Genomic DNA, 57671 nt, shown 5'->3' with positions numbered 1-57671 from the left:
CAGCAAGTTCCGTGCGCGAGGCGGGAGATGCGCAGGCGTGGCGGGTGGTTCGTGGTTGGCTGCATTGCAGCTAGCCGTGAAAACGAGTGGGCGATTCAAGGGCTCGTAAAAATCACCCGTAAACGGAAAAAGGGGTTACACGCTTTTGGCATGTAACCCCTTGATTCCTTTGGTCGGAGCGATAGGATTCGAACCTACGACCCTCTGATCCCAAATCAGATGCGCTACCAGGCTGCGCTACGCTCCGACGAGCCAAAGATAATAACGTCGAATGGCCGATCCGGTCAATCACGATATGCGGGTAAATGTCGCGACCGCGAACCGCTCGCGATTGTCGCGACCGCGAACCGCCCGCGATTTGCGACAATTCCCATGATGATCGGCCGGCCCGAGCGCATGCGCGCGCGGCCGCTCGCCGAAGCAAGGAGAACATCATGATGAATCTGATCCTGTGGCGCCACGCCGAAGCCGAAGACTACGCGGCGAGCGATCTCGCGCGCCAGCTGACCGTGCGCGGCCGCAAGGACGCGCAGGCAATGGCCAAATGGCTGCGCGGCCGGCTGGAGACGAATACCGTGATCCTCGCGAGCCCGGCGGCGCGCACCGTGCAGACCGTCGAGGCGCTGACCGACCAGTACCGGACCGTCGACGCACTCGCGCCGGGCGGCAGCGTCGACGATGTGCTCGCGGCGGCCGGCTGGCCGGAAGGCATCGCGCCGACGGTCGTGATCGTCGGCCACCAGCCGACGCTCGGCAGCGTCGCCGCGCAATTGATCGTCGGCGGCGACGACAGCTGGAGCGTCAAGAAGGGCGGAATCGTGTGGCTCGCGAGCCGCACGCGCGACGGCAGCCGGCAGGCCGTGCTGCGCGCGGTGCTGACGCCCGAACTGGTGTGAAGCCCGCCTGAATGGGTTTGAAGGGATTGATCGTACGGTTTCGCAAGCTTTCTGCTAAAGTCAATTCGGCGACACGTCATTGAAAAGACACGGTCGTGCCACATAACGGTCACGGCCGGTTACTACATTGGCGGGCATGTCGTCCTATTCCTTACGATCAGGAAAGCCTAATGCGAGAACTGCCGACGCCTACGCTCCCTTTTGCCTCGCTGCCCCTCGACATGTCGCGGCGCCACCTGCCGCGCGCCAGTGAAACCGTCACATCGGAGTATCGCCTGCGCGCCGCATGGGCGCGTACGGAAGACGAATTGCGCGAAGCCCAGCGCCTGCGCTACAGCGTGTTCGCCGAAGAGATGGGCGCGCAGGTCAGCGGCCCGTCCGGTCTCGATGTCGATCCGTTCGACGCGTATTGCGACCACCTGCTGGTCCGCGATCTCGACACGCTGAAAGTCGTCGGCACGTACCGCGTGCTGCCGCCGCACCAGGCGGCACGTGTCGGCCGCCTCTACGCTGAAGGCGAATTCGACCTGTCGCGCCTCACGCATCTGCGCGGCAAGATGGTCGAGGTCGGCCGCTCGTGCGTGCACAGCGACTACCGCAGCGGCGCCGTCATCATGGCGCTGTGGGGCGGCCTGGGCGCGTACATGATGCAGAACGGCTACGAAACGATGCTGGGCTGCGCGAGCGTGTCGATGGCCGACGGCGGCCACTACGCGGCCAACCTGTACCAGTCGCTGTCGGCCGGCTCGCTGACGGCGCCCGAGTATCGCGCGTTCCCGCACACGGCCCTGCCGGTCGACGAACTGCAGACGGGCACCGTCGTCGCGCCGCCGCCGCTGATCAAGGGTTACCTGCGTCTCGGTGCGAAGATTTGCGGCGCACCGGCCTGGGATCCCGACTTCAACTGCGCGGATTTCCTGACGCTGTTCCGCCTGTCGGACATCAACGCGCGCTACGCACGCCACTTCCTGGGCTGAGCGGTCTGAACCGTATCGCGCCCCTGAGGCGCGGCGCACGCAAGCGAACGCCGTCGCGTGGCAAGTGCTGCGCGACGGCGTTCATGTATCTGGCGCATGTATATGTATCGGCCCTGATAATTTCAGCGACACGCGACGCTCATCGTGCCGCGGTGCGGCACGTTCGCGACGGCCCGGGGAGGGCCGAGCAGCAGCGACGCGCTCAGTGCTTGCGCCGCCAGTCGAGCAGATGGTGTTCCGCCATCCAGTGGTGGATCATCCCTTCGCCTTCGTGGCTGCGCTTGTATTCGCGCGACTCGAAGTACGACAGCGCGACGAGCACCATCAGACCGATGAACAGGCCGATCAGGCCCGCAATTTCTTCAGACGACATGGCAGCCTCCTTTCAACGGCACAGCGCCATGCGTACATAGTAGGACATGTGCGGCGCAACCCCGAAACCGGATTTCCGCTAGACTCGGCGCGGTCCCGGCGTGCGATGGGCGCGCCGTTTTCCGGAGCTCTACCTGATGACCCGTTTCATGCTGGCCGTGCTGGCCGCATCCCTCCTTGCCGCCTGCAGCAGCGATCCTCGCCAGGCGCGCCGCGGCCACCCACCGGAAGATCCTGCCGACTATCACGGCGTGCCGACCGACATGACGCCGCCGTCGATGCTCGACGCGCCGTCGCCGAAGCCGGTGCAGTAACGCTCGGCCGCGCTCGCCGTCACGCGCGGGTCGCGGACGCGGCCTGCGGGTCCGCACCAATGCGCCGCAACAGCGCCGGCAGGTAGCGCGCGAGCGTCGCGCCGCGCGCGGCCATGAACAGGAGCAGCGCAAACCAGAGGCCGTGATTGCCGAATGTGCCGACGGCGGCGAGCGTGGCCGCGATGAAGATCGACAACGACACGACCATCGCGCGCATCAGCGATTGCGTCTGCGTCGCGCCGATGAACACGCCGTCGAGCAGGAAACCCCAGACCGACACGATCGGCGAGATCGCGGCCCACGGCAGGTAGCGCAGCGCGACGGCGCGGATCTCGACCTGATCGGTCAGGCGCGCGACGATCCAGCCGCCCGCCGCCCAGTAAACGAGCGCGAACAGCAGCGCGCCAAGTGCCGACCAGAACAGCGTGACGCGCACGGCTTGCCGGAATGCGCGGCGATCGCGCGCGCCGGCCGCCGCGCCGACGAGCGCCTCGGCCGCATGCGCGAAGCCGTCGAGGCCGTACGCCATGAAGGTCTGGAAATTCAGCAGCAGTGCATTCGCTGCGAGCGTCGCGTCGCCCTGTTTCGCGCCGAGATGCGCGAACCAGCCGAACGCGCCGAGCAGGCACAGCGTGCGCAGGAAGATGTCGCGATTGAGCGCGATCAGCCGCTTGAGCGCGACGCGGTCGGCAAGCGCACGTGCCGCGAGCGGGGCCAAGCCGCGCGGCCGCAGCCGCCACAGCATCCACGCGCCGAGCGCGAAGCCGCATGCGTCCGCGGTGGCGGTCGCCGCGCCGATACCCGCGATGCCCCAGCCGAAGCCGTACACGTAGAGCAGCACGGCGGCGATGTTCACCGCGTTGATGAACACCTGCGCGACGAGCGCGAGCCGGACGCGCTGCTTGCCGAGCAGGTAGCCGAGCACCACGTAGTTCGCGAGCGCGAACGGTGCGCTCCAGATCCGTGCGTGGCTGTATGCGAGCGCCGTCGCGCGGACCGCATCGCTGCCGCCGAGCGCGGACAGCGCGAACGACAGCAGCGGCACCTGCAGCGCCAGCACCGCGGCGCCGAGCGCGAACGCGACGATCAGCGCGCGCAGCAGGTTCAGGCGGATCCCGGCGGCGTCGCCGGCGCCATGCGCCTGCGCGACGAGCCCGGTCGTCCCCATCCGCAGGAAGCCGAAGCCCCAGAACACGAAATTGAAGAACAGCCCGCCGAGCGCGACGCCGCCGAGATATTGCGCGCCGTCGAGGTGGCCGGCGACGGCCGTGTCGACGGCGCCGAGGATCGGTTGGGTCAGGTTCGCGACGACGATCGGAAACGCGAGCGCGAGGACGCGCCGATGCGTGACGGCGGCCGCGGCGCCGCCGTCCCCGTGCGGTAACGCGGAATCGGACATGGCGGACGCGTCAGGCGCGTTCCTGCACGCAGACCCACGGCGAGACGACGACCGCCCACAGCTCCGGATTGCGCGCCGCGTAGTCGGCGGCGGTCTCGGCCGGCATGCGCGCGACGAGGCCGGACGACAGCCAGCGCGTGACCTGTTCGGCGTCGTCGCTGGCGACGGCTTCCGCGACGCTGACGAGATCGAGGTCGCGTGCGATCGACAGCAGCTTGCCCTGCGCGAAGAAGCGCTCGAGATCGCACCAGTCGATCTTGGCGGTCTCGCCGAGGAGTTTGGCGTAGAGCGGGCTGTGCGACGCGCCCGCGGCGGCGTGTTGATCAGAGGACATCGGTTTCTTGGAAAGACTGCGTGGCGCCACTATAAACCATCCGGCCGGGCGGGCCGCTCACGCGTCGCGCAGCGCGCTCCCTGCCCAGTCGGCGGGCGTCGCGCGCGAAAGGTACCGATCCGGTCGCCGCGCCGCAGGCCGGCACGCGCAAAGCTGTTCGCGAGCCGGTTAGAGGCATTCCTCAGGTCGTCGAGCGTGACGCGGAAAACGCCGCCTTGCGTCGTTTCGTGGATCAGCGCGAGGCGCCCGCTGCCGTCTGCCCATTTGTCGCACACGTCCACGCCGATGTTGTAGCGCGCCGGAATGCCCCACTGGAAGCGGGAGAGGCGCGCGTCGTAGCAGTCGGCGGCGGGCAGCATCGGGCGGTCTCCTGGTGTCGAGCGTGGCGTCGGGTGAACGGCTTACATCAGGAATTCACGCAGACGAATCCACAATGGTGTTTCCTGATAGGGAATGTTCGGACTCGTCCAATAGGCGAGGCTCAGTGCACGATTCCACAATGACGCATAAGATCAAGACAAAACAGTGGTGTGACCATGGATTTGCTTCTGATAGCTGCGGGGTTCAGCCTGATTGGAATCGGGGTGCTGGTGGTGTTTGCTCGTCACGTCGATCCGTTGTCCGGCCGTTTCACCGGACGTCTGCGCAAGCGCTGACTCGATTTTTTCCGTTTTCGACGCGACGGCACGCGATGCGCGCCGGCGTCGCGTGTCGTCTGTCGTGCGCTCAGCGCGCCGGCAGGTAGCGTGACGGATCGATCGAGCGGCCGCCATAGCGCAGCTCGAAATGCAGCGCGACGCGATCGCTGTCGCTGTTGCCCATCTCCGCGATCGATTGCCCCTGCGTGACCGACTGGCCTTCCTTCACCAGCAGCGCGCGGTTGTGCGCATAGGCCGTCAGGTAATCGGCGTTGTGCTTCAAGATGATCAAGTTGCCGTAGCCGCGCAGCCCGTTACCGGCGTAGACCACGACGCCCGGCGCGGCCGCGACCACCGGCGTGCCCGGCGAATTCGCGATGTCGATGCCCTTCGATTTCGAGCCGTCGAACGTGCGCACCACGTTGCCGGCCGCCGGCCAGATCAGCGCGATGCTCGTGGCCGGCTTCACGGCCGATTCGACCGGCGCGGAAGGGGCCGGGCGCGCGCGGCCCGCGCTGCCGGTGCCGGTGGTCGACGGCGTCGACGCGGTGGTCGTGCCGGGCGGCGGTGCGACGCGCAGCACCTGGCCGACTTCGATCGCGTCGGGGTTCGTCATCTGGTTCCAGCGCACGATGCTCTGTACCGACGTGCGGTTGTCGCGCGCGATCTTGTACAGCGTGTCGCCACGCTCGACGCGATAGAACCCGGGGCCGACGGGCGCGGAGCCGCACGCGACGAGCAGGGCGGCGCAGGCGGCTGCGAAGAGTCGCTTCGTTGTTGTTCCGAACATTGAACCTCGCAAAACCCCGCCGCGCATGACGCGGCAGGCAACACAAAACGTCAGATTTTAACGGGTTCGACCCGCGCACTGCAGTTTCGGTCGCGGGTGCGGCTGCCGCGCCCCGGTTCGGCGCGTGTCGAATCAGCCGGCGAGCGGCGCGACGCGGATCCGCAGCGTGGCCGTCTCGGTCGCGCCCGGCGCGAGCATGCGCAGCCCGCGCCCGTTGTGGATCGCATCGGGCAGGCCGAGCCACGGTTCGACGCAATAGAAATCCGAATCCGGCTTTTCGGTCCACGTCGTGACCGCGTACCACGGGATCGAGCCCGGCACGTCCAGCGCGATCTCGATCGTGCGGCGGCGGCCCGGCATCACGATGCGCACCGGCGCCAACGGCTGGCCGTCGAGGCAGTGAAACCGATCGAGGATATCCGGATCGTCGAGGCGATAACGGGCCTGGCCCGGTTCGGGCTGGCTGATCGAGCCGTCCGCGCGCTGTTGGCAACGGTGCGTCGGCGGCAGCTCGAGGACGGTGTCGGCCCGCTCGCCGTGCGGCAGCGCGAAATAGAAATGGTGGCCGGCGTAATAGGGCAGCGGCGTGTCGCCGCGATTGGTCGTCGTCAGCGCGACGTCCAGCGTATGCGCGTCGGCCAGCCGGTAGGTCGTTTCGAAGCGGAAATCGAACGGGTAGCTCGCGCGTAGCGTATCGTTCGCGTCGAGCGTCATCGACAGCGCGGCGCCGTCGGCCGACGGGTGCGCGTCGAACGGCAGATCGCGCGCGAAACCGTGCATCGGCAGGTCGCGGACGACGCCGGCTGCGTCGCGCCAGCGGCCGATCTCGCCGTCGACGCGGTGGCGGCCGAGGAACGGGAACAGCAGCGGATTGCCGCCGCGCACGCGTGCGAGGTTGCTCCAGTCGGCGGTTTCCGGCCAGAAGATCACCGGTTCGCCATCGACGTGCCAGGACAGCAGGCGGCCGCCGAATTGCGGGGCGACCCGGACGAGCGACGGGCCGGCGTGAAGTTCGTGAATGTCGTGTTGCTGGAAGATCGGCATGGCGAATCGGGTTGGGCGGGGTGACGGGAGCAACGGGCGTTCCATTATCGGGCCGCGGCCGGTCGGGGAAAACCCTTCTCGGGAAATTGCGAGTTTTTAACACGGTCGACCGTCGGGATAATGCCTCTAAACCGGTGATGTTGCCGGGTCATGACACTTCGTGGAGGGGGCCATGGATCTGGCAATGGCAATGGGAATCGCACTGTTCGGCATGTTTACCGGCAGCACGGTATTATTTTTCTATCAGCTCGGCCGCTGACGGCAATTCCTGCCGAAGTCGACAGGCCCGCCATGCAAATGGCGGGCTTTTTGCTTTCTGCGCGCTTACAAATTGCAGGTGTTTGTGTGCAGCGCCGCAATATCCAGCCAAATGCCTTGGCGCAGTAATCCTGGCTCGGCATAATCGGGGCGCGTTTTTCAGGACGCGCATCGCGTCGTCCGCCTTCCTTCCCGCTTAATCTTCACTAAAAGGACCGACGCGTGAGCCTCTGGTTTCTGGTATTCCTGAGCGTCCTGCAGGGCGTTACCGAACTCTTCCCCGTCAGCAGCCTTGGCCATACGCTGCTCGTGCCGGCGCTGTTCGGCATGCACATCGACAAGCACGCGCCGCAACTGCTGCCATTCCTCGTCGCGCTCCATCTCGGCACCGCGCTGGCGCTGCTGTGGTACTTCCGCGCGCGCTGGATCGCGCTGATCGGCGGCTTCTTCGCGCAGCTCGGCGGCCGCAAGAACGACGACGGGCACCTGATGTGGGCGCTGATCATCGGCACGATCCCGACCGGCATCGTCGGGCTGCTGCTCGAGAAGCGAATCGAGCGCGTGTTTCACGATCTGCGGATCGTCGCGATCGCGTTGATCGTCAACGGCGTGTTGCTGTGGGTCGGCGATCGCATCCAGCGCAGCCGCGCGCATCAGCCGCCCGAGAAGATGACGTTCAAGCAGGCGTTCTTCGTGGGCCTCGCGCAGATCGGCGCGTTGATTCCGGGCTTCTCGCGCAGCGGGCTGACGATGATCGCCGGCAACGTGGCCGGGCTGACGGCGGAAAAGGCCGCGGAATTCTCGTTCCTGCTCGGCACGCCGATCATCTTTGCCGCGGGCGTGCTCGAATTGCCGAAGCTGTTCCATGCGCGCGACCAGCTCGCCGATGCGCTGCTCGGCGGCGTGCTGACGGCGATCGCCGCGTACCTGAGCGTGCGGTTCCTGATGCGCTATTTCGAAGGGCGCGGCCGGCTCGCGTCATTCGGCGTGTATTGCGTGATCGCCGGCGTGTTCTGCCTCGGCTGGTTCATGCTGCATCCGCAGCCGGTTTGATGCCGCAGGGGCCGGTCTCGCGTGATCTGGTGCGATGATCGGGTATAATTTCGGGCTCGGCTTCGTGTCGGGCCCGTTTTGTTTCGGGGTTTGAGTCGTTATGAGGGGGCGGTGTTGCTGCTGCTCGTGACTCAAAAGCCCGATGCCGAATGCGGTCCACGTCACGCCGTGTCTTTTCTCCCCGACCGCCCTTAGCTCAGTTGGATAGAGCAACGGCCTTCTAAGCCGTAGGTCACACGTTCGAATCGTGTAGGGCGGGCCAGTGAAATCAATGGGTTAGATCGTATTTCGAACTCTATCCCGATCCTCAAAAAATTCCATGTAGGCACCGTGTAGGTGTTCACGGCCAATGCAAATCCAGATTAATCCATGTCGGAAGGGGCGTTGGGGTGAACCGCACCGAGTTTGGTGGAGGCTCCAACTCTTGAGAAAATGGAGCCATGAACAAGAAGCCAAGCAAGTTTTCCCCGGAAGTGCGAGAGCGCGCAGTGCGCCTGGTACGCGAGCAGCGTAGCGAATACCCGTCGATGTGGGCAGCAGTCGAATCGATTGCACCGATGATCGGCTGCACGCCGCAGACGTTGCTGGATTGGGTCAAGCGCGACGAGGTCGACCGTGGGGAACGGGATGGCGCGAGCACGGTCGAGCGTGAACGCATCAAAGCCCTGGAGCGCGAGGTCAAAGAACTGCGCCGGACCAACGAGATTCTCAAGCTGGCAAGCGCGTTTTTCGCCCAGGCGGAGCTCGACCGCCGTTTCAAGTCCTGAAGGCCTTCATTGATCAGCATCGCGACACCTTCGGGGTCGAGCCGATCTGCAAGGTCTTGCGGATTGCCCCGTCGGGTTACCGACGCCATGCAGCACAACTTCGCGATCCGTCGAAACGCTGCGCCCGCGCGAAACGCGATGAGCTTTTGCAACCGGAGATCAAGCGTGTCTGGCAGGCAAACATGCAGGTCTACGGCGTGCCGAAGGTCTGGAAGCAGATGAACCGGGAAGGCATTGCGGTGGCACGCTGCACGGTCGGACGGTTGATGAAGCTGCAGGGCTTGCGTGGCGCAGTTTGCGGTAAGCGTGTTCGCACGACGATTGCCGATGTGACCGCGCCGCGCCCGCTGGACCGAGTCAACCGGCAGTTCAAGGCCGACCGAATCAGCTCTGGGTGTCGGATTTTACGTATGTCTCGACATGGCAAGGCTGGCTGTACGTGGCATTTGTGATCGACGTGTTTTGCCCGCCGTATTGTTGGCTGGTGCGTCAGCTCGTCGATGACCACGGACTTCGTTCTGGATGCACTTGAACAGGCGCTGTACGCCCGCCAACCGGGCGAGGACGGGACTTTGATTCATCATTCCGACAGAGGATCTCAATACGTCAGCATTCGCTACAGCGAACGGCTGGCTGAGGCTGGCATCGAGCCGTCGGTTGGCAGCCGGGGCGACAGCTACGACAATGCGCTGGCTGAAACGATCAACGGCCTCTACAAGACGGAACTGATTCATCGGCGCGCCCCTTGGAAAACGAGGGAATCCGTCGAATTGGCAACGCTGGAATGGGTGGCCTGGTACAACCATCATCGGCTGATGGAGCCGCTCGGCTATATCCCGCCCGCTGAGGCTGAGGCAAACTACTACAGGCAACTCAGAAATGCCGCCGACGTGCCTGCATTAACTTAAACCAACCAGCCTCCACGATTCCCGGTGCGGTTCAGAAGTGCGGCGGCGGAGCGGCTGTAGTTGGCCGTGCTCGTGGAGGTGATATATAGGTGAATCCTTTTAGAATCGACCGCAGTGGTCGAACCTTAGGCCGCACGAGTTCGTTCTTGAACCTGATGCTCGCGTAGATAGATGCTATCGGGAATTCATTGCAGGGTGGCCACACAAAGTCACGGAATGGCCGATAGCTTTGTGGGGGCGAAGCCGGACGCAGCGACTCCTCGACGTTATATTGCGACAGGTAGATACGTCGAGCGCGTTGGCGTGTGACTGTCTGACTTTGTAAGGGAGTGCCAACTCACCACGCTAATCTTAGTCAGTTTGTTGAAAGCAGCGTCTTTATAAGAAATGAACGCTTTTTCACTGACGTTTGCTATGCTCTAATATTGAAATCGAATCGATATTTGTTTCAAGTCTCTTTCTGTAATTTTACATTAACATTATCGTCGAATTGTCTGAGAGCAATAGACGTGTTTCCCTAAACGGGGTTGTTGCATGGCATCGGACATGCTGGATAAGGTGCTGCGCGGCGGTTACGCGCAGTTCGATCGTATCGTCAAACTTGATACTCCACTCGGCGACAACTGGCTCACACCACTGTACGTTAAGATCAACGCGCGGCTCGGGCGCAATTTCGAGGTGACCGTCGACGCCTCATCCGTCATGGGCGACAAGATCAAGCTCGGTGCCCTGATGCTGCAGCCCGTCACACTCTGGATTCGCCAGACGGACGGTGGCTATCTGCCAATCCACGGCTACGTGCAACAGGCTCGTCGCTTGGGGAACGATGGCACTTTGTCATATTTTCAGCTCCATTTCGCTTCATGGTTGAGCTTCCTCAAGCTCAGCAGCGATCGGCGCGATTGGCAGGAAGCCAGCGGCTGGCAGATCCTCACCGACGTATTCGACAAACATCCGCAAGCCTCTGGCAACTACGGTCAGGAACTGCGCACGGCGATACGCTCATATTCGCACCGCGTGCAGTGGGAAACCGACTGGAATTTTGTCCACCGGAGTCTGGAGGAAATCGGCGTGTTCCCGCGCTTCGATTTCGCGAAGGACGGCAAGTCGCACAAGGTCGTCATGATGGACGACCTCTATTTTGGGCCGTCGCTACCGAATTCGGAGATGAAGTTCAGCCACGCGGGTACCGATGAGGATTTCGACGGACTCACCCAGTTGAGCGAACAGCAGGACGCCCAAAGTGCGACGCTGACGCTCGGCACCGCCGACTATAAGCGACCTGACCTCGATAAACAGGCGAGCACGCCAGCGGCTGATCTTGATGAGTTACCCGGTCAGGGCGAAGAGTATCTCTATACCGGCTCACAGACGTGGGCAGAATCTGATGCTGGACAACAACAGGCCCGCATCCGCACCGAGGAATGGGCTTCGCGAGCAAAACGCTATTTCGCGATCGGCAGTCCCCGTTATGCATTGCCCGGCTACTGGTTCAAGGTGTCGGGACATCCCCTCTTCGATGCATTGCCGGAAGAAGAACGCGAACTGTCGATCATCGCGAGCGACTGGCTGATCCAAAATAACTTGCCCGGCATGGATGCGCTCACGCGATTCCCGCGCAGCCTGCGCAGCGAGATCGAGCAGGTCCAGGCGGCTGGGACCGGTACGACCGTGAGCCACCGTGATGGCGGTGTCGGATTTTTTCACGTCGAGATCGAAGCACAACGCCGCAAGACGCCGTTTCGTAGTCCGTTCGAGCACGAGAAGCCCGAGATGCACTTGCAGACGGCGATTGTCGTAACCGACAGCGATGAAGAAATCGTCACGGACGATGGCAACCGTGTGCGGGTCAGGACATCGAACAGCCGAAAAGACCGCAATACGAAGTCGACGTCATGGATTCGCGCAGCGATGCCGGACGCAGGTTCAAAGCGCGGCGGTTACTTTCCGTTGCGCAAAGACGATCAGGTGCTCCTCGGATTCGTGAATGGCGACTGTGACCGGCCGGTAATCATCTCGCGACTGCACGGTGGCGCAACGATGCCGGTGTGGCACACGCACGGCCTGCTGTCCGGCTTCCGTTCTCGCGAATACGGCGGTGAAGGCTTCAACCAGCTCGTCATGGACGACGCTACCGGTCAGAACCGAGTCCACCTTTACTCGTCGAGCTACAGTTCTCACCTGCATTTGGGCTACCTGATCGAACAATCCGATAACACGCGCGGCTCGTTCCTCGGCAACGGATTCGACCTGAAGTCCGGCGCGTACGGCGCGGTACGCGCCGAGCAGGGGCTCTATGTATCGACGCAGCCAGCCACCGCCCAGCCGCTGAACGTAACGGCCGCCACCGATCCGCTTGCTGGCGCGGAAGCCGTGCTCGAGACCGTGTCGAAGGCCAGTGAAACGAACCGCGCCGAAAGCCTCCAGGACGGTCAGGCCGCGCTGAAGTCGTTCACCGACGCAACGCAGCGCACGGTCGCCGGTTCTGCCAGCGGCGGCCGTACAGCGGGCGGCGGCACGGGCAATGCGAACGGTTTTGCGAAGCCGGTGATGCTGCTGTCGAGCCCTGAAGGCATCGCCGCGTCGACGCAGCAGTCGATGCATGTCACGGCGAACCAGCACGCGAACGTCGTTGCAGGCAAGAACGTCAACTTGGCCGCCGGTAAAGCGTTGCTGGTCAGTGTGCTCGACAAGATCAGCCTGTTCGCGCAAAACCTCGGCATCAAGATTTTCGCGGCAAAGGGACCGGTAGACATTCAGGCGCAAAGCGGCTCGGCCTCGCTGGTGGGGCTGCAAGACGTGAAGATCGAAAGCGCGGACGGACGGCTGATTCTGACGGCCGCGAAGGAAGTGTGGATCGGGGCGGGCGGCTCATACATCAGCATCAAGGGCGGTTTGATCGAGAACGTGACGACCGGACAGATTCTGGAAAAATGCGGCAGTTGGGACAAACCGAGTGGTGGCAGCGGAATGAAGCTTGATCCGCTGAAGGCGACGCCGGTATCGACTGACGGTGGACGCGGATCACTCTTCTCCGGCTGACACGGAAACGCAACACTCCGTCGCAACACGAAAGCAAAAACGAGAGATTCCGAGAAACATGAGCACGAACCATCATTCCGCGAAAGGTCCCGCGCCCGCAAAACCGAAAGCTGCGCCAAACGCACCGGGGGCAACGCAGACTACCGCTGCACCGAGTTACAAGCCCCTGAAGTGGGCCTATCCGTTTACCCCGGTCGATGCCGACGGGGCGGACAAACCAATGACGTACATGAAGGCGCTAGCGACGGCGGAGGACGGGTTCTATCCGCTCGGCGCAAACGGTATGTGGCACGGAGGCGTGCACTTTGACCAGAACACAGCCGTCCAACTGAAGCAAGATGAAGGCTTCCGCGCGATCGCCGATGGCGAAGTCGTCGCATACCGGCTCGACAGCAAGTATCCCGAACAAGATTATCAGGACGGCCGTCACGCGCTGTATTCGACCGGTTTCGTGCTGGTTCGCCACCGCCTGCAACTACCGCCGCCGCCATCTCCGTCGCAACCGTCGAAGACGGATGCGGCCACGAGCAAGAATTCGGCTGCCCAACCAGCATCCTCATCAAATTCTGCTCCGCCGCCGACGCCATCGCCAGTAGCGACTGCTCCAACGACCACAAATAAACCGGCACCAGGCGAAGTATTGACCTTCTTCAGCCTGTACATGCACACGATGGATCACGACAGCTATCTATCGGCTAAAGAACAAGCGAAGGTCGCCCAAGTCGATCCGTCGAAGCTGAACATGGACGCGATGCCGTATTGGGAAGGCGATCGGTACTATCGTGTCGGTGACAAAGCCAAGGATCCGCAAGGCGTTCCACTTCCGAAAATCCCGATGCCTTCGCTGAAAGACACGATCAGTGAGGATGTGTTGGGTGATTTCATCAAGAGCAATTTCAAAACGCCACCACAACTCAAACCAGATCCCAAGGATACTCCCACCCCGACGCCTCAGCCTGCCCCGATTGTTGGCCTGCGCATCCGAGATCTACCCAACGGCAAGATCATCGGCATCTTGCCGAGGGGAACAGAATTAACCGTCTCAGCTACGGATGAGAAGGCAAAATCAAGTCCTGGCTGGGTCAAAATCAGCGCAATCAAGTCGGGGAAGCCGGTGGCAGCCGTCGTCGGTGATTCCGTATCCCCGCATGCACCCTTCGGATACGTATTTGAGAAGGAGCTTGACCTGATCGTCGATCCGAAGCCGCTGGATACGATCGTCGTGCTCAAAGAACCCAAGTGGGTGAACGCCGGCGATGTGATCGGCCAGCTCGGTCACTATCTGCGTTACCCAGACGCGAAGCTGTTGCCGGCGAAGCCAACGCGGCCGCTGCTGCATGTGGAGGTATTCGCGGGTCCTGAACTTGAGGCATTCATCGACAAAAGCCGCGAACGCGCCAAGCAGTTGCCCAAGTCCAAAGCGTTTCTGGAGATATCACCAGGCGCTCGACTTATCGCAGACCTACGCGATGCGGACCAGAAACTGCAGCCCGGCGTAAAGCTTGTCCCTCTCTCCCGCGATGCGAAGGGCAAGTGGATCAAGGTGCAGCCTAAAACAGCCGCCCCCGTTCATGGCGGACGCCATACGAAACCCGTTTACAACGATGCCGGCGCCCCCGTTTGGGTCGAAAGTAATTTTGCCAACACGACGACCACGACAATCGTGCCTGGTTGGAAGGATTTCCCGCTGAGCTTCTCAAATGCCAAAGGGCCTGGTGCGGACTTTCGCGATGTGTTCCGCGTAAGTGAGTTGGACAAGAGCGGTGCAACCAACTTCGCGAAAGACGACAAGGATCGCCGTTGGTACTACGTGAAGATAGGGACGAAGGACGGCAGCACTCGCGAAGGATGGGTATGTGAACAGGACCACCCGCTCGTGCAAATGTGCGGGCCGTGGGACTGGCCCGGCTTCGAACGTATTGACAACAGCACTATCAAGCCCGTGGACATGTTCAAACGTTACATCCACGTCGGAGAGCAATTTCTTGCCGATGAGAGTAAGACGGAATTCGAAACAAGCGCGGCAACGGTCAATGCTAGCCCACTTATCGCAAAGCTTGAAAAGGCCCTCGATGCAAACCATGATGGCAAGGTGACTGCACAAGAATTGAAACATGCGCAAGAAGTAGATTGGTCGGCGGAAGCGCTTTCCCACCTCATCGTGCGTTGCGAAAGTGAATGGGGCGGTGGCTTGGGAAAATGGGAGGAGTTATCGCCATTAATGAAGAAGCTACTGTGGTTGTGGAAGGCCGAAATCGAACGCATCGGGAAGCTCCAATGGTGGGAGGAGGTCGCTGCGAAAAAAGTGGACGGGTTTCCTGGTGATCCAAATCCGTGGCATTTCCATCCGATTGGGATTATAGGTAATTTCTGCGGCCTTAGCGGGATTGGCATTACTCTAGAAGAAGCTAGAGTGCGCGCATTTTTGCGAATGCTTCGAGTCGGGGAAGGCACCGAGGGGCCGGAAGGATATGAGAGACTATATGGTGGCCAATCTTTCATCAAAGATTATCATCGAGATTTTAGCGACCATCCGAAGATATATATCACCCGAGAACATAACGGAAAGAGCATAACGTCGTCGGCTGCCGGCGCCTATCAGATCATGGGGTATAACTGGTTCCCGGAAGAGGGGCAAACCTACAGAAGATTGGCAAAGGTCAAAGATTTCTCGCCAATTTCTCAAGATAGGTATATTGTTGCGATCATGAAATACAAACGAAATTGTCTCGACGATGTGAAAAATGCTGACTTGGAACGAGCAATTTTCACGCATCACGCCAATAATGAGTGGGCTAGTCTGCCAGGCGATCAGTATGGTCAAGGTGGCGTCAACATGAGATCAGTGAAGGAGCATTTTGAAAAATATGTGGCGGACGAGCTGGCGGGAAATAGTGATCTTGCAGTTCCTGTTGGCGGTCTTGATGATTTGATTAAATAAAAAACGAACAATGAAGAGCGATATTTTACTGAAATTTGCCATTGTGGTTGCAGCAATGAGCCATGCTCTGTGCTGGGGGCAGGATATCGATTTCGCAAATCATCCTTCCGCTCTTTATCGAGGTTCCCTGCATATACCAAAGTATTACAAAAAAACCGATTCCGGCTGGCGAGATGATGATGGCAAGCTAGTGGCGCCTCCTGTAATAAATTTCGCGGGAAAATATCACATCGGGGTCCATAGTTGCGGCATGGAGTGTCGTTACTACACTTTCTCAGACCTTTCAACGGGAAAGGATTTAAACTCCCTGGATATGTTTTCGTCAAACGGCAAGACGCCTAACAAAACCCAGGATGGCAGATCATATATCACCGAATTGCTAAGTAAGGCAGACAGCAAGATGCTTGTCGCAAAATACTATATCGATGCATCAAACGGAAAACCTGCCGAGTGCCGGGAGCGGAAATTCATTCTCGACGACAATATTAAGATAGTCGCCATCCCAAATTCATTCTCCTCTTGCAAAACAGAAAATTAGGATCATTTTTTTGTCAAGACGAAATATCATGATAAATTTAATCCGCCTTCACGATGGCACTGACCACGAAGGCAAGGTGATTACGGCCTCTTCGAGAATGTCTTTTGACGGCCGCTACGTCGCACGAAAAGGCGACTATGTGTCGTGCCCTCAGCATCCTGAAGTATCACCCAACGTCATCGAAGAGGGCGACGCATCGATGATGGATGACGGCCTTCCAATCGCGCGTCACGGCCATCGCGCCACATGTGGCTGTCACCTGATATCGAGTCTCGTATGATCGGATCAAGACACTGTATTTACTCGCATGTGGCTGGCACCCACCCCTCAGCAACGGAAAAGTTCGCCGTGAAGTTGCCCCTGATCATCCTGTCGTGCGTGGTGATGTTGATGCTCTCGGATGAAGCGCGGGCCCAAGCCAACGATGGCACGGATCAGGATGCACCCATCGTGGCGAAATTCCATCACATCCGGCCGTATGAAATCACGGAGGGCACTCCCATCGCTGTTGGCTTGGAAACGGGCGATCCCGGAATTGGCGGCATGATGATCGGCATCGTGTCGCTCAACGTCTATGACCGCTTCGGAAACGTTGCCATTCCCAAGGGTAGCAAGCTGATCGGACAAACGATCAGGCAGGTGAACGACCGCCGCGAGGTTCAGTGGAGCGGCTTGCAACTGCCAGGTACAGCTACTTTACAATTTGATCCACCGCTTGAGGGTTGTATGCCGGATGGTTCGGCCGGCATCACTGTTTCCGCTCTTGGACGACCAGGCTCGAGCGTTGCAGCCCTCGTAACGAAGGCTTTCATCGTTCCGCACTGAACGGATACGCTGTGTCCCTTTCGTCGGATTTCCCAGCGGAGCGAACGGGACCGCTCAACTTCACGGTTTGGCCAGTTCCCGGAGATCACGACCGGCGGCTGCCGGCCACTAGCGAATCGATTCGAGCCTGGCTTGCAGTTCAACGAACTGCGATACGGTCTCGTTGATGGCTCGGGTCTTATTGAGGTCACGGAGTCGACGCAAGACCACAAACGATTGCTCGTCGCTCATTTTACGCCGCACGCCATTGGTTTTGCGGAACGCCTCCGCCGCCTCGATTAGCACATCACGCTTCTCAGCGCGGACGTGATTGAGTTGTATAAAAGTTGTCACCTGAAACGTCTCACCAGTCTGGCGGACGTTAACCCCAGCTGGATAATAATTCCAATCGGGAAACTGGTCCAGATCAATGAGCGAGTCCCATCGCAGAAGTGAAAATCCGGTACGTACACGTTTGGGATCGACGAGAACATCGTCGAACCGTTGCCGCAAAGCGGAAACGAATGGCGCAAATTGTGCCTGGCGAATGCAATGGTCCCAGACCGAAGCGCGGCGCCAGTAAAGCTGAAACAGGCGCAGCATTGACTTCCCGTCAAGCGTATTTGCTTCGGACATTAGTTCTGTGAGCATATGTGCACGCGCTCCCTTGGAGCCATGCCGTGCCCAAGGGGTCATAAGTTCGAGAACTTCGGGGTGACCGCCAGCAACCTCCGTCACGAGATGACCGAAGGAACTCTTTCCCATCGAATCTTCCGTTTCATCTTCGATAACATTACGAAACTGTGCAAGCGCCTGTTGTACATGCTGCGCGGTGGCTTCGCGTTTCTCTGCCTCACGAAGAAACTCAGCGAGCCAGTCGTAGCCTACCGGTATCCACGCGGCATCTTCGGGCACCGCCTCGCGAGAATCGAGGAAAATGTGCACGCCAAGGAAGTCCGGTAGAAGTTTTTCCAGCTGTTCGCGGTAGTCCTTGAGTTGTGCGCGTGATTGTTGTGCGCCGAATTTATTTTCAATTGCGATATACCGTCGACGGCTCGCGTCAACGACCAGCACGTCCAGGGAGCGGCCATTGAGATCCACCTCAGTGGTAACCACCGCCGAGGAGAAGCCTTCCGTTTGCACATTGGAGGGTGACAGGAACCGTCGAGTCGTTAGCGGTACCTCCGCATCGTCTGAATTCCACCAGGCGCGTGTGAGAAGTGACTGAATTGCCAAGTCCCCCAATCCGTGACCCTCGGATGGATCGAGCAACCATGCTAAGAACCGCGATACGTTTACTTCCTTAGGGTAGCAGATGCGCAGAGGTTGCCAGGAGGCCGTCGACGTAACGAGTCGCTGAACGTTCGCATCGGCAAAGAAGTAGTCGATTAGGGTTTCAGGTGAGTAGTCGGCCATCAAATTGCCTGTGTGATCAATCGAAGTGTTCTTGTCCGGTAACCCGCGCATGCGGAGCAAAATTGGGCTTGGGAACCTGCGTGAGCGATTGCCTTGCGCAGAGATCCGCAATATGCTAGAGGCCCGAAAACCCGGCCCCTCGTTGACTGCTTGACCGGGGTTTCGACAGAATTATCGGCCTCCTATCTGAAAGCTTGAGCCGGAAAGCTAAATGCCCACCTGTAAGGGCACCAACATTTAGCGCAAGCGGGGCACTTGTCGGGATGCATTGTGAATGTTCGCAATGGCCGATGACGCGCGGGTCATTTTGAAGATAACAGCCGTTGTACCTCGGAAGCGGTCCCTCCTTGTGCGCGAGCCCGGACGGCTGATGTCGGGAACGACCGGTAATCCCCCCGAAAGACCTTAGCCGTAGGTTTTGGCGTAGCTTTCTGATCAAGGTCTTGTCAGGCGCAAAGATCTATGCGTCATCGGGTTTTGTGCAACCTGCTCAGCTATGAGTGGTTTTAGGTGTGGCCATTAGCGTCTGCGCGCCATTTTTCCGCTTGGCCACCAGTTTACGCTTCCGACGCGGAAGTAACGAGATGGTCGAGACCTGCTTGTACCAGCATCCACGATTCAATTTTATCGTGCCACATCCGCAGAAGATCGAGTGGCCGACGTCGGTAGTGTTTCTCGGCCAGCGCGGAAGGTTTGTGTCCTTGGATCTGCGCGACGACGCCAACAGGGACTTCAACCCATTCCGAAAGCGTACCGAATGACCGTCGCAGTCCGTGCAATGTGAGGTGAGGCAGATCGGCGGCCTCGAGTGCACCGTTGTGGGCCTTTCGGGGCTCGGCGATCTTTCCGTCCTCCGAAGTGTTGTGGATTACAGAAATATCGTTTAATTTCAAGTCTGTATAGACGTTTCGGGATGTCGATCAATCTCGATCCAGGTGACGGACTGCGGCCTTCTAAGCCGTAGGTCACACGTTCGAATCGTGTAGGGCGGGCCAGTGAAATCAATGCATTGGCCGATATTTTCAATTTGCCTGTTTCCTTTATCGCGTTGCGTGTTCACGCAGCGTGTGGCTTTTATAGTCAACCCGGATCGTACCCAGTCCATGTGAGAACGGCGATGCGCGCATAGCGTGTCCAATTTGCACGGCAAGCAGAAAGGCGTTGCTTGTCCGAGCAGTATGTCGGCCGTAGCCGCGCTATCAATTTGTTTGGCAGTCCGTTGCTTATTCCTCGTCGAACCGGCTTGCGGCATTCAACCGACACACCAACAACGGGCGCGGCCAAGTTGCCGATCGACAAGATCGGCAACGCGCGGCCTGGCTACGCGACGCGTCGGCGTATCGCCGCATCGGCGCCGCCGCAAGTCCGCGCGCTGCGCATTCCCTCTTCCGAACGCCGGAATCGGCCGCGCGACATCGCACGGGCGTCCGGTCCTTGCGCACCAATTCCCGCAACAAACCGACGCACTGACGACCGTATCGAAATGCCGCACACGCGATCCCACACAGTCGCGCCCTCCCGCATTCGATCGCCGCAGCGCAACAATCCGCCACAACCCGCGACAACGGCGTGGCCCCGCGCCTCCGCCTTGCAGTCCCAACGGATGCCACCTATATATATGACTAATCGACTCGTACCACGGCAGCGGTGCGGCACGCGGCGGGGCGCATCGTCAGATCAGAACAACCGGGTGCCGAACGGGAGCCCTACATGGACGAGAGTGTGTCAGTCGCACCAATGTGTTCCCGCACCTGGTCTTCGAACCTACTGCGCGCACTCGCGCGTCCCGGCGGCAGGCAGGCGCTGGCGCTGATCGCATGCTGCGCCGCACTGAGCGGCCAGGGCGCCGGATTCGCGGCGGAGCCCGGCGTGACCGGCGACACGATCCGCCTGGGCATGGTCAACGCGCAATCGGGCAATTCCGCAGGCCTCGGACATGGGCTGCTGATCGGCGCGCAAGCCGTATTCGACGACGCGAACGCTCGCGGCGGCGTGCACGGGCGAAAAATCGACCTCGTCGTCGCCGACGATCGCTACGAACCCGACCGGACGGTGGACAACACGCTGGACATGATCGAGCGGGGCAATGTGCTGGCGCTGTTCGGCTACGTCGGCACGCCGACGACCACCGCGGTGCTGCCGATGATCCGGGACGCCGGCATTCCGCTCGTCGGTACGTTCAGCGGCGCGATGGCGCTGCGCAAGCCGGTCACGCCGGAGGTCTTCAACATCCGGGCGAGCTATGACGACGAAACGCGCGCGCTGGTCGATCATTTGATCGCGCACGACCACGCGACGCGTTTCGCGGTGTTCTACCAGGACGACGGCTTCGGGCTCGCGGTGCTGGCGGGCACGCGGCTCGCGCTGCGCCGCCATGGCCTCGACGTCGTCGCCACCGGCACGTTCCGCCGCGGCACGACGGCGGTCGACACGGGTCTGGCGGCCGTACTCGAAGGGCGGCCCGACGTCGTCATCATGGTCGGCCCGTATACGCCGGTCGCCGCATTCGTTCGCGCCGCGCACCGCGAAGGCCTCACGGCCCATCTCGCGGCGGTGTCGTTCGTCGGCACCGACGACCTGTTGCGCCTCATCGGCGACGAAGGGAATGGCATGCTGATTTCGCAGGTCGTGCCGCTGCCGCAGAGCGATCGCCCGGTGATCCGGGACTGCGCGCGGCTCATCGCCCAGCGCTTTCCGGACGAGCACATCGGCGTGGTGCACATCGAGGGCTGCCTCGACGCGAAGGTCGCGCTGATCGGGCTGGAGCGCGCGGGGCCATCGCCCACGCGGGCAACGCTGAAGCAGGCGCTCGAATCGATCCGCCATCTCGACCTCGGCGGCCTGGTGGTCAACCTGAGCAGCGACGATCATCAGGCGCTGAACGACGTGTTCCTCACCGAAATCGCGCACGGGCACGTCACGCCGCTGGTCGTGCCGGCGCAATGAGCGGCGGATGGCCGTCAGGCCATTCCGATCCTGGAGGGCTGCATGGACATCAAGGCGAAGCTCGTCACCAGTACCAGCCTGATGCTGCTGGGCGCGGTGGCGATTTCGGTGACCAGCCTGATCGCGGTGCACGGCATTGCGTCCGGCGTGCGCACGCTGACGACGGAATCGCTGCCGCTGCAGGTGCGCAGCAACGAACTCCAGCGCGCGTATGCGGAACTCGCGGTGGAGTTCGGCCGGCTCGAGCACGCACAGGACGCATCGGAGCGGCAGCAGTCGTCGTCGCAGATCGAAACGCAATTGCAGCGGATCGCCGGCATCACGGCCGCCGTGCGCGCGATCGACCGGCACGGTATCGACGAACCGTCCACCGATCTGCGGACGATGCTCCGGTCGATGAACGAAGGCGTCGACAAGCGCCTGCGCGGCGAGGCGCAACTCGTCGCCGAGCGCCGGCTGATCGAACGCGTGCAGGCGCGGGGCGCCGCGCTGCTGACCGAGATCGGCAAGGAAACCGAGCGGCTGGACAACGACGCCGATGCGGCGGTGAGCGGCGCGCTCGCGGCCAACACCGCATACAACCGGACGATTCATGCGCTCGACCAGGTTCGCACCAACGTCAAGGACATCATCACCGTCGCCGGCCGCGTCGACGTCGCGCCGAACCGATACCGGCTCGCGCCGCTGCGCGAGCGCATGCAGGCGTCGATCGACGGCGCGCGCAATGCGCTCGCGCTCGCGGTGCCGAACCTCGATGCCGCCACCGCGCAGGGCGTGACGACCGCACTCGGGCGCGTGGCGGCCGACATCCTCGACGGCCACGAGGGCCTCGTCGCGCTGCGCGGCGCCATGTTCGCCGAGCCGTCCGTCGCGGCCCGCTACCGCGCGAAAGAGGACAGTGTGCTGCAGTCGCTCGAGGCGCTGGACGCGAAGCTCGCGGAGATCGCGGATCCGTTCGCATTGCAGATCGTCAAGGCGCGACAGCGTCTCGACGAGGCGATCGAATTCCGGCGGCGAGCCGCGCGCGTCGCGTCGCTGTCGGCGATCGTGAACGGCGGCATCAGCGCTTTGGCGTTCGACCTGCGGATGATCGCGCAAAGCGACGGCAACGACCGTCTGGCGCGCGGCGACGACGAGCTGCACAAGAACATCGGTGCGCTCGCCGCATCCGCCGGCGCACTGCGCGATGCGCTCGCCGCGGACGGCCCGGGCAACGTGAAGCGCGCCCAGGAGGTCGTCGGACTGACCACGGAGCTGGCCGGATCCGCGCGCCGCATCCTCGCGGTGAAGTCCGACATGCTGGCCAACGACGTGGCCATGCAGGGCATCGTCGCGGACGTCGATACGACGGCCAATCGCCTCGCGGCCTACACGGAGCAGGAGGCCGTGCGCGTCGACCTTCAGCAGCGCGGCATCGTATCGGACGTCTACCGGGCCGTGGCGACCGCGATCCTGATGATCGTGGGCGTATCGTTCCTGCTCGCGATCGGCGGGCTGCTGATCAGTCATCGGCTCGGCGCGTCGATCTCCGGGCCGCTGTCGCGCCTGACGCGCACGATGGCGCGCATTCGCAGCGGCAGCGACCTGTCGTTGCGCATGACGCACAAAGGCCGCGACGAAGTCGCGGCCCTGGTCGCCGGCTTCAACATGATGCTCGACGAAATCGAACGCCGCGACGTCGATTTGCAGGCGGCGATCGCCACGGCCGAAGCCGCGAATTCGGCGAAATCGGAGTTTCTCGCGCGGATGAGCCATGAGATCCGCACGCCGATGAACGGCGTGCTCGGCATGACCGAGTTGCTGCAGCGCACGCGGCTGACGTCGAAGCAGCGCAAGTTCGTCGACACCGTGTATCGATCCGGGCAGACGCTGCTCGTGCTGATCGACGACATTCTGGATTTCTCGAAGATCGAGGCGGGCAAGCTGACGCTGGAGCGCGTCGATTTCAATCTGCATCAATTGCTCGACGATGTCGTCGCGCTGCTGGAGCCGAACGCGCAACGCAAGGCGCTTGCGCTCGTGTACCGGCGCGGCGACACCGTTGCCGAATGGATGCGCGGCGACCCGGTGCGGTTGCGCCAGGTGCTCACGAACCTGCTGGGCAATGCGATCAAGTTCACCGAGCACGGGCACGTCGCGCTCAGCGTGTCGTATGCGGACGACGGCCGCATCGTGTTCACGATCGCCGACACCGGCATCGGCATCGCGCCCGAGGTGGCCGCGCAGTTGTTCCGGCCGTTCCAGCAGGCCGACAACTCGACCGCGCGCAAATACGGCGGAACCGGGCTCGGCCTCGTGATTTCCCGGCAACTGGCCGAGATGATGGGCGGCGCGCTCACGCTCGAATCGACGCCCGGCAAGGGCTCGGTGTTCACCGTGACGACCCCGTTCGAGCCGGCGTCCGGGGAGGTCGGCGTCGCATCGGAGGCACGGCCGTCGCTCGCCGGCCTGAAGGTGCTGATCGTGGACGACAGCGAAACCGATCGCAGCGTGCTGCTCGAACATGCGATCGAATGGCAGCTGTGCGTCGCCACGGCGATCGGCGGCGACGACGCGCTGGCGCAGTTGCGCGCGGCGGTCGCCGACGGCGCGCCGTTCGATCTCGCGATCGTCGACGTGCGGATGCCGGGCATGGACGGCATCTCGCTCGTGCAGTACATCCGCCGCGATCCGTCGCTGCGTGCGCTCAGGATCATCACGCTGACCGCGTTCGAGATGATGGACAGCGTGCTGGTGGCGCACGAACTCGACATCGCCGCCCGGCTGACGAAGCCGCTCCATGGCGCCGATCTCCATGCGGCCATCGCCTCGGCGATGCACGTGATGCCGCCGCGGCTGACGTCTGCTGAGCCGGTGTCCGACGACGCCGCCGCGGGTCCGCGCCGGCCGCTCGACGAGATCGCGGCGCGCGTGCTGCTGGTGGAGGACAACGTCGTGAATCAGCAGATCGCGCTCGCGATGCTGGAGGACACCGCTTATCAGGTCGACGTGGCCGACGACGGCGAGCAGGCGCTGCAGCGGCTGGCGGACGACGGTTTCGACGTCGTCCTGATGGACTGCCAGATGCCGAAGCTCGACGGCTTCGAGGCGACGCGGCAACTGCGCCGTCGCGAAGCCGAAGCCGGCGCGCCGCGCATGCCGGTGATCGCACTGACGGCCAATGCGCTCAGCGGCGACCGCGAGCGCTGCCTGGCCGCCGGGATGGACGACTATCTCGGCAAGCCGTTTCGCCGCGATGCGCTGCTGCAGATGCTCGCGCGCCATGTCGGCGGCGCGGCGTGCGCGCCGGTAACCGGAAGCGATGCGGCGACGACGGGCGCCGACATCGATACGCGTCCGGAAGCGGGCGGTGGCGCGGCCCCCGATCCGGACGACGACGCCAGCGTGATCGACCAGAAGGCGCTCGATGCATTGCGCGCGCTTCAGCGGCCGGGCCGCCCGGATGTCCTGACGCGGATCATCGATCAATTCGCGGCGGACGCGCCGCGGCTGATCCGCGACATGCATGCGGCGGTCGAAGCGGGCGACGCCGATGCGCTGAAGCTGGCCGCCCATACGCTGAAATCGAGCAGCGCGAACGTCGGCGCGCACCTGCTGTCGGCGCGTTGTCGCGCGATCGAGCAGCTGGCGCGCGCAGCCGACGTCGGCGCGGCGGTGGAGCTGGTCGCCGGCACGGACGCGGAATTCGGGCACGCGCACGCGGCGCTGATCGCGGAGCGCGTCGAAGGTTGAACGGACGCCGGGCCGGCCGATCGCCATGGCGATTGCGCGGCGGCAAAACAGGAGGATGCTCGTGAACCAGGAACATGCCGATGTGCCGGCGATTCTGATCATCGACGACGACGCCATGACGCGCCTGCTGGTCGTGGAGACGCTCGAACCGGAAGGCTTTCGCGTCGAGGAAGCGACGGGGCCGCAGGAAGGCATCGACGCGTTCCTGCGTCATCGTCCGGTCGTCGTCCTGCTCGACGTCGAAATGCCCGGCGGCGACGGATTCGACTGTTGCCGCGCATTGCGCGCGCTGCCCGAAGGCCGCCGCGTGCCGATCGTCATGCTCACGGGCAACGACGACGACGCATCGATCGCCAGCGCGTTCGACGCCGGCGCGACCGACTTCGTGTCCAAGCCGATGCGGTGGAAACTGCTCGGGTATCGGGTCCGCTATCTGTTGCGCGCGGCCGCGGCGGTCGAAAAGCTGGCGACGACCGAGGTCAGCCTCACGCATGCGCAGGCGCTCGCGCACCTCGGCAACTGGGAATACCAGGCCGGGCGGACGGACGGCTACTGGTCGCCGGAGCTGTACCGGATTCTCGGGCTCGACGCAGCCCACACGCCGCCGACGTTCGAGCGCCTCGTGCAGGCCTTGCCGCCAGACGAGCAGCCGCTCCTTGTGCAGTCCTACACGAGCCTGCGCACCGAAGGCGTCGCGTTCTCGATCGAGCATCGGCTGATCCATGCGGACGGCACCGAGCGCTGCGTGCTGCACCAGGCGGAGTCCGGCCGCGATCCGAACCACGCGATCATCCTGCGCGGCATCGTGCAGGACATCACCGAACGCAAGATGCAGCAGGGGCGTATCGAATACCTCGCCAATCACGACGCGCTGACAGGCCTGCCGAACCGCAACCTGCTCGGCGACCGGATGGAGCAGGCGATGTCGCAGGCGCGGCGCACCGGGCAGCTGATCGCGGTGATGGTGCTCGACCTGGACCGCTTCAAGCACATCAACGACAGCTTCGGTCACTCGGCCGGCGACGGGCTGCTGCGGGTCGTCGCCGCGCGCCTGAAGAGTTCGGTGCGCGACGGCGACACGGTCGCGCGGCTCGGCGGAGACGAGTTCGTCGTGATGCTGGTCAATCTCGCGACGGCGTCGGACGCGGACACGATCGCCCGCAAGATCCTGGACACCTTCATTGCGCCGTTCGTGCTCGACGGCCACGACCTGCACGTGACGACCAGCGTCGGCGTCAGCCTTTACCCGACCGACGGGACCGACGCGGAGACGCTGCTGAAGACGGCCGATGCCGCGCTGTATTGCGCGAAGGAACACGGGCGCAATTGCTACAGCTTCTATACGCGTGAACTGGGCGCGCGCGTCGAAGAGCAGACCATCCTCGAAAACGCGCTGCATCAGGCCGTCGCGAACGGTGAACTCGAGCTGTACTACCAGCCGAAGGTCGATCTCAAGACCGGCCAGATCAGCGGCGTCGAGGCGCTGATTCGCTGGCGACGTCCGGGCATCGGCGTGATTCCGCCCGACCGCTTCATCCCGATCGCCGAAGAAACCGGGCTGATTCTGCCGATCGGAGAGTGGGTGTTGCGCACCGCGTGCGCACAGGCCGTCGCGTGGCGCCGGGAAGGGCATCCGCCGATCCGGATCGCCGTCAACCTGTCCGCGCGCCAGTTCCGGCAGCAGGACGTGGCCCACCTGGTGCGCACGGCGCTCGCGGAAACCGGTCTCGAGCCGGACTCGCTCGAACTGGAGCTGACCGAAAGCGTGCTGATGGAGGACTCCAATGCGATCGCGCATACGCTGCGCGAACTGAAGGCGCTCGGCGTCGTGCTGTCGCTGGACGATTTCGGCACCGGCTATTCGAGCTTGTCGTACCTGAAGGACTTGCCGATCGACGTCGTCAAGATCGATCGTTCGTTCCTCAGCGACGTCACCACCAGCGCGGAAGGTGCGTCGTTGACGCGCTCGATCATCGCGATGGCCGAGTCGCTGCACATGGAGACGGTGGCCGAGGGCGTGGAGACGGAGGCCCAGTTGTCGTTCCTGAACCGGCATCGCTGCCATGCGATGCAGGGCTACTACTTCAGCCATCCGGTCACCGGTGACGAGATCGCCGACATGTTGTCCGCCGGCTCGGAGTTGCCCGAGCACTGCCGGCAGCGCGAACTGCTGCACCGTACGCTGCTGCTGGTGGACGACGACCGCGCGGTCCTGCAGATGCTCAGGCAGGCGCTCGGCCGCGACGGCTACGAGATCCTCGCCACCACCGATCCCGACGAGGCGCTCGACCTGCTCGCGCAGCATCGCGTCGGCGTGATCGTGTCGGACTTCCGGATGCCGAGCGTGTCCGGGCTCGACCTGCTGCAGCGTGTCAAGGCGCTGTACCCGGACATCGTGCGCATCCTGCTGTCCAGCTACGGCGACGGCGCGTCGATCGCGGACGCGTCCGGCAACGGGTCCGTTCAGAAGGTGCTGATCAAGCCATGGGACGTCGCGCTGCTGCGCAAGCACATCACCGAGTCGTTCCAGCGGTTCGAGCACACGTCGATGAGCGGGGCCGATCTCGGCGTGGCCCGCCTCGGCATCCGTCCGTCTCCGCTGCGCTCGCTCGGCGGGGCGGAGCCGCGCGATCGCCGTTGACCGGAAGCCGCCGACGCGCTCGAAGCATGGACGGTGCGGAGGTGCGCATGGCGTCGACCGGCACGCTCGCGGAACGCGTTTCGCGCGACGCCGGGCGGCTGCCGGAATTCGATACCCGGGCAATAAAGAGGACTGCCCGGCAATCGAAAATTGAACAAATGCGCAAATTGTGCGCGATTCGGAAAATCATTCCGCCCGACGCCGTAAGACTATTAAAGTGGATAGCGACCACATAATGCGGAGGCACGATAATACGCCGACTGCCGGGATCTCGATTCACTTGTGAACGGGCTTTTCCATAAATACATTTCGACGCTAAATTATTTGAAAACGCCAAAAAAATTGTCTATACCCTAGACGAACCGGCTTGATCCGTATCGTGTCGATGCGGTCAGGCAACAAGCGAGCGCGGGTAATGGCGGATTCCATTGCCGCCGAACTCGCGTTGCAGCGATCGAAGGGATTCCGGGGGATGCGAACGGCCCGTTGCCAGGCCTGCCGCATGAGTCATGAATGGGCGAAACGCAGTGAACGCCACCGAAGCAACGCCGCGTCTTTACATTCAACGGTCGATCAACGACCCCGTCACACGGAGGTTGTCATGCTGCACTACGTCAAATCCCTGCTGCGCGATGAACGCGGCGTCAGCTCGCTCGAATACGCGGTCCTCGCCGGCATCGTCGTCGTCGCGCTGGCTGCGGTCGGGGTGATCCTGAGCAGCAACACCGGCGGCCTGCCGGCCGTGTTCACGTCGCTGATCAACAAGGTCACGGCGCTGATCTGATCCCCCTGAACCCGCGCGCCGCCGACGAATACACGGATCCGCAGCGGTACGACGTATCCAGCCGGGGCGCGCCGACGGACGGCTCTCCGATGCTCTATCTCGTACAGTCGGCGGCGACGCTCGTGCTGATGTCGCTCGTGCTGCAGGACGTGCGCACGCGGCGCCTGTCGAACCGCCCGGTACTCGCGTTCGCGATGCTGTATTTCGTCGCGGCCGCGCTCGCACGCGAAGGGCTCGCGCAGCTCGCCGCTCACGTCGCGACCGCCGCGGCGATGCTGCTGCTGTTCGCCGGACTGCGTCACGCCGGCTGGATCGGCGGCGGCGACGTGAAGCTGGCGGCGGCCGTCTTCCTGTGGGCCGGCCCGGCGCTCGCGTTCCCGGTGTTGACGATCGTCGGGGCGAGCGGCGTCGCATGCGGCCTCGCGATGCTCGCGGCCGTTGCGTGGCAGCGTCGCCGCATCGCGCCGGCGCGCGCGATCGACACGCGTGGCGTGCCGTACGGCATCGCGCTCTCGCTCGGCGGCGCACTGGCCGTCTGGGCGCCATTTCCTCACGCGGTTTCGCTCACCTAGCGGGGACGCACGCCGCCATGCCCAAACCCCTGAGAATGGCCGTGCTGATCATCGCTGCCGCCATCGGTGCGTTCCTCTTGCGCCAGCTCTATGTCGCCGCGTCGACGCCGTCGGCGCCCGGCGCGGCGAGCGACGTCGACGTGCGCGTCGCGGCGGCCGACCTGCCCGAAGGGCTGCTGCTGCGCGACAACGATCTCGCGTGGAAGCGCATGCCGCGCGCGCAGGTGCCGGCCGGCGCATTCGTCGAGTCGCAGCCGGGCGCGGACCTCAAGGGCGCGCTGCTGCGCAACCGCGTGGACGCCGGTGCGCCGATTCGCGCGGACAACGTGATCCCGGCCGGCGCGCCGGATTTTCTCGCGGCCGCGCTGCAACCCGGCATGCGCGCGATCTCGGTGCCGGTCGACGACGTGTCGGGCAACGCGGGGCTGATCCAGCCGGGCGACTTCGTCGACGTCGTGCTCACGCAGCAGATCGGCGGTTCCGCGACGACGCCCGGCACGTTCGAAGCCGAGACGGTCGTGCGCCGCGCGCGCGTGCTCGCGGTCGGCTCGGAATTCCAGCGTGCGAAGACGGCCGCGAGCGCGCCCGACGCGCCGGTGCGCGCGCGCACGGTCACGCTCGAGGTCGCGCCGCGCACCGCGCAGGTCGTGCTGGTCGCGACGCGCCTCGGTTCGCTGTCGCTCGCGCTGCGCAGCTTCGCGACGAGCGATCGCCGCCAGGCCGCGGGCGGCGACGAACAGGAGCCCGATACGCCGCCGGTGTGGGCCGGCGACGTATCGCGCGCGTTCCGGGACGCGACGCGTTCGTCGTCCGCGAAGCCCGACACGGGCATGCGGGCGGCACCGCAGGGCAACACGGTCGTGATCTATCGCGGCTCGTCGGTGGACGACGGCTCGCGTGGCACCGGCGTCGGTGGCGTCGGTGGCGTCGGCATGCCGGGCATCCCGCCGCTGCCGTCCGGCTGGCCGGGCACGCCGGTTGCGCCGGCGGCGCCCGCGATGGGCAATGCGGCCGCCGACACGACGGCGCAAGTGCCGAGGGCGGCGGTCGCGCAGTGACGCGAGGACGAGGTGTCGAGGTGTCGATTCGGAACCGGCCGCCCGGCGGCCGGCATTTGACGGGAACACGCATGGTGCGCATGGTTCGTTGGATCGCTTTCTGGTGCCTGGCCGCGCTCGTCGCGCCGGACGTCGCGTTCGCGCAGCGCGCGCACGCGGCGGACGCCGGCGCGGCGTTGTCGATCGCGACCGGCAAGGGCGAGATGCTGTCGCTGCCGGAACCGGCGACCGCGATGTTCGTCGCGGACCCGGGCATCGCCGACATCCAGGTGCCGTCGCCGCGCACCGTGTTCGTGTTCGGCAAGAAGGCCGGCACGACCACGCTGATCGCGCTCGGCGCGAATCATCGGCCGATCCTGCGCCGGACCGTGATCGTGCAGGTCGACACCGCGTCGCTGCAGACGGTGCTCGACGGCCGCTTTCCGCAATTGAAGCTGGCGGTGTCCGGCGCGCCGGGCTCGCTGATGGTGTCGGGCAAGGTGCCGAGCGCGGCCGACGCGGACGCCGTGATGCAGTCGCTCGCGCCGTATGTGAGCGACAAGGAAAAGATCGTCAACCGGCTCACGCTGTCGCGCCCGATCCAGGTGAACCTGCGCGTGCGCGTGACGGAAGTGAGCCGCAACATCACGCAGCAGCTCGGCATCAACTGGAGTTCGCTCGGCGCGGCCGGCAACTTCATCGGCGGGCTGTTCAACGGGCGCACGTTGTTCGATTCGACGAACCGGTTGTTCAACCTGTCGCCGACGGGCGCGTATTCGGTGGTGGGCGGCTTCCATACGGGGCGCTGGTCGATCGACGTCGTGCTCGACGCGCTCGATCAGGAAGGGCTGATCACGATGCTCGCGGAGCCGAACCTCACCGCGATGTCCGGTCAGACCGCGAGCTTCCTCGCGGGCGGCGAGATCCCGATTCCGGTCGCGCAGGCCGGCAACACGACCGGCGCGATCACGGTCGAATTCAAGCCCTTCGGCGTATCGCTCGACTTCACGCCGACCGTGCTCGCCGACAACCGGATCAGCCTGAAGGTGCGCCCGGAGGTGAGCGAGGTCGATCCGAACAACAGCGTGACGACCGGCGGCGTCACGGTGCCGGGGCTCTCCGTGCGGCGCGTGGAGACGACGGTCGAGCTGTCGAGCGGGCAGAGCTTCGCGATCGGCGGGCTGCTGCAGAGCCAGACGGCCAATACCGTGTCGCAGATCCCGGGGCTCGGCCGGCTGCCGATCATCGGCCGGCTGTTTTCGTCGAAGAACTTCCAGGACAACAAGACCGAGGTCGTCGTGATCGTGACGCCGTACATCGTGCAGCCGACCGGGCCCGGCCAGCTCGAGCAGGCGCTCGACACCGTCGCGCGGCCGAGCAGCGACCTCGAGTTCGCGATCCAGCGCAACCTCGGGCTCGACCTGCTGACCGGCGACACGCCGCGTCTCGTCGGCGCCGCGGGCTTCGTGTACTGACCGGAGGAGCACGCATGCGACTTCGAACCCTGTTCACCGCGCCGTTGCCGTTGGCGCTCGCGGCCTGCCTGTCGACGCCGCCGCCGATCAACCTGCCCGATGCCCGCGCGATCGGCTTCGACGGCGTGCGTGCGGTGCCGCCCGACTGCGCGAAGCTGATGCAGCCGTCGCAGCTCGTCGACGCCGGCTTCGGGCGGCCCGGCGTGCCGTTCGGCTGCGCGACCTACACGAATCTCGCGACGATGCTCGCGCGGCCGGAAGACCTCGTCGCGCCCGTGCCGTACGGCGGCGCCGATGCGCAGGTCGCGGCCGACGCGGTGCGCCGCTACGTCGAGGATCGCGTGAAGCAGCCGACGCCGGGCAAGACGCTGACGACGACCGGCTCGCCCGGCCATTGACCCCCTTCCGATGCGATCGCGATGCCGCCCATGAACGTCCTCGACCGCCAGAACGCCAAGCACGCCGCCGCAGCCGGTGCGGCGGACCTCATCGCGGTCGTGTCCGACGCCGGCAGCGAGGATGTGATCCGCCGCGTCGCGCAGGACCTGTCGATCACGCGCGCCCACGTGCAGCCGGGCAACTGCGACGACGCGATCCGGCTGCTGCAGCAGCACGAGCGCTCGCCGCGCCAGCTGATCGTCGACGTGTCGGATTCGGTGCTGCCGGTGTCGGACCTGATGCGGCTCGCGGACGTGTGCGATCCGTCGGTGCGGGTCGTCGCGATCGGTACGCAGAACGACGTCGGGCTGTTCCGCAACCTGCTCGGCATCGGCGTGCAGGACTACATCGTGAAGCCGCTGACCGTCGAGCTGATGCGGCGCGCGCTGACGACGACCGAGGCGGTCGTGCAGGTGCGCACCGGCAAGATCGTCAGCTTCGTCGGCGCGCGCGGCGGCGTCGGCACGACGACGATCGCGGTCAGCCTCGCGCGCTGCCTGGCGGGCGAGAAGCGGCGGCGCGTCGCCTACGTCGACCTGAACCTGCACGGCGGCGGCGCGAACTCGATGCTCGGGCTGTCGAGCAACAACGGGCTGATCGAATTGCTGAACATGGAACTGCGCCCCGACGACGCGCTGTTCGACCGCATGTTCGTCACGAAGGGCGACCGCCTGCACGTGTTGTCCGCCGAACTCGCCTATGGCGAGGACGCGTTGCTGCGCGACGATGCGATCGCGCAGCTCGTCGACATGCTGAAGGACCGCTTCCATTACGTGCTGTTCGACGTGGGCGTGCGTGCCGGCAAGTTGTTCGAGGATGCGCTGACGGCGTCCGATCTCGTCTATATCGTCGCCGATCGGTCGGTGCACGCCGCGTACGAAGCCGCGCGGCTCGCGCGCTTCGTGAAGGAAATGCCGGGCGAGCGGATGCTGTCGATGGTGCTGAACAATCCGCTCGAGCCGGTCAAGGGGCGCGTCGCGCAGTCCGATTTCGAGGACGCGTTCGGCGGTGTGCGGCTGCGCGAGCTGCCGCACGACGCGCAGTCGCTCGCGATCGCCGAGAACCTCGGCGAGCCGATCGAAGGCGCGAAACGGAGCGGCTTCCTCGACGAGATCCGGCTGCTCGCGAACGGCATCACCGGCGAATCGATGGCCGTCGCCGAGCCGTGGTATGCGCGCTTCGTCAAATGGAGGAAGGGATCGTGACGTTCGGTACCCGCAAGCGGCGGACGCCGGACCCCGCGCCGGCGGGCTCCCGTACCGCGCCGCGCGACGACGCGCCGGCGCCGGCCGCGAGCCCGGTGCCGGCGTCGCTGTCCACGTCCGCATCCGCCGCATCCGCGGCCGCGCGCGCGGCGGCGACGGCCGATACGCAGGAGGCCCTCATCCGTTCCGGCAAGTTCGACGCGATCCGCACCGCGGTGTTCGCGTCGATGAACATGTCGGCCGCGCTGATGAAGACGCGCGACGAAGTGCGCGCGGGCATCGAGCAGGTGGCCGCGCACACGGTCGAGCGCGAGCGCCTGAAGATCACCGCGGGCGAGCAGGTGCTGATCGTCGACGCGATCCTGAACGACATGTTCGGCGTCGGGCCGATCGAGCCGCTGCTCGCCGACGACACCGTGTCCGACATTCTCGTCAACGGTCCCGACCAGGTGTACGTCGAGCGCGCGGGCCGGCTCGAGCTCACGTCGCTGAAGTTTCGCGACAACGCGCACGTGACGAGCGTCGCGCAGCGGATCGCGGCGGCGGTCGGACGCCGCGTCGACGAGAGCAGCCCGATGGTCGATGCGCGCCTTGCCGACGGCAGCCGCGTGAACGTGGTGCTGCCGCCGATCGCGATGCGCGGCGCGTCGATCTCGATCCGCAAGTTCGCGAAGCGCGACATTACGCTCGCGCGGATGGCGCATCAGGGCAACATCTCGCACGGGATGCTGCAGGTGCTGAAGATCGCGTGCGCATGCCGGCTGAACATCGTGATCTCGGGCGGCACCGGGTCGGGCAAGACGACGCTGCTCAACGCGCTGTCGCAGCACATCGAGGAGCACGAACGAATCGTGACGATCGAGGACGCGGCCGAACTGCAACTGTTGCAGCCGCACGTGGTGAGCCTCGAAACCCGCCCGGAGAATACGGAAGGGCTCGGCGGCATCTCGCAGCGCGATCTCGTGCGCAACGCGCTGCGGATGCGGCCGGACCGCATCATCCTCGGCGAAATCCGCGGCGCGGAGGCGTTCGACGTGCTGCAGGCGATGAACACGGGCCACGACGGCTCGATGACGACGATCCACGCGAACTCGCCGCGCGACGCGATCAGCCGGCTCGAAAGCATGGTCATGATGGCGAACGCGAACCTGCAGCTGCTGTCGATCCGGCGTCAGATCGCGAGCGCCGTGCACCTGTTCGTGCAGGTCGAGCGGATGCGCGACGGCGTGCGCCGCGTGACGCGGATCACCGAGATCGTCGGGATGGAAGGCGAGGTGGTGATCACGCAGGACCTGTTCGCGTTCCGCCAGGAAGGCGACACGACGCGCGACGCGGTGAAGGGCGTGTTCGAGGCGTCGTCGCTGCGGCCCGCGTTCGCGCCGCGCGCCGCGTACTACGGCGTCGAGGATGTGCTCTCCGAGGTATTCCGGCAATGAGGGCTGCCGATCTCTTCACGCTCGGCGCGTTCGTCGCGATCCTCGCGGCGGGCCTCGGGCTGTCCGCGTTGCTCGAGCGTGCGCGCCATACGCCGGAGCAGCGCATTCGCGCGCGGCTGCAGCGCCTTGCACCGTCGCTCGCGGGCCGGGACGCCGGCGAGGCCGCCGGGTCCGGTGTCGCGCTGTTCAACCTGCCGCGCCGGCAAACCCGCGTACGTGCGTGGATGCAGCGCTACGTGACGCGCGTGCGCGCGGTCGGCGGCGAGCGCGGGCTGCGGATCGTCGTCGCGAGCACGATCGCCGGCGCGATCGCCGGGATCGTCGCGGTGAAGCTCGTCGCGCTGCCGAGCGTCGTGCATCCGGCGATTTACGTCGGACTGCCGCTGATTGCGATGCGCGCGAGCTACCGCATGCTGGTCGAGCGTTTCCGGCTGCGCTTTCTGGAGGCGTTCCCCGACGCGATCGACCTGATCGTGCGGGCGGTGCGCGCGGGCATTCCGATCACGCAGGCGATCAGCACGGTCGGCGACAGCGCGGCCGAGCCGGTGCGCTCGACCTTCCGCACGATGGGCGACAGCCTGCGCGTCGGCGCGGATCTGAAGGACGTGCTGACGCACGCGGCGGACCGGCTGATGATCGCGGACTTCTCGTTCTTCACCGTCTACCTGCTGCTGCAGCGCGAGACCGGCGGCAGCCTCGGCGAGACGCTCGACGAGCTGTCGAGCATCATCCGCACGCGTCGCGACATCCGCCTGAAGACACGCGCGCTGACGGCCGAAGGGCGGATCACGACGAAGATCATCTCGGCGGTGCCGTTCGTGATGATCGGCGCGCTGTTCCTCGTGAACCGCGCGTACGTGATGCTGTTGTTCGACACGCATGCCGGCCGCGTGATGCTGACGATCGCGGCGGGGCTGCTGACGATCGGCCTGCTGGCGATTCACAAGATTTCGAAACTGGATACCGCGCGATGACGATGTCGATGCTGGCCGCCCGCGGCCTCGAACTGTTGCTGCTGATCGCGTGCGTCGCGGCGGCGCTCGCGACGCCGGGCGGCGGCACGCGCAAGCGGATCGCCGTGCGCGTGCAGCAGGCCGCCGGGCAGCGGCCGCCGTCGCTGGGAGGCGGGCGTCTGCAGCCGGGCGACGTGCGTCAGGATCTGACGCGACGGCTCGCGCAGCTCGGCGAGCGGCTGCCCGTGCTCGATCCGATGCAGCGCGTGAAGCTCGGGCTGCAACTGACGCGCGCGGGCTTTCGCGAACGGCGGGCGGTGTCGTCGATGATCGGCATCAAGCTCAGCTGCGGCGTGCTGTTCGCCGGCGTCGCGATCGTGTTCAGCCCGTATATTCCGCGCTTCGGCGAATACTTCGTGATCCGGGCGGTCGCGATGGTCGCCGCGTTCGTGATCGGCGTGATCGTGCCGGAATACGTGCTCGGCGCGATGATCCGGCGGCGCCGGCGCATCATCGCCGCATGCTTTCCGGATGCGCTCGACCTGCTCGTGATCTGCACGATGGCCGGCAACAGCCTTGTGTCGGGCGTGCGGCGCGTCGCACGCGAACTCGAGCGCATCTGCCCGCCGCTCGCCGACGAGCTGACGGTCTGCGCGGACGAGCTGACGCTGAGCGGCAACGTGTCCGAAGCGCTCGCGCATTTCGCGCTCCGCGTCGATTTCCCGTCGGCGCGCTCGCTCGCCACGACGCTCACGCAATCGCAGCGGTTCGGCACGCCGATCACGCAGGCGCTGCGAACGCTGTCGCGCAGCGAGCGCACCGAACAGATCGTCGCGCTCGAGGAACAGGCCGCGAAGCTCGCGCCGAAGATCACGCTGCCGATGATGCTGTTCATCCTGCCGACGGTCGGGCTGATCGCGGCAGGCCCGGCGGCCATTCGTCTGCTCGAGGTGTTCAAATGAAAGGCTCCGCGCGACGCGCGTTCGCATTCGCGGCCGTGCTGCCGCTGCTGGCCGGCGGCTGCGCGCCGGGCATCCAGACGCGGCCGGCGCTGTCGCACAAGAGCGACGACCCGCAGGCCGAATTGCGCATTGCCGACAGCGCGCTGGTCGGCGGCAACGTCGATCTCGCGTCGACGCTGTACGGCAAGGTGCTCGCCCGGCATCCCGACTCGCTCGCGGCGCAACTGGGGCTTGCTGACGTCAACTACCGCGCCGGCGATCTGGAGCGCGCACGCGTGCTCTACGAGCAGGCGCGGCAGCAGGCGCCCGCGGAACTCGGGCCGCAGGTCGGGCTCGCGCGCGTCGCGTTGCGGCAGCGGCGGCTCGACGAGGCCGCCAGCCGCTATCGCGACTTGCTCGCCGCCCAGCCGAACCTTCCGCTTGCGGCGGAAGGGCTCGGCACGGTGCTCGACCTGCAGGGCCGCCACGAGGACGCGCAGGCCGTGTACCGGGACGCGCTCCGCGCCCATCCCGACGCGCAGGGGCTGCGCGTCGACCTCGGGCTATCGCTCGTGCTGAGCAATCGTCCGCGCGAGGGCGTGAACGTGCTGCTCGACGTGGCCGGGCTGCCCGATGCGCCGTGGCAGGCGCGCCAGAATCTCGCGTTCGCGTATGGCGTGCTCGGCAACACCGATTCGGCGAAGAAGCTGCTGTCCGCGGATCTGCCGGCGTCGGCGGTGGCCGACAATCTGCGCGTGTACCAGGCGGTGCGTGCGCAGCTCGCGGCGCGCCCGGTCGCCGATGCGGCGCGGCCGTTGAAGGGCGCCGCGCTCGAGCCGCATGCGGTGCCGCCCGCCGCGGGGGCCGCAAAATGACACGCGCGGCGATGCGCGGCCGCCACGCGCGCGGCGTCGTATCCCTCGAGTTCGTCTTGATGCTGCCGTTCCTGCTGATGGTGCTGATCGGCATCATCGACGTGAGCCTGCTGCTGTGCGACAAGGCCGTGATCACGAACGCGAGCCGCGAAGCCGCGCGCGCCGGTGTCGTGCTGCGCGTGCCGATGCTGACCCCGACGCAGATCGCCAACGTCGCGCTCAGCTATACGCAGAACAGCCTGATCACCGGCGGCACGCCGACGACGCCGACCGTGACCGTGACGCAGGCGAATGGCACGACGGCGGGCACCGCGTTGACGGTCACGGTGACCTACACGTATTCCGGGATGGTGCTCGGTTCGGCATTCAGCGCGCTGACCGGCCCGGTGACGCTCACGGCCAGCTCGGTGATGCTCTATGAATGACGTGGCCGGCAAGCCATCCGGCGGCACGGCGCGCGAACGCGGCTCCGTCGCGCTGTTCTTCCTGATGTTCCTGATTCCGCTGCTGTCGTTCGGCGCGCTGGCGATCGACATCGCATGGATCGCCACGGTGCGCAACCAGCTGCAGAATGCTGCGGATGCGGCCGCGCTCGCGGCGGCCGATGCGATGATGTCGCCGACCGGCGGGCCGCTGAACTGGTCGCAGGCCGCGCCGGCAGCGAACGGCGTGATCGCGCTGAACTCGGCGGCGGGCGCACCGCTGGCGACCGGCACGGTGACGACCGGCTACTGGAACGTGACGCGCACGCCGGCGTCGATGCAGCCGACCACGATCACGCCGGGCCCCTACGACGTGCCGGCCGTGCAGGTGACCGTGTCGCGCGCGCCGGGCATCAATGGCGGATCGATCCCGCTGCTGCTCGGCGGGCTGCTGGGCATCCCCGGCGCATCCGGCCGCGCGACCGCGATCGCGGTGCTCGCCGCGCCGGGTGGCGTCGCGGCGGGCGGGCTCTTTCCGATCGCGATCGACCAGTGCGTGTACAACCAGTACTGGAACGCGCAGACCAACCAGCCGCTGATCAATCCGCTGACGGGCTTGCCGTACGAGTTTTCGATCACGAACGGCCAGACGTATGGCGCGCTGTGCATGGGCGGCCAGTGGACGTCGTTCCAGTCGACCGCGACCGACACGACGACGATGGGCGGCCTGATGGTGACCGGCAACCCGACCACGCTCAATATCGGCGACAGCATCAATCTCGCGACCGGCGTGAAAGCGACGCTCTACACGTCGGTGCCGGTCGGCACGACGGTCGTGCTGCCGGTCGTCACGCAGACGTCGAGCAGCACCACCGTGCCGATCGTCGCGTTCGCCGCGTTCCGCATCGACGTGGCGCTGGGCGGCAGCTACAAGTACATCCAGGGGCACTTCGTCGCCGGCGTCAAGATGACCGGCGTCGCGACCGGCGTCGGGCCGTATTACGGCGTGTACGTGCCGCCGCGGCTTGCGCTGTGAGTGTTGCGCGCGTCGTGCCGCGCGCGGCGCAGCAGCATCAATAGCGCGAAGAGCGTCACGGCCGGGCCGATCTGCGGCAACTGCAGCCACGGGTTCAGGTATTCGGCGATCGGCAGTGCCCACATCAGCGCGATCGCCGCCTGTTCGCCGCGCAGCCAGCCGTCGCGCCAGCCGATCGACAGCATGCAGGCGATCGCGATCGCGAGCCACGAGAGCTCGTAGTGCCACACGTACGGGTTCGCCACGAGCGTCGCGACCGCCAGCACGGCCGCGCGCACGCGGGTGTCGCGCGATTGCGTCCAGACGACGCAGGCCGCGGCGATCGCGATCGCCGCGATGCCGGCATGGGCGACATACGCGGCGCCGAGCGGCACGCCCGCGAGGCGGAGCGCCGCGAACGGCGTCGGCGACGCGAGCCAGAACCCGACGCCATGCTCGAGGATGATCGAGCGGACGAGGCCGGCGCTCGCGACGAACAGGCGCAGCGACGCGACGCCGCAGACGAGCACGCTCGATGCGACGAATGCGCCGGTCGCGAGCGCGGCCCACATGATCGTGCGCCATGCGCGCACGGCGACCAGCACGAACGGGAACAGCAGCGCCATCTGCGGCTTGACCGACAGCAGCGCGATGCAGAGGCCGGCCCACAGCGGTCGCCGGTCGGCCCAATGAACGGCGAGCGCCGCACACGATGCGGTCAGGCACGCGTTCTGCCCGAGCGTCGCGGTGACGAACACGCTCGGCGCGGCGATCAGCGCGAAGGCGCCGGCGCGCGATGCGCCGGGAATCGCGCGGAGGCCGGATACGCGCCACGCGGCGAGGCCGAGCATCGACACGCCGAACGCGACGAACAGCGGATACCCGAGCGCGAACGGCAGCAGCGCCAGCGGCGTCACGAGCAGCAGATAGGTGGGCGGGTACAGCCACGGCGCGAAGACGTCGCGCGGAAGGTGCGGGAACAGCGCGGTCGTCAGCCGCGAGAAGGCGGAAAAATCGTACGCGTGCGACGGCGCGCCGTGCAGCATGACGTACGACGCGGACCAGAACACCGAGAAGTCGGCGCCGGGCCGCGGCATCACGCCGCCGGTGACGGAAGCGTGACGCGCGACCGCCGTCCAGATCGCCATGAACACCGCGTACGACACCAGCATCAGCGCGCTGTACAGGACGACGCGTCGCGACGTGAGCCATGCGACGACCGGCTGCTCGGCCGGGCGGGTCGATTGCCGGAGGATGTCCAATTGACGCGGCCCGGTGCTACTTGAACGACGTCTTGCGGGCGGTGATGCTCGCGGCGGCCGGCGTCGCGGCCCGGCGGCGCGCCGAGTGCGCACGCTTGAGCGGAAACTGCAGCAGCTTCGATGCCGGTCGCGCGGCCGCATCGCGCTCGGCACGGTAGTGCCGCCTCACGAGATAGACGGGGCGTTGCTTCGATTCGTGATAGATCCGGCCGAGGTATTCGCCGATCACGCCGATGCCGATCAGCTGGATGCCGCCGACGAACAGCACGACGGAAATCAGCGACGGGTAGCCGTGCACCGGATTGCCGTACAGCAGCGTGCGCGCGACGATGAACGCGCCATACGCGAGCGACAGCATCGCGAACGTGAGGCCGACATAGGTCCACACGCGCAGCGGCACCGTGCTGAAGCTCGTGATGCCCTCGAGCGCGAAATTCCAGCGCCGCCATCCGGAGAATTTCGAGCGGCCGCCGCTACGCGCCGCACGCGTGTATTCGACGATCTCGGTCCGGTAGCCGACCCACGCGAACAGCCCTTTCATGAAGCGCCGCCGTTCCGGCAACGCACGCAGCGCGTCGACGACCTCGCGGTCCATCAGCCGGAAATCGCCGACGTTCTCCGGCATCTCGACTTCGGAGAGCCGGTTGTGCACGCGGTAGTAGAGCGCGGCGGCCACCCGCTGCATCAGCGGGTCGCACCGGCGGTCGGTGCGCTTCGCGGCGACGACCTCGGCGCCTGCGCGCCAGCGTTCGAGCATCGCGGGAATCAGCGCGGGCGGGTCCTGCAGGTCGGCGTCGATCAGGATCACGGCCGCGCCGGCCGCTTCGTCGAGGCCCGCGGTGAGCGCCGCTTCCTTGCCGAAGCGGCGTGTGAGGTCCAGGACGTGCACGCGCGGGTCGCCGGCGGCGACCGAGCGCAGCCGGTCCAGCGTGCGATCGCGGCTGCCGTCGTTGACGCAGACGATCTCGAAGCGTACCGACGCGACCGACTCGAGAACGGGCAGCGTTTCGGCAAAGAACGCGTCGATCGTTTCTTCTTCGTCGTGAAACGGCACGACGAGCGATATCAACGGCTTCCTGGCTTGCGTGGACATCCTGCGGTCTCCCGAGAGATCTGGCCTGCGCTGCACCGTATGGTTCCCGTTGTCGTTTGCCGCACGGGTCGGGCCTGGTCGGCGCGAATTCGGTTCCGGGCTGCTCGTTTGCCCACGAGCACGCCGTGCGGTTCAAATATCGTACGAAGAACTCGAAGATTCAAGCACGATTTTTGACGGTGCATGCGACATCGTGCTTTTGCGATCAACCTGGTATCGAATTTCTTCAGAATGACCCATGACGCTCAGCGCGGAAGAAGGTCCGCGACCGCTCGCGAAGTCGCCGCGGCGACAGAGGCGAGACTTCGCGCCATGCGCGATGTTACGGCGAATAAAGTAGGGAACAAGAGCGTACGAGCTGCCCGGATCGCGACATGCAGCCCTTCATATCGTCTGACGACCATCTATACTTTCCGTGGTCATGCCGGATCGCGGGCGCCAGCAATTTTTTGCTATTGCTCGATTCGTATCAGGCTTCACTCGTCACAACGGCGCTCGCCGATGCACGGCGCTGGCTCGAGCGCCCATTTTGCCGCCGGAAGAAGAACGACAAGCACGCGCGGCCGCCTGGCAGGCGATCAAGTGTCCGGGGCTCAGGAGGTGCGTGATGAACTGGATTGGCACGTGGCGTAATCAATATGGTTCTACGCTGACCATCGCGGACGACAAGAATGGCGTCATCCGTGGCGTATTCAGCACGGCGTTGCGGGACAGCGCGTTCTTTGGTCATGATCTGCCCGTCTCCGGCGTCGGGTATGGCGATTGCATCAACTTCGCTTTCGGCATGTCGAACGACCTGGTGTCGGCGATCTGTTCTTTCACCGGCATGCTGCGTGACGGCAAGCTGCAGACCGTATGGCATGTCGTGACCAGCAAGGCGCCACGACAAGGCTCACGATCATCGGCGTTCGGCTGGGCACATGCCGTTCAGACCAATGCGGATACATTCGACAGAGTCGCCGATTAACGTACCCGGAAGTGGAGGGTTCGGGGCAGAAGGGCGGGCCGGTCAGCGGGATGTCCGGGCAACCGAGGGCCGTTCCCGTTGAAAGCGTCAATCGTCCCTGCTCGAATCGTGTACGGCGGGCCCGTTTGATCGCCAGGCGACCTCCGCGGGCCAGCCCCTCGTCACGCAAACCCCTCACTCGACCGTCACCGATTTCGCCAGGTTCCTCGGCTTGTCGATATCCGCACCCCGCAAGCACGCCGCGTGATACGCGAGCAACTGCAACGGCACGACGTGCAGAATCGGCGACAACAACCCGTAGTAATCGGGCATGCGCAGCACCGACACGCCTTCGCCGTTGTCGATCCGCGTATCGGCGTCCGCGAACACGTAAAGCTGGCCGCCGCGCGCGCGCACTTCCTGCATGTTCGACTTGAGCTTTTCGAGCAGCGCGTCGTTCGGCGCGATCGTCGCGACGGGCATCGTGTGCGTGACGAGCGCCAGCGGCCCGTGTTTCAGCTCGCCGGCCGGATACGCTTCCGCGTGGATATACGAAATCTCCTTCAGCTTCAACGCGCCCTCGAGCGCGATCGGGTAGTGCAGCCCGCGCCCGAGAAACAGCGCGTTTTCATGCTGCGAGAATTCCGCCGCCCAGCGCTCGATCTGCGGCTCCAGCCCCAGCACGTCTTCGAGCGCGCCAGGCAGCCGCCGCAACTGTGTCGTATAGCGCGCGAGTTGCGCATCGTCGACGTAGCCGCGCAGCCGCCCGAGCGTGACGGCGAGAATGAACAGCGCGGCGAGCTGCGTCGTGAACGCCTTGGTCGACGCGACGCCGATTTCCGGGCCGGCCCGCGTCAGGAAGCGCAGGCCGGTCTGGCGCATCATCGCGCTGGTCGGCACGTTGCAGATCGCCAGCGTGTCGATGTGGCCGAGCGCCTGCGCGTACTTGAGCGCGGCGAGCGTGTCGGCGGTCTCGCCGGATTGCGACACGCTGACCACCAGCGTATTCGGCATCGCGAGCGCGTCGCTGTAGCGGTATTCGCTCGCGATCTCGACCTGCGCGGGGAGGCGCGCGATCGTCTCGAGCCAGCGGCGGGCAGTCAGGCCCGCGTAGTGGCTCGTGCCGCATGCGAGGATCAGCACGTTGTCGATCTGCTCGAACGCGCGCGGCGCGTCGGGGCCGAATATGGCCGGATCGAACAGTCCGGCATCGGGGATCGTCGCGGCCACGGCCTGCGGTTGCTCGAAAATTTCCTTCTGCATGAAATGCCGGTACGGCCCGAGCTCGACCACGCCCTGCACGGACGGAATGGTTTGTATCGCGCGTTCGATCGGCGTGCCGGTGCGATCGAGCACCCGCACGCCGCCGGGCGTCAGTTCGACGATGTCGCCTTCCTCGAGAAAGATGAAGCGGTCGGTGATGCCGGCGAGCGCGAGCGCGTCGGACGCGAGAAAGCATTCGCCGTCCTTCACGCCGACGACGAGCGGCGAGCCGGCCCGCGCGCCGATCAGCCGCTGCGGCTCGCGCTTGCTGAACACCGCGATCGCATAGGCGCCGTGCAACTGCGAGGTCGCGTCGCGGACGGCGGCGAGCAGGTCGCCGCGATACTTGCTGTGGATCAGGTGCGCGACCACCTCGGTGTCGGTCTGGCCGTCGAACTCGTAGTGTTCGTCGGATAGTTGCTTGCGCAACGTTTCGTGGTTCTCGATGATGCCGTTGTGCACGAGCGCGATTTCGTCGCGCGAGAAGATCGGATGCGCGTTGCAGGTCGCCGGCGCGCCGTGGGTAGCCCAGCGCGTGTGCGCGATGCCGGTGCTGCCGGCCAGGCCGGCGCTGCGCACATGCGCGTCGAGATCGGCGACGCGCGACATGCTGCGCTCGCGGCGTGCCTGGCCGTTGACGACCGTCGCCACGCCGCATGAATCGTAGCCGCGATATTCAAGGCGGCGCAAACCTTCGATCAGAACCGGGACGATGTCCCGTTGCGCGACCGCGCCGACGATGCCACACATGACACGTCTCCTTCCCTGTAGATTCCCCCGGACCGTGCGCACGCGTGGATCAGCGTGACGCGGTCTCCGTTGTCGCCGCCGTCGTGAAGCCGCATTGCGCGGGCGCGACCGGGTCGGCCATCCGGCTTTCGAATGCCAGGTAAAGCGCTTCCTCCAGGACGTTCCAGTGTGCGCCGTGCCGGTACGGGCCCGATAGCGCATGCCAGCACGCGACCGTGTTCCGGTCGTTCATCTTGAATGCGACCAGTGCGATCAAGCCCCACGGATAATCGGAGCTGGCCAGTTGCAGCCAGGTCTTGCCGTACTTCTGCATCCACTGCGCGTAGAACACATCGTTCGATTGCTGCGGAACCTGAATGCCCGACAGGAGCGGAAAGATCTGCGCCACTTTCGCCGGATAGAAGGTCGTGTCGCTGATGCGCTGCGTGCTCGGGCGAAAGCCCGACTGCGTGCCGCGCCAGAACACCTTCAGGATCGCGGACGCGAGCCGGTCGGCGCGCTGGCTCCACGGGCCGGCGCGCGTGGAGTCGCCATGCCGCAGGTAATACGCGGCGAGCGCCTGGAACGCGCTGTGTACCTCGACGTTGTCCATCAGCAGCGCGACGTGCAGCGTCGACGAGATCTGATAGACGCCCGTGGGCTTGCTGAGCAGCGTATCCAGATGCGCACCGGCGCGATTCAGGCTGAGTTCCCATGCGGCGGGCATGCCGTCGGGCGGCGCGAAGCGGGCGAGCAGTTCGATCCAGGTCGCCATCATCGCGTCGTCGGCGTCGGCTTCGGCGCATGAACTGTACTGGCCGCTCTTCACGCAATAGCGATCGAAGCCGCCGTCCGGACGCTGGCGCGGCAACAGCCACGCGATCCAGGCGAGCGCGGCCTGACGGGCGTCGAGCCCCGCATCGGTGGCGCCGAGCAGGGCCTTCGCCGCGAAATACGGATCGATGCCGGCGCCGTTCAGACGCACGGTGATCGCGCCGTCGGGGCGTTGGTAGAGCCCATTGAGCTGGAGTTCGGCGGCGCCCGCATGCGGTGCGACGCCGCATGCGGCGACACAGCAGGCGACGCACCACAGGCGGCATAGCCGGGCGGTGGCCGCCACGCGTGCGCGTGCGGCCGGGAAAAGCGCGGGCCGGTTCATGATAGGGGGCTCCTGCGCGGTGGTCCTGCGCAAATTCCGCCGGGCGCGGCGTTGGCCGCGTCGCGCGCCGGCGGGTGGGTCGATGTCGCGGCTCAGTGCACCTTGGCGCTGGTGAACTTGAGACTGGTCCCGCTGTTCGCGGTCACGAGCCAGTACGTCGAGTCGGTGATGACGACGCTGCCGAGGCCTTGCGTGATCAACGGCAGCGCGAAGGCCTTCTTCGGCAGCAGCCACGTCATGTTCGCGAGGCTGGTCGGGTGGCTGGCGGCGAACGCCCAGCCGCTGCCCGTATCGGTGGCCGACCATGTGACGTTCAGGCGTGCGCGGTCGAACACCGTGATGTCGGTCATCGTGTACCACTTGAACTGACCGAGCAGCTTCAGCGTGTTGGCTTGATTGAAGATCGCGGACAGCGTCGACGTGTAGGACGACGCGCCGAGCGGGTGCGCATAGATCAGCCGGCTCGTGCGGTTCGCGACGACGAAGTTCATCAGGGATGCGTACCAGTTGTTCACGTCGGCCGTCGGCACCGCGTATTGCTGGAACTCCTCGAACGTCGCGTACTTGCCGAACGGCATCACGGGGTACGCCCACAGGCCGGGGTTCAGCAACGCGCCGTTGCGGTAGGCGCGGGTCGGTGCCGAGCCGGTGTGGCCGGTGAAGTAGTAGCCGTTGAAGCCGTTGCTTTCGAGCCAGTTGACCGACCACGTCGGCGTATTGCCTTCCGGCGCCGCGTACTCGACGTCGGGCAAGGCCGTCGTCGCCTGGACGGCCTGATGGTTCATCACCAGGTACTGCGTAAACGTGCTCGCGTTGGTTTCGCTCGCATTCGCCCCCCAGTAGTCGTGGATCCAGCCGCCGTGGCTGCCGACGCGATGGCCCTTGCTCACGAAATACTTGAGGAGATTCTGCGCGGACGGGTTGTTGGCGAGATTGATGCCGCCACCGTCGCCGAACGCCGCTTCATCGGGGCCGGCCGTGACCACGAGCGAGAACGGCCCGTTGTTCCACACGCCGAGGCTCTTCAGGTAGAGCGCCGGCTGGATCTGGTCGCCCGCGCAGAAGTGCCAGTTGAACACGAGCCCGGCCATCGCCTTCGGCAGCGGCGACAGCGACGGCAGGTTCAGCATCTGCGTGCCGAAATAATGCAGGTAGCCGTGAATCAGCATGCCGTCGGTCTGGCCGTCGAGGTAGGCGAGCGGCAGGTTGACGAACAGCACGCCGCCGTTGCCGTACGTGTTGTAGCCGGACACCAGCCCGAAGGTCGGCGAGGTCAGGATCGTCGTGCCGGTGTACGTCCCCTGCGTGACGAAGCTCGGATAGGTGAGGAAGCCGTACACGTAGCCGGAGATGCCTTCGAGCGTGTCGGTGGTGGTGGCCAGCGTCGACGCGAGCGCGGTGGCCGTCTTGCCGGTCGACGTGCTCAGCAGCGAATTGGCGGTATACGTCGTGGTTTTCTTCAGCTTGCCGGTCACGGTGCCGGTCAGCTTCGGGGCCGTCTGGTTCAGCACGCCGCTGCCGGTGGGCGGCGTCGTGTACTGAAACCATGCGCCGTGGTTGTAGTTGGCGAGGCCGCCGGGGTTCGACGGGCTGGCGGCGAGAAACTGTGCGCTGCCCGACGTCGAATTGGTCGACGTGCCCGAGGTGCCCGACGTGCTCGTCGAGGCGAGGGCGCTGGCGGTCGTGGTGGTCGACGAAGTCGTGGTCCATGCCATCGACTTGCCGGGGGGCACCTGGAGCGTGCGCAGCCAGCTGCTCATGCCGGTTACATTGCCGAGACCGATCATGTTGCCGCCGTATTGGTCATACAGCACATAGTCCACACCGGCCATGCTGCTGAAGCGCGATTTCGGGCTGACGTAGAAGCCGGCCGAATTCAGCACGCCGAAATCGTAGACGAGCATCACCTTGCCGCCGTTCAGCGCGTAGTTCTGAATCGCGGTCACGAGCGCGTCGGCGGCCGTCGTATGCACCTGGTCGGGCAGGATCAGGCCCGGATACTGCGACAGCGTCGCGCCGGCCGCCATGAACTGGCTGTCGGTCATCACCTTGATCTGCAGCCCTTCTTCCTGGGCACTGTCGAGCCATGCGGATACGCGCGAATCGGGCAGCGTCAGCGTATCGGGCACCAACAGCAGAAGCTGGTTGGTGGCCGCCTGAACGCCGCCCGGACTGAATGCGAACGCGAGCGCGAACAGCGCGAACAGGATCCGCAAGAACTTGCCTGACTTTGCCAACATGGTGTGCTCCTCGCTCAAGGAATGGGGGCGTGCGGCAGCCGGGATACGCGTGCCGCCAGGTCGAGCATTCCAGCCCCGTAGGTGTGTTGCGGCTGTCCGGTTCGTCGGGTATCGAGCGGTGCGTGTCACGGCGGTCCGACCGCGCCAATGCGCCGGTGCGCCGCGCTGCCTTCGCCGGTGAGAGGACTCGATGCGACGCATGGAAAGAAGCGAACAACGTGCCATTGGCGCAGGAGGCCCGGTCCTGCTGGCTTCCTGCACTGCCGGTCGCGCGGCACGGTCGCAAACCCGACGGATTCGTTTCATCGCTGATACGGCGCGTTGGGACGCGCTATCAGCAGACGGAATCGCGATCGCGCGTCAGCGCGCCGGGCCAGCTCGCGCAGTAGGTATAGAGCGTGACCAGCAGGGCGATCAGCAGCGGCCCGCCGAGCAGGAAATAGCAGAACGGCAAAAACAGCAGCGAGCCGTGATGGACGATCGTCGCGTGCAGCAGCATCACGAACGGCAGCGCGAACACGAAGTAGCCCAGCACCAGCAGCGACGCGAAGGTTTTTTGCAGCAGCGAGAAATCGAGCGGGTAGTACAGCGCGGCCATGACCAGCGGAATCAGCGCGATCGCCGCGCCGTGCAGCACGAACATGTCGCGCAGATGCAGTTGCGGGACGTACGGGAACGTGCCGGGCGCGAGCCAGAAGTACGCGCAAATCAGCAGCTGGGTGAAGCTCGCGATACGTAACAGATATGCAACGGGCAGCCAGCGCGCGCGCCGGATGAACGATGCGGCGAAGCCGATCATGCAGAGCGCGGCGGTGGCGACCAGCAGCGTGCCGCCCGGCATGCGGGCCGCGACGTCGATCGACAGCAGCGGCACGCGCGGTGCGTCGGGCGGATAGCCGATCACGATCACGTGAAGCGCCGGATCGATCTGGCGCGCGCCCCACGCCATGACCGCGCGCCAGTAGCGCCACGCCATCGGCAATCCGAACCACAGCGACGCGTACAGCGCGGGCGTCAGCAGCGCGATCGACGACAGCCAGCGCTGCGGGTGCGCGTGGGTGCGCAGCGAACGGTCGACGGGAGGACGGACGGGATGCGTCTGCATGGCGCCCGCCCGCTTACCAGCGATAGAAGACGCTGAGCTCGCCGCCGATTCGTGAGTAATACGGGTTGTGGTAGTACGCGAATTCGAGTTGCGTCCCCCACTTGCGCGTGACCCAGTAGCGCCATTTCGCGGTGATCTCGTGGCTGCGGAAATCCGCGATCTGCGAGCCCGAGCCGGTGACCTGATACGCCTCGCGGCCGACGCCGCCGCGCAGCACGATCACGCTCTTGCCGACTTCGCCGTAGGTGACGGCGCCATAGTAGGCGGGCGCCTTCACCGATCCGGGCGAATCGACCGTATAGTTCGCGCCCGCCTCGAAAATCCACTTCGGCAATGCGTACCAGATCACGCCGGCGTGATAGAGCTGGTCGCGGTGGCCGCTGCGGTTCCACGCGTAGCCGGCGCCGAGCGACACGACCAGCGAACGATCGGACAACAGCTTGCGGTTGATCGATACGTCGACGCGCGCACTCGGCAGGATCGTGCCTGACGTGGTGCCGGAAAAGCCGATCCCGCCGAACCAGTCGGGGCCGAGGTTCTGCACGTAGGTCAGCGCGCCGAGCTGCGTGTTCTCGCCGAAGCGGTGCAGTTGCGCCAGTTCGCCGAGCACGGTGCGACTGCCGTCCTGATAGACGCCGCGCAGGTGCACGCCGTACCAGTCGCCGTAGCCGTGCGTCAGATGTGCGCTCGAATAGCCGAGCGACAGCTCGGTGTGCGATTCCTGCGGCGCCTGCACATGGGTGACGACTGCATCGGGCAGCGGCGGCCGGTTCGTATCCTCGGGCGTGAACTCGGCGAGCGGCACGCCGTCCGGCAGGCCTTCGGCGTCGACGCGCACGAACATCGATTCGTCGCGCATCCGTGGCGTGATGACGGTCGCGGGCGGCGGCTGCACGGCGGGCGCGGCGGCGGCATCGTCCGGCTGCTCCGCCAGCGCCGCGGGCGCGCCGAAGGCGACGCCGCACAGCATCGCGAGGGTGGCAACCGGCACGCGCGGGCCGCGATGGCTGGGGCGATCGGACATGAGGCGCTCCTTAACGGGATGTGTGGAACCAGCCGCTGCGCCACGCGACGAGATCGCCATGCACGCAGGCATGATTGACGATCGATACGTCGCGCGCACACGCGCTGACCGGATGACCGGCGACGCCGATGCGCGCACCCGTCAGTCGCAGCAGGCCGCCGGCCGACACGACGCCGTCGATGCAGCTCGCGTGGGCGAGCAACACGTCGTCGCGCGCGAATACCGCGCCGTGCAGCAACGCGTGACGTTCGAGTTCGACGCGATGCGCCTTGACGCTGCCGCGCAGCACGCAGCCTTCGCCGAGGACGAGCGTTCCTTCGACGATCAGGTTGCCTTGCACGACCGTGTGCGCGGGCAGGCGAACGTTGCACGGCAGCAGGTAACGACCGTGCAGGAAGCGATGCGGCAGCGACGCGAAGTGGCGGGTGAGCGTGATCGCGCGGCGCGGAGCGGCCGGTATGTCCGCGGGCCGCGGGCCGGGCGCCGCGCCGAAGACGAGCGGCTCGCCATACAGGCACGCGAAGCCGCCGGCGCCGCGCAGGCGCACCGTGTCGCCGACCACGACGCCGCGCAGCACCGCATCGTCGACGTCGATCAGCGGCGCATGCGCGAGCGTGCCGATCGTCGCGCCGGCACGGATGTCGATGCGCTGGCCGGCGAACGCGTACGCGGCCCGCGCGCCGTCGTCGAGCGTGATCGAACGGTCGGCGTAGAGCACGTCGTCGCGATGCGCGTCGCGTGCGACATGGATCGTGTCCGCATGCTCGACGGCCAGTCCGAGCGTCTGCCACGGCGGCGCGCCGGATGCATCCGGCGGCGGCGTGCCGGCCACGTGCGCGCGCAGCGCGTCGTGCCAGCGCGCGGCGAGCAGCGCCTGGTCGACGAACGGCCCGTCGCCGATCGGCAGCGCCGCGACGTCGCTGCGCCGGATCAGTTCATGCAGCATCGGCAGGAACGGCAGCGTGAGCACGCCGGCCACCGGCACCATCACGTTGAAGGTCGTCATCGCTCATCGCTCCGGTTTCAACTGCCGGCGAAAACGCTCGGTCTTGTCCCACTTCAGTTCGCGGCGGAACGCCGCGTCGAGCGCGAGTCCCCACAGCGCGGAGACGACCGCCGCGATCGTCACGCAAAAGCCGACGACGTTGACCGGCACGAGCCGCAGCCGCGTCGCGCGGCCGTCGAGCCGCGCGGCGACGACGATCTCGAAGAACACGCCGAAGTTGCCGAAGGTGCTGAACGAGAACAGCGCGAACAGCGACAGCAGCAGGCCGAGCGCGGTCGAGTTGACGCCGTTGAACAGGTAGAGCGCGAGCGCGGCGCTCCACGCGATCGCGAGTAGCGCGGGCATCGTGAATACGCCGAGCAGCAGCGCGCCGTCGAGCCGGCAGCGGCGCGAGATCAGCGGGTTGCGCAGCACCGGAACCAGATAGCGCAGCATCGTCTGGTTGTGGCCCTTCGCCCAGCGCGTCAGTTGCCGCGCGCGGACGGCCCAGCGCTCCGGTACTTCCTCGTAACATTCGGCGTGGTTCAGATAGACCGTGCGCCAGTCGCTCAGCAGCAGGCGGTAGGTCATGTCGGTATCTTCGGCGAGCGTGTCGTCGCACCAGCCGCCCACGGCGTCGAGCGCGCCCTTGCGGATGCCGCCGACCGTGCCGCCGTACTGCGGCACCAGGTTCAGATTGTTGCGGGCTTGCTGGTTGACCTGATAGCCGCCCGCGCGCTCGAGATCGAGTAGCCGTGCGAGCAGGTTGCTGTCGGCGTTCTGCGGCACGACACGGCCCATCACCGCGCCGACTTCCGGGTCGAAGAACGGCGCGACCAGTTCCTTCAGCAGCCCCGGGCGCGGCAGGTAGTCGGCATCGAATACCACCATGATGTCGCCGCGGATGAAGCGCAGCGCATCCTTCAGCGCGGCTGCCTTGCCCGGCTTGCCGGTCTCGCGGTGAAACGGCTGAATCAGCTCGGGCGCGAGTGCGCGGACTTCGTCGATCAATGCGCGCGTGTTGTCGGTCGAGCGGTCGTTGACCGGAATGATCGTCAGCCGGTCGCGCGGGTAGGTCGTCGCCAGCAGCGCCATCAGGCAATCGACGATGACGGTTTCCTCGTTGTGGGCGGCGACGAAGACGGTGAGCCGCGGCCAGTCGCCGTGGGTCATCGTCCGGTAGGGCGCGTGTTGCGGCTTGAACAGGCGGTCGAGGCTGAATACGTAATGCCGGGCGGCATACGCGCACGTCAACAGCGTGAACAGCCACAGGTACGCGACGCACGGTATCAGCAGCAGCTCGGGATCGAATGCGACGCCCGGCGTGGCGGCGGGCGGCGGCTCGAGCGACGCGTCCGGATCGGGCGAGGCCGGCGCGACCAGCGCGATGCGCTCCATCGCGATCCCGGTGGTTGCGGCCGTTGCGGCGGGCACGCCGAACCGGGCCGGTTCGGCGATCGCCTGCGAGGCGGTGTCGCGCACGATCAGCGAGCACGCAAGCACGATCAGCAGCAGGATGCCTTGCTCGCAGAATGACGCCGCCCGCGTTTTCTTCATGTCCCCATCCCCGTGCCCGCAACGACGACCGATGAGAGCTGCAGGCGCTCCGTGGATCGCGCGGACGTCAATGGGAAACGATGGCGTGTTCGTCGCGGGGCGGTTGTCGGCTGCCCCGGACGGATGCGTCGCATCGTCTCCCGGCTTCGTTGCTTTGGCGTCCTCATCTGTCTGCTGCGATGCGCGTGCTTCGGGACGCACTGTCCGACATCAAGCAAGGGGTGAGCCATCTGCCGCGATGCCCCGCGCAGCAAGGAGGCCCGCGCGGGAAGCGGATGCGGCATGCGTGCAGCCGGCGTGTTTTGATTCACTGACGAATCAGCGTGCGCGCGTCGCATCCGACCCCGCACGGTCGGCCGCGCGGCTCGAGCGCGTCGCGCGGTGCCCGGACCGTCCCAGCTGCCGATGCCGCGTGGCCGGGTGCGGCTTGGCATGGCTGGCCGTCGCGTGTCGTTCGGCATGCACGCGTCGGCCCGCGATCGCTACGCGCGCTGCTTTCACATGAGACGAATGGACCGGACTCCGATGTATTCGCCAGTTTCGAATCCGCGTTACACATTCGCAACATTTCCCGCGCCCCGATTCGTGTGATTCAACGCGGCGTCGGATGTGGGCGAAATCCTGCGCGCGCCACGGCGGTCGACGCTCGCGTGCGCGCCGCGCACTGCACAGACGAAAGGGGCGAATCGAGGCGACGCAACGCGCGTCGAAAGGTCCGTGCGATTCGCTTCGTCACGAGGGCTCGACATGCATGCGCGATTCGTCGGACGACGTCGTCAGACGGATCGCGCGAGCGTCCGGCTGTTTATCGTTGCCGCGTCGATCCGGCGATGCGGGTGTCCGTAGCAGTTGTGAAACATTCCATGACGCACCGTTCGCGGGCAATGGCCGCGGAGCGAAGCGGGCCGCGACGCGAGCCGGCTGGTTTGAATATTGCTGGTGTGGGAGGACGTGACGCTCGACACAGCGAGGAACGACTCATGACGTGATTGATCCAGTGCAACGGGACGCCGGTAGTACGACGATTCGCGCGGCCTGGACCGCGCGGACGCGGCAGCGCGCTTGCCCCGCCACACCGCCGCAGGTCGATCGCGTGCGCGTACGGGATGCGCCGCCCGAATACATGCTTCGCGCCGCGTGCAGGATCGCCGGGCGCGAAGCGGCTAAACGAGGATAACGATGAAGAAGATCTTGCTTGTGTTCGGGACTCGGCCGGAGGCCATCAAGATGGCGCCGCTGGTGCGTGCGCTGAAGGCGCAGACGGATGTCGACGCCCGCGTGTGCGTGACCGCGCAGCATCGGCAAATGCTCGATCAGGTGCTGACGCTGTTCGACATCAAGCCCGACTACGATCTCAACCTGATGCGGCAAGGCCAGACGCTGACCGACGTGACGACCGGCATTCTTCATGCGATCGGGGTCGTCTTCGACGATTTTCGGCCGGACGTCGTGCTGGTCCACGGCGATACGACGACCACGCTCGCGGTGAGCCTGGCGGCGTTCTATCGCTATCTGCCGGTCGGTCACGTGGAGGCCGGCCTGCGCAGCGGCGACATCTGGTCGCCGTGGCCGGAGGAGCTGAATCGCCGCGTGACCGATGCGGTGTCGTCATGGCATTTCGCGCCGACCGGGCAGGCCCGCGACAACCTGCTGAGCGAGGGCGTGCCGGGCGGGGGCGTCTCGCTGACCGGCAATACCGTGATCGATGCGTTGCACGAGGTCAAGCGCATGCTGGATCGCACCGCCGCGCTGTCGGACAAGATCGCCGCGTACTTCCCGTTTCTCGAACCGTCGCGGCGCGTCGTGCTGATCACCGGCCATCGCCGCGAAAGTTTCGGGGAACCGTTCCGGCATTTCTGCGACGCGCTGTGCACGCTGGCGAACCGCTATCGCGATGCGCAGTTCGTCTATCCGCTGCACCTGAACCCGAACGTGCAGGAGCCGGCGCGCGCGCGGCTCGGCGGCGTGCCCAACATCTACCTGATCGAGCCGCAGGAATACCTGTCGTTCGTATTCCTGATGTCGCGCGCGCATTTCATCATCACGGATTCGGGCGGCATTCAGGAAGAAGGGCCGGCGCTCGGCAAGCCGGTGCTCGTCACGCGCGAGACGACCGAGCGGCCCGAGGCGATTCAGGCCGGCACCGCGCGGCTCGTCGGCACCGATCAGGACCGGATCGTGTGGGAAGCGTCGCGGCTGTTCGACAGCGAGAGCGCGTACGAGGAAATGTCGCGCGCGAGCAATCCATACGGCGACGGCCATGCGAGCGAGCGGATCGTCCACGCGCTGATGCGTACGCCCGGCGTGCCCACGAAGACGACCAGTTTCTCGATGGGCGCCGCGGAGATGCCGTTCAACGCGCTCACGCTCGGGTTGCAGGCGTTGCGCTCGCCGTGAGGAAGACCGTGCGGTAGTGCGTGGCGTCGCGTTCGGCGCAACCATCAAGCATCCGGTCCGGCCGTGAGGTCGGCCGGATGTTTGCCTATGTGCGACCCGGAACGCGCGCTCGCGATGCACGCTAAAGCCCCGTCGATGACACGCGCCATCCCCGGCCGTGCGTTCTCCCCGCTTGCCTGAAACGCCCGAATCGCCGCGAGCCGACGTCAAATCCGAAATGGTTCGATAATGCGGGCGGCGATCCATGCGGACGAGCGCCGGCCGGGCAAAGGCGAAAGGTTGCGCAGGCAACCGGCCGACGGCATCGTTCGCAGCATCGGCCCGACCGTGCGTGCACGCGACACGGTCGACGAAACGGCGCCACGCCTGCCTGATCGTTCGGAATGTGCGCCGCGCCGTTCGAATCCCCACTCGATGCCTGCCCGGCGGGCATCGCAACCAGGAGGTGAACGATGATCACGCTGACCGTCAACGGTAGCGAGCAGCACTTCGACGGCAATCCCGACATGCCGTTGCTCTGGTATCTGCGCGATGTGCTCGGCCACACCGGCACCAAGTTCGGCTGCGGGATGGCGCTGTGCGGTGCATGCACCGTGCATCTCGACGGCGTCGCGATCCGCGCGTGCATCACGCCGGTCGCGGCGGCGGCGTCCAGGCGCGTGACGACGATCGAGGGGCTGTCGACGGATCTCACGCACCCGCTGCAGCAGGCGTGGCAGGAACTGAACGTCGCGCAATGCGGCTACTGCCAGTCCGGGCAGATCATGCAGGCCGCGTCGCTGCTGAAGACGAATCCCCATCCGACCGATGCCGACATCGACGATGCGATGTCCGGCAACATCTGCCGCTGCGGCACCTATACGCGCATTCGCGCGGCGATCCGGCTGGCCGTGCGCCGCGGAGGTGACGCATGAGCACGCCCGAACTCTCCGTCGACAACGAAAGCCGTCGCGCGCTGCTGCTCGGCTTCGCATCGGGCGGGCTGCTGCTCGCGTTCGGCGTGCCGTCGCTCGCGCAGGCGGCCACGCCGGCGCAGCCGCCCGTCAGCGCGAATCCGCAGTATGGCGGCGCGGGGATGCCGCATGGCTTGCGCGACGATCCGAACCTGTTCGTTGCGATCGCACCGGACGGCACCGTCACGGTGACCTGCATCCGCTCCGAGATGGGCCAGGGCGTACGCACGAGCGTCGCGCTCGTGGTCGCCGACGAACTGGGCGCGGACTGGGCGCGCGTGAAGGTCGCGCAAGCGGTCGGCGACGAGCCGCGCTACGGCAACCAGAACACCGACGGTTCGCGCAGCCTGCGCCAGAGCTTCGCCGCGCTGCGCCGCGCGGGGGCGGCCGCGCGCACGATGCTCGCGCAGGCGGCCGCTGCCGTGTGGGGCGTCGACGTGCGCCAGGTGAAGGTGACGGTGCACGAGGTCGTCGACACGAAAACCGGACGCAAGCTCGGCTTCGGCGAACTGGCCGGGAAGGCGGCCGCGCTGCCGGTGCCCGATACGAAAAGCGTGGCGTTGAAGGCGCCGGCCGAATTCCGCTATATCGGCAAGGGCAAGACGGCGCTGATCGACGGACGCGACATCGTCGGCGGCCGCGCGCGGTACGGGATCGATACGCGCCTCGACGGCATGCTGTATGCGGTCGTTGCGCGGCCGCCGGCCTACGGCGACACGGTCGCGTCGTTCGATGCGTCGGCCGCCGAGAAGCTGCCGGGTGTCGTCAAGGTCGTACAACTGGCGTCGACGCCGCTGCCGTCCGGCTTCCAGCCGCTCGGCGGCGTGGCCGTCATTGCGCGCGATACGTGGACGGCGATCCAGGCACGCGCGCAGTTGAAGATCGACTGGAAGCGCGGGCCGCATGCGGGCTACGACTCGGCCGCGTATCGCAAGACGCTCGAAGCGGCCGCCGCGCAGCCGGGCGACGTGATCCGCAACGACGGCGATGCGGCGGCCGCACTCGCCGGCGCCGCGAAACGCGTGCGCGCGACGTACTACGTTCCGCATCTCGCGCACGCGACGATGGAGCCGCCCGCGGCCGTCGCGCGGGTAGCCGACGGCCGCTGCGACGTGTGGACCTGCACGCAGGCGCCGCAGACCACGCGCGACGAGATCGCGAAGGCGCTCGGCGTGCCGGCCGAGCGTGTGACGGTCAACGTGACGTTGCTCGGCGGCGGCTTCGGCCGCAAGTCGAAGCCCGATTACGTGGTGGAAGCCGCGCTGCTGTCGAAGGCGGTCGGCGCGCCCGTGAAGCTGACGTTCACGCGCGAGGACGACATCGCGCACGACTACTTCCACGCGGTGTCGCTCGAAGCGTTCGACGGCGGGATCGATGCGGCGGGGAAGGTGGTCGCGTGGCAGCATCGCACGGTCGCGCCGTCGATCCAGTCGACGTTCCGCGCCGGCGTCGTGCACGAGCAGCCGGGCGAGCTCGCGCAAGGCATCGCGGACCTGCCGTTCGCGATCCCGAACGTGCGGATCGAGAATCCGGCTGCGCAAGCGCATACGCGGATCGGCTGGTTTCGCTCGGTGTACAACATTCCGCATGCGTTCGGCATCCAGAGCTTCGTGTCGGAACTCGCGCATGCGGCCGGCCGCGATCCGAAGGATTTCCTGCTCGACCTGATCGGGCCCGCGCGGCGTTTCGAGCCGCACATCACGGTGAAAAACGTGAACTACGGCGAGGATCCCGCGCTGTATCCGGTTGATACGGGCCGGCTGCGGCGCGTGGTCGAGACGGTCGCGCGCGAAGCCGGCTGGGGGCGCAAGCTGTCGAAGGGGCACGGGCTCGGGATCGCCGCGCATCGCAGCTTCGTGTCGTACACGGCGGCGGTGTGCGAGGTGCAGGTCGATGCGGACGGCAGAATCTCGGTGCCGCGCGTCGACATCGCGATCGACTGCGGGCCGCAGGTCAATCCGGAGCGAGTGCGCTCGCAGCTCGAGGGGGCGGTGG

Annotated in this window: 43 protein-coding genes, 2 tRNA genes, 3 pseudogenes and 1 other annotated feature (1 of these 49 running past the window's edge); of the genes and pseudogenes, 30 read left to right on the top strand and 18 right to left on the bottom strand. The window is 65.6% G+C overall.

Annotation, left to right across the window (positions count from 1 at the left end; genetic code table 11):
- Positions 1–170 precede the first annotated feature (170 nt).
- Positions 171–247: transfer RNA gene (locus J8I35_RS26275), tRNA-Pro, on the bottom strand.
- Positions 248–434: 187 nt separating this feature from the next.
- Here J8I35_RS26275 and sixA point away from each other — a divergent pair.
- Together sixA and J8I35_RS26260 are read left to right on the top strand one after the other, a co-directional pair.
- Positions 435–896 (top strand): phosphohistidine phosphatase SixA, encoded by a 462-nt coding sequence (gene sixA, locus J8I35_RS26270; RefSeq protein ID WP_050013658.1) that lies wholly within the window; start codon positions 435–437, stop codon positions 894–896.
- A 170-nt stretch (positions 897–1066) separates the two neighbouring features.
- Positions 1067–1873, top strand: coding sequence for a GNAT family N-acyltransferase (locus J8I35_RS26260; protein WP_124594931.1), 807 nt, complete (start codon positions 1067–1069; stop codon positions 1871–1873).
- 202 nt (positions 1874–2075) lie between these two features.
- Here the strand turns inward: J8I35_RS26260 and J8I35_RS26255 are convergent, their stop codons facing one another.
- Positions 2076–2246, bottom strand: coding sequence for a hypothetical protein (locus tag J8I35_RS26255; RefSeq protein WP_006476323.1), 171 nt, complete (start codon positions 2244–2246; stop codon positions 2076–2078).
- Between the two features lie 136 nt (positions 2247–2382).
- Here J8I35_RS26255 and J8I35_RS26250 point away from each other — a divergent pair, with 136 nt between their 5' ends.
- Entirely contained in the window at positions 2383–2559 is a 177-nt protein-coding gene (locus J8I35_RS26250) for a hypothetical protein (RefSeq protein ID WP_089467143.1), read from the top strand.
- A 19-nt stretch (positions 2560–2578) separates the two neighbouring features.
- On the opposite strand, the gene J8I35_RS26245 is transcribed toward J8I35_RS26250, so the two are convergent.
- The 5 genes and pseudogenes from J8I35_RS26245 to J8I35_RS26225 all read right to left on the bottom strand — a co-directional run bounded on the left by J8I35_RS26245 (position 2579) and on the right by J8I35_RS26225 (position 6764).
- Positions 2579–3958 (bottom strand): MATE family efflux transporter, encoded by a 1380-nt coding sequence (locus tag J8I35_RS26245; RefSeq protein ID WP_209927720.1) that lies wholly within the window; start codon positions 3956–3958, stop codon positions 2579–2581.
- Positions 3959–3968: 10 nt separating this feature from the next.
- Positions 3969–4292, bottom strand: coding sequence for a DUF2288 domain-containing protein (locus J8I35_RS26240; RefSeq protein WP_050013661.1), 324 nt, complete (start codon positions 4290–4292; stop codon positions 3969–3971).
- A gap of 116 nt (positions 4293–4408) precedes the next feature.
- Positions 4409–4651, bottom strand: a pseudogene (locus J8I35_RS26235) (AMP-dependent synthetase); the annotation flags it as partial.
- A 367-nt stretch (positions 4652–5018) separates the two neighbouring features.
- On the bottom strand, positions 5019–5720 hold the full coding sequence (locus J8I35_RS26230; RefSeq protein ID WP_006476318.1) for a peptidoglycan DD-metalloendopeptidase family protein: 702 nt from the start codon (positions 5718–5720) through the stop codon (positions 5019–5021).
- Positions 5721–5852: 132 nt separating this feature from the next.
- Positions 5853–6764, bottom strand: coding sequence for an aldose epimerase (locus J8I35_RS26225; protein WP_124594933.1), 912 nt, complete (start codon positions 6762–6764; stop codon positions 5853–5855).
- A 480-nt stretch (positions 6765–7244) separates the two neighbouring features.
- Here J8I35_RS26225 and J8I35_RS26220 point away from each other — a divergent pair, with 480 nt between their 5' ends.
- From J8I35_RS26220 to J8I35_RS26185, 8 genes and pseudogenes are all read left to right on the top strand, one after another.
- On the top strand, positions 7245–8075 hold the full coding sequence (locus tag J8I35_RS26220; protein WP_050013665.1) for an undecaprenyl-diphosphate phosphatase: 831 nt from the start codon (positions 7245–7247) through the stop codon (positions 8073–8075).
- A gap of 185 nt (positions 8076–8260) precedes the next feature.
- Positions 8261–8337: transfer RNA gene (locus J8I35_RS26215), tRNA-Arg, on the top strand.
- Between the two features lie 178 nt (positions 8338–8515).
- Positions 8516–9750: pseudogene (locus J8I35_RS26210) on the top strand (IS3 family transposase).
- Positions 8797–8913: a sequence feature (AL1L pseudoknot), on the top strand. Its footprint overlaps the pseudogene before it by 117 nt.
- A 534-nt stretch (positions 9751–10284) precedes the next feature.
- The gene (locus J8I35_RS26205; protein ID WP_209927718.1) at positions 10285–12792 is read left to right on the top strand and encodes a type VI secretion system Vgr family protein; all 2508 of its coding nucleotides are present in this window, start codon (positions 10285–10287) and stop codon (positions 12790–12792) included.
- 58 nt (positions 12793–12850) lie between these two features.
- Entirely contained in the window at positions 12851–15733 is a 2883-nt protein-coding gene (locus J8I35_RS26200) for a glycoside hydrolase family 104 protein (protein WP_209927716.1), read from the top strand.
- A gap of 10 nt (positions 15734–15743) precedes the next feature.
- Positions 15744–16271: a hypothetical protein gene (locus tag J8I35_RS26195; protein WP_245170428.1), complete on the top strand. Its 528-nt coding sequence runs from the start codon at positions 15744–15746 to the stop codon at positions 16269–16271.
- Positions 16272–16299: 28 nt separating this feature from the next.
- The gene (locus J8I35_RS26190; protein WP_209927714.1) at positions 16300–16551 is read left to right on the top strand and encodes a PAAR domain-containing protein; all 252 of its coding nucleotides are present in this window, start codon (positions 16300–16302) and stop codon (positions 16549–16551) included.
- 68 nt (positions 16552–16619) lie between these two features.
- Positions 16620–17096: a conjugal transfer protein gene (locus J8I35_RS26185; RefSeq protein WP_209927712.1), complete on the top strand. Its 477-nt coding sequence runs from the start codon at positions 16620–16622 to the stop codon at positions 17094–17096.
- Positions 17097–17204: 108 nt separating this feature from the next.
- Here the strand turns inward: J8I35_RS26185 and J8I35_RS26180 are convergent, their stop codons facing one another.
- On the bottom strand, positions 17205–18491 hold the full coding sequence (locus J8I35_RS26180; protein ID WP_209927710.1) for a PD-(D/E)XK nuclease family protein: 1287 nt from the start codon (positions 18489–18491) through the stop codon (positions 17205–17207).
- A gap of 557 nt (positions 18492–19048) precedes the next feature.
- Positions 19049–19351 (bottom strand): annotated as a pseudogene (locus tag J8I35_RS34700) (preprotein translocase); the annotation flags it as partial.
- Between the two features lie 862 nt (positions 19352–20213).
- Here J8I35_RS34700 and J8I35_RS26175 point away from each other — a divergent pair.
- The 15 genes from J8I35_RS26175 to J8I35_RS26105 all read left to right on the top strand — a co-directional run bounded on the left by J8I35_RS26175 (position 20214) and on the right by J8I35_RS26105 (position 38984).
- On the top strand, positions 20214–21437 hold the full coding sequence (locus tag J8I35_RS26175; RefSeq protein WP_348522283.1) for an ABC transporter substrate-binding protein: 1224 nt from the start codon (positions 20214–20216) through the stop codon (positions 21435–21437).
- A gap of 42 nt (positions 21438–21479) precedes the next feature.
- Positions 21480–25169 (top strand): response regulator, encoded by a 3690-nt coding sequence (locus tag J8I35_RS26170; protein ID WP_209927708.1) that lies wholly within the window; start codon positions 21480–21482, stop codon positions 25167–25169.
- A gap of 61 nt (positions 25170–25230) precedes the next feature.
- The gene (locus J8I35_RS26165; protein WP_209927706.1) at positions 25231–27810 is read left to right on the top strand and encodes an EAL domain-containing protein; all 2580 of its coding nucleotides are present in this window, start codon (positions 25231–25233) and stop codon (positions 27808–27810) included.
- Positions 27811–28411: 601 nt separating this feature from the next.
- Positions 28412–28594: a Flp family type IVb pilin gene (locus J8I35_RS26160; protein ID WP_050013708.1), complete on the top strand. Its 183-nt coding sequence runs from the start codon at positions 28412–28414 to the stop codon at positions 28592–28594.
- Positions 28595–28683: 89 nt separating this feature from the next.
- Positions 28684–29166, top strand: coding sequence for a prepilin peptidase (locus tag J8I35_RS26155; protein ID WP_124556662.1), 483 nt, complete (start codon positions 28684–28686; stop codon positions 29164–29166).
- 17 nt (positions 29167–29183) lie between these two features.
- Complete coding sequence (cpaB, locus tag J8I35_RS26150; protein ID WP_209927705.1) at positions 29184–30224, top strand: Flp pilus assembly protein CpaB; 1041 nt, start codon at positions 29184–29186, stop codon at positions 30222–30224.
- A 71-nt stretch (positions 30225–30295) separates the two neighbouring features.
- Positions 30296–31678, top strand: a complete 1383-nt coding sequence (locus J8I35_RS26145; protein ID WP_209927703.1) for a type II and III secretion system protein family protein — start codon at positions 30296–30298, stop codon at positions 31676–31678.
- A gap of 14 nt (positions 31679–31692) precedes the next feature.
- A complete protein-coding gene (locus J8I35_RS26140; RefSeq protein WP_209927701.1) occupies positions 31693–32076 on the top strand; it encodes a CpaD family pilus assembly lipoprotein in 384 nt (127 codons plus the stop codon).
- 21 nt (positions 32077–32097) lie between these two features.
- The gene (locus J8I35_RS26135) at positions 32098–33321 is read left to right on the top strand and encodes an AAA family ATPase (protein ID WP_124556666.1); all 1224 of its coding nucleotides are present in this window, start codon (positions 32098–32100) and stop codon (positions 33319–33321) included.
- Positions 33318–34757 (top strand): CpaF family protein, encoded by a 1440-nt coding sequence (locus tag J8I35_RS26130; protein ID WP_050013786.1) that lies wholly within the window; start codon positions 33318–33320, stop codon positions 34755–34757. The genes J8I35_RS26135 and J8I35_RS26130 overlap by 4 nt, the downstream gene beginning before the upstream one ends.
- Positions 34754–35731: a type II secretion system F family protein gene (locus J8I35_RS26125; protein WP_209927699.1), complete on the top strand. Its 978-nt coding sequence runs from the start codon at positions 34754–34756 to the stop codon at positions 35729–35731. The genes J8I35_RS26130 and J8I35_RS26125 overlap by 4 nt, the downstream gene beginning before the upstream one ends.
- On the top strand, positions 35728–36672 hold the full coding sequence (locus J8I35_RS26120) for a type II secretion system F family protein (RefSeq protein WP_124556669.1): 945 nt from the start codon (positions 35728–35730) through the stop codon (positions 36670–36672). Before J8I35_RS26125 ends, J8I35_RS26120 begins: the two co-directional genes overlap by 4 nt.
- The gene (locus J8I35_RS26115) at positions 36669–37526 is read left to right on the top strand and encodes a tetratricopeptide repeat protein (protein ID WP_209927697.1); all 858 of its coding nucleotides are present in this window, start codon (positions 36669–36671) and stop codon (positions 37524–37526) included. The genes J8I35_RS26120 and J8I35_RS26115 overlap by 4 nt, the downstream gene beginning before the upstream one ends.
- A complete protein-coding gene (locus tag J8I35_RS26110) occupies positions 37523–37951 on the top strand; it encodes a TadE family protein (RefSeq protein ID WP_050013717.1) in 429 nt (142 codons plus the stop codon). Before J8I35_RS26115 ends, J8I35_RS26110 begins: the two co-directional genes overlap by 4 nt.
- Positions 37944–38984 (top strand): TadG family pilus assembly protein, encoded by a 1041-nt coding sequence (locus J8I35_RS26105; RefSeq protein WP_209927695.1) that lies wholly within the window; start codon positions 37944–37946, stop codon positions 38982–38984. Before J8I35_RS26110 ends, J8I35_RS26105 begins: the two co-directional genes overlap by 8 nt.
- On the opposite strand, the gene J8I35_RS26100 is transcribed toward J8I35_RS26105, so the two are convergent.
- On the bottom strand, positions 38948–40135 hold the full coding sequence (locus tag J8I35_RS26100) for a glycosyltransferase family 87 protein (RefSeq protein ID WP_209927732.1): 1188 nt from the start codon (positions 40133–40135) through the stop codon (positions 38948–38950). The two genes, J8I35_RS26105 and J8I35_RS26100, sit on opposite strands and share 37 nt — an antisense overlap.
- A gap of 106 nt (positions 40136–40241) precedes the next feature.
- A complete protein-coding gene (locus J8I35_RS26095; RefSeq protein ID WP_050013720.1) occupies positions 40242–41318 on the bottom strand; it encodes a glycosyltransferase family 2 protein in 1077 nt (358 codons plus the stop codon).
- A 607-nt stretch (positions 41319–41925) separates the two neighbouring features.
- Here J8I35_RS26095 and J8I35_RS26090 point away from each other — a divergent pair.
- Positions 41926–42285, top strand: coding sequence for an avidin/streptavidin family protein (locus tag J8I35_RS26090; RefSeq protein ID WP_089488326.1), 360 nt, complete (start codon positions 41926–41928; stop codon positions 42283–42285).
- A 174-nt stretch (positions 42286–42459) separates the two neighbouring features.
- On the opposite strand, the gene glmS is transcribed toward J8I35_RS26090, so the two are convergent.
- The 7 genes from glmS to J8I35_RS26055 form a co-directional block, all read right to left on the bottom strand.
- Positions 42460–44277 carry a glutamine--fructose-6-phosphate transaminase (isomerizing) gene (gene glmS / locus J8I35_RS26085; protein ID WP_209927689.1) on the bottom strand — a complete coding sequence of 606 codons (1818 nt, stop codon included), beginning with the start codon at positions 44275–44277 and terminating at the stop codon, positions 42460–42462.
- A 49-nt stretch (positions 44278–44326) separates the two neighbouring features.
- Complete coding sequence (locus J8I35_RS26080; RefSeq protein WP_209927687.1) at positions 44327–45415, bottom strand: hypothetical protein; 1089 nt, start codon at positions 45413–45415, stop codon at positions 44327–44329.
- A gap of 92 nt (positions 45416–45507) precedes the next feature.
- Positions 45508–47655, bottom strand: a complete 2148-nt coding sequence (locus J8I35_RS26075) for a hypothetical protein (protein WP_209927686.1) — start codon at positions 47653–47655, stop codon at positions 45508–45510.
- Positions 47656–47989: 334 nt separating this feature from the next.
- On the bottom strand, positions 47990–48760 hold the full coding sequence (locus J8I35_RS26070; protein WP_209927684.1) for a hypothetical protein: 771 nt from the start codon (positions 48758–48760) through the stop codon (positions 47990–47992).
- Positions 48761–48773: 13 nt separating this feature from the next.
- Positions 48774–49784: a YaiO family outer membrane beta-barrel protein gene (locus tag J8I35_RS26065; RefSeq protein ID WP_175974229.1), complete on the bottom strand. Its 1011-nt coding sequence runs from the start codon at positions 49782–49784 to the stop codon at positions 48774–48776.
- Positions 49785–49794: 10 nt separating this feature from the next.
- On the bottom strand, positions 49795–50790 hold the full coding sequence (locus J8I35_RS26060; RefSeq protein ID WP_209927682.1) for a polymer-forming cytoskeletal protein: 996 nt from the start codon (positions 50788–50790) through the stop codon (positions 49795–49797).
- A gap of 3 nt (positions 50791–50793) precedes the next feature.
- Positions 50794–52326: a glycosyltransferase gene (locus J8I35_RS26055; protein WP_204383786.1), complete on the bottom strand. Its 1533-nt coding sequence runs from the start codon at positions 52324–52326 to the stop codon at positions 50794–50796.
- A gap of 1179 nt (positions 52327–53505) precedes the next feature.
- Here J8I35_RS26055 and wecB point away from each other — a divergent pair.
- From wecB to J8I35_RS26040, 3 genes are all read left to right on the top strand, one after another.
- Positions 53506–54723, top strand: a complete 1218-nt coding sequence (gene wecB, locus J8I35_RS26050; RefSeq protein WP_050013729.1) for a UDP-N-acetylglucosamine 2-epimerase (non-hydrolyzing) — start codon at positions 53506–53508, stop codon at positions 54721–54723.
- A gap of 452 nt (positions 54724–55175) precedes the next feature.
- The gene (locus J8I35_RS26045) at positions 55176–55637 is read left to right on the top strand and encodes a (2Fe-2S)-binding protein (protein WP_050013730.1); all 462 of its coding nucleotides are present in this window, start codon (positions 55176–55178) and stop codon (positions 55635–55637) included.
- Positions 55634–57671, top strand: partial view of a xanthine dehydrogenase family protein molybdopterin-binding subunit gene (locus tag J8I35_RS26040; protein WP_209927680.1) — the 5' portion only. 287 nt of this gene lie beyond the right edge of the window; the window shows 2038 of its 2325 coding nt (coding positions 1–2038); its start codon is at positions 55634–55636; its stop codon lies off the right edge, out of view. Before J8I35_RS26045 ends, J8I35_RS26040 begins: the two co-directional genes overlap by 4 nt.

The organism is Burkholderia sp. CpTa8-5, assembly GCF_017815045.1.
Taxonomy (GTDB): domain Bacteria; phylum Pseudomonadota; class Gammaproteobacteria; order Burkholderiales; family Burkholderiaceae; genus Burkholderia; species Burkholderia sola.
Note: the sequence above shows the minus strand (reverse complement) of the source record. Positions and strands in the feature narration are given on the sequence as shown.

What these genes read in the sequence shown, in the direction of transcription:
- sixA (WP_050013658.1), top strand. Translation starts at nt 435, where the DNA reads ATGATGAATCTGATCCTGTGGCGCCACGCCGAAGCCGAAGACTACGCG.
- J8I35_RS26260 (WP_124594931.1), top strand. Translation starts at nt 1,067, where the DNA reads ATGCGAGAACTGCCGACGCCTACGCTCCCTTTTGCCTCGCTGCCCCTC.
- J8I35_RS26255 (WP_006476323.1), bottom strand. Translation starts at nt 2,246, where the DNA reads ATGTCGTCTGAAGAAATTGCGGGCCTGATCGGCCTGTTCATCGGTCTG.
- J8I35_RS26250 (WP_089467143.1), top strand. Translation starts at nt 2,383, where the DNA reads ATGACCCGTTTCATGCTGGCCGTGCTGGCCGCATCCCTCCTTGCCGCC.
- J8I35_RS26245 (WP_209927720.1), bottom strand. Translation starts at nt 3,958, where the DNA reads ATGTCCGATTCCGCGTTACCGCACGGGGACGGCGGCGCCGCGGCCGCC.
- J8I35_RS26240 (WP_050013661.1), bottom strand. Translation starts at nt 4,292, where the DNA reads ATGTCCTCTGATCAACACGCCGCCGCGGGCGCGTCGCACAGCCCGCTC.
- J8I35_RS26230 (WP_006476318.1), bottom strand. Translation starts at nt 5,720, where the DNA reads ATGTTCGGAACAACAACGAAGCGACTCTTCGCAGCCGCCTGCGCCGCC.
- J8I35_RS26225 (WP_124594933.1), bottom strand. Translation starts at nt 6,764, where the DNA reads ATGCCGATCTTCCAGCAACACGACATTCACGAACTTCACGCCGGCCCG.
- J8I35_RS26205 (WP_209927718.1), top strand. Translation starts at nt 10,285, where the DNA reads ATGGCATCGGACATGCTGGATAAGGTGCTGCGCGGCGGTTACGCGCAG.
- J8I35_RS26200 (WP_209927716.1), top strand. Translation starts at nt 12,851, where the DNA reads ATGAGCACGAACCATCATTCCGCGAAAGGTCCCGCGCCCGCAAAACCG.
- J8I35_RS26195 (WP_245170428.1), top strand. Translation starts at nt 15,744, where the DNA reads ATGAAGAGCGATATTTTACTGAAATTTGCCATTGTGGTTGCAGCAATG.
- J8I35_RS26190 (WP_209927714.1), top strand. Translation starts at nt 16,300, where the DNA reads ATGATAAATTTAATCCGCCTTCACGATGGCACTGACCACGAAGGCAAG.
- J8I35_RS26180 (WP_209927710.1), bottom strand. Translation starts at nt 18,491, where the DNA reads ATGGCCGACTACTCACCTGAAACCCTAATCGACTACTTCTTTGCCGAT.
- J8I35_RS26170 (WP_209927708.1), top strand. Translation starts at nt 21,480, where the DNA reads ATGGACATCAAGGCGAAGCTCGTCACCAGTACCAGCCTGATGCTGCTG.
- J8I35_RS26160 (WP_050013708.1), top strand. Translation starts at nt 28,412, where the DNA reads ATGCTGCACTACGTCAAATCCCTGCTGCGCGATGAACGCGGCGTCAGC.
- J8I35_RS26155 (WP_124556662.1), top strand. Translation starts at nt 28,684, where the DNA reads ATGCTCTATCTCGTACAGTCGGCGGCGACGCTCGTGCTGATGTCGCTC.
- cpaB (WP_209927705.1), top strand. Translation starts at nt 29,184, where the DNA reads ATGCCCAAACCCCTGAGAATGGCCGTGCTGATCATCGCTGCCGCCATC.
- J8I35_RS26145 (WP_209927703.1), top strand. Translation starts at nt 30,296, where the DNA reads ATGGTGCGCATGGTTCGTTGGATCGCTTTCTGGTGCCTGGCCGCGCTC.
- J8I35_RS26140 (WP_209927701.1), top strand. Translation starts at nt 31,693, where the DNA reads ATGCGACTTCGAACCCTGTTCACCGCGCCGTTGCCGTTGGCGCTCGCG.
- J8I35_RS26135 (WP_124556666.1), top strand. Translation starts at nt 32,098, where the DNA reads ATGCCGCCCATGAACGTCCTCGACCGCCAGAACGCCAAGCACGCCGCC.
- J8I35_RS26125 (WP_209927699.1), top strand. Translation starts at nt 34,754, where the DNA reads ATGAGGGCTGCCGATCTCTTCACGCTCGGCGCGTTCGTCGCGATCCTC.
- J8I35_RS26120 (WP_124556669.1), top strand. Translation starts at nt 35,728, where the DNA reads ATGACGATGTCGATGCTGGCCGCCCGCGGCCTCGAACTGTTGCTGCTG.
- J8I35_RS26115 (WP_209927697.1), top strand. Translation starts at nt 36,669, where the DNA reads ATGAAAGGCTCCGCGCGACGCGCGTTCGCATTCGCGGCCGTGCTGCCG.
- J8I35_RS26110 (WP_050013717.1), top strand. Translation starts at nt 37,523, where the DNA reads ATGACACGCGCGGCGATGCGCGGCCGCCACGCGCGCGGCGTCGTATCC.
- J8I35_RS26105 (WP_209927695.1), top strand. Translation starts at nt 37,944, where the DNA reads ATGAATGACGTGGCCGGCAAGCCATCCGGCGGCACGGCGCGCGAACGC.
- J8I35_RS26100 (WP_209927732.1), bottom strand. Translation starts at nt 40,135, where the DNA reads ATGCTGGTGTCGTACGCGGTGTTCATGGCGATCTGGACGGCGGTCGCG.
- J8I35_RS26095 (WP_050013720.1), bottom strand. Translation starts at nt 41,318, where the DNA reads ATGTCCACGCAAGCCAGGAAGCCGTTGATATCGCTCGTCGTGCCGTTT.
- J8I35_RS26090 (WP_089488326.1), top strand. Translation starts at nt 41,926, where the DNA reads ATGAACTGGATTGGCACGTGGCGTAATCAATATGGTTCTACGCTGACC.
- glmS (WP_209927689.1), bottom strand. Translation starts at nt 44,277, where the DNA reads ATGTGTGGCATCGTCGGCGCGGTCGCGCAACGGGACATCGTCCCGGTT.
- J8I35_RS26080 (WP_209927687.1), bottom strand. Translation starts at nt 45,415, where the DNA reads ATGAACCGGCCCGCGCTTTTCCCGGCCGCACGCGCACGCGTGGCGGCC.
- J8I35_RS26075 (WP_209927686.1), bottom strand. Translation starts at nt 47,655, where the DNA reads ATGTTGGCAAAGTCAGGCAAGTTCTTGCGGATCCTGTTCGCGCTGTTC.
- J8I35_RS26070 (WP_209927684.1), bottom strand. Translation starts at nt 48,760, where the DNA reads ATGCAGACGCATCCCGTCCGTCCTCCCGTCGACCGTTCGCTGCGCACC.
- J8I35_RS26065 (WP_175974229.1), bottom strand. Translation starts at nt 49,784, where the DNA reads ATGTCCGATCGCCCCAGCCATCGCGGCCCGCGCGTGCCGGTTGCCACC.
- J8I35_RS26060 (WP_209927682.1), bottom strand. Translation starts at nt 50,790, where the DNA reads ATGACGACCTTCAACGTGATGGTGCCGGTGGCCGGCGTGCTCACGCTG.
- J8I35_RS26055 (WP_204383786.1), bottom strand. Translation starts at nt 52,326, where the DNA reads ATGAAGAAAACGCGGGCGGCGTCATTCTGCGAGCAAGGCATCCTGCTG.
- wecB (WP_050013729.1), top strand. Translation starts at nt 53,506, where the DNA reads ATGAAGAAGATCTTGCTTGTGTTCGGGACTCGGCCGGAGGCCATCAAG.
- J8I35_RS26045 (WP_050013730.1), top strand. Translation starts at nt 55,176, where the DNA reads ATGATCACGCTGACCGTCAACGGTAGCGAGCAGCACTTCGACGGCAAT.